The organism is Streptosporangium sp. NPDC003464 (assembly GCF_053588315.1).
This window is the reverse complement of sequence record NZ_JBSFPS010000037.1, coordinates 1-46,841: the sequence shown is the minus strand read 5'-3', so window position 1 is coordinate 46,841 and position 46,841 is coordinate 1. Positions and strand designations below refer to the sequence as shown.

The window sequence follows — 46,841 nt, the reverse complement described above, 5'->3', positions numbered from 1 at the left end:
CTCAGACGCTCCATGTCACCACGCCGCCCGCAGATGAGACCCGCAGCGAAGTCCACGAACTGTACTGCCTCCTCGTCCGCCACCGCCGTGAGATCCATTACGACCGGAATGCCCTCGCGGAAGTACTGCCCCACATGTCGGACGTCGCTGTAGTCGCGGGGGCGCACTGTCTCAAGTATCACGACACCAGTCTTCCTGAGCCGCCGGGAACATCAAGGGCCCATGACGTACACACAGGGAGCGATTCCGCCGAGGAAGCGGTCACAGTCTTGATCAGCATGCCGCAGGCGTGCCAGATCACACGGGAGACAGCGGGGAATCACGGGGACTCAGAGGCAGAGAACGAAGAAGGCCCCTCACCGCGTTCTCGCTGGTGAGGGGCCTCTTTCTGCTGGTGTGGCAGGTGCAGGACTTGAACCTGCGTAGGCTGAGCCGACGGTTTTACAGACCCGCCGCGAAAACGCGCTGAGCTGCATGGATGCCGATCCTTGCAGAGATCTCAACACGTATTCAGCATGACCAAGGTTCAGCGCCTCTATGCGGCGATCGAAATCCTGCGCATCCGATGAGTACGACCCACGTCCGAACGGCCCCCTACGGCCGTCTGAGTGGCCCCGTTTCCGCCGTGATCGCCTAATCCGGCCCCGCTTGCCTGCGCTCGTGCCAGTCGGCCCGACCGTGCCGCCACAACAGCGGAACAGCCCATGCCACCACCGCGCCGTGAGCCGCGACGACCACCGCGAGGACTGGCCCGCCCACCCGGTATCCGCCTTCCCACCCGAGGACCGCCATGGCGACCACCGCGAAGCCGAACGCCACCCAAAGAGCCCACCCCACGCCGTCGAGCGGTAGCCAGCCCAGGCCGACCAGGACCATGAGGAGGCAACCCATGCAGATAGGCCCTGTGTAGGAGGCCAAATCGTCATAGCCGGCGGCGACCCTGAAAGCCCAGGGAAGCCAGATCACCCAGACCGCCCCGATGACCACCGTGAGCGTCAGGCGAGAGAAGCGCGGGCGAGGAGGAACCCCGTAGGGATTCGCGTCGATCTCGGCGAGCTTGGCCGTACGCCACGCACGGAGTCGTTCGATCCAGGGAAGCTTCACCAACTCACGTTAAACGCGTAGCCGCTTCCCGTCACGCCCCCGTTGACAGCGTTGACAGCGTTGACACAGACCCTCATCCGAGCACGTCAAGCGCTTGAACGGCCTGTCCATCGGGGTGTTGACAGGCGTTGACGGCCGTTGACACAAACCGAGAGCCCCGGGTTAATGTCAACGGCCGTCAACACCTGTCAACGCTCCCTTCCGCACTCAGGAATAGGCTCTGACCTGCCTGAAAAGCAGGCTGCGTCAACGCTGTCAACACTGTCAACGGGGTAGCACTCCAAGGTGATGCCCTCCCCAGGGAGCCCAGTCCTCACCGGTAGAGGTGCAGGCACTTGGGTAGCGATCAGCCATACGCCACCAAGCCAGGTCTGCCGCTGACGGTCGGCCTTGCAGCCGCCGCAGATGGCCCAGCGACCGGCTGAGCGCTTGCACCATCGACGGTGATACCGCAGCGCCACCCATCCCAGGGGCGAAGTGCCCCACATGAGACGTCTTACCTGATTCCTGTGTGCGGAGAGGAAGTTAAAGTTACGCTTCATGCCATGAACATCGAGTGGTGCATTGAACGTTTAGAAGCTTACTGTAACGCACTTCTTACGCTTGATAAATTCGCATATGCCAACACCAATCACCAGGCCACCGAGGAAGCAGAGCAGCTCGTTCTCCGTTTATCGCCAACAGCCCATACCATTATGCAGCGCCTGGATCCGGAATTAGTAGCGCGTTACAGCTGGGACAACCGATGGGAAGTAAGGCAACATGCAAATGTTGCACTTGGCATGCTACTGGATCTCCGAGAGGTCGAGGAAAACCTAGGACCCAAAGGTCCGTCAATTCATGCATCGCAACTCCACCCATGGGTATGGGATGCCGCTTCTACGTTTTGGGATGCTGGCCATCATCGAGAAGCGGTAGAGCAGGCAGCAAGAGCGATCAGTGCTCATGCCCAGGCGAAGCTAGGAAGAAAAGACATCTCCGAGGGAAACCTTTTAAAGCAAGGCTTTACGCGAGAAGACCCAAGACCCGGAGCGCCACGCTTTAGATTCCCTGGGGACCGAAATACCGAGACTTGGAGAAGCCGTCAGGAAGGGGCGGTTGCGTTTGCCTCAGGATGCTTCACCGGGATTCGAAACGTCGCCGTTCACCAACACACACTTGATTGGGACGAGCAAGAAGCCTTGGAGTATCTGGCGGCATTCAGCGTGTTAGCGCGATGGATAGATACATGCCAGGTCGAAACTGCTTGACTCCCTGGGCTGGCACGTGAGGCGAGTGATGACGGGCCTCGCTGCCGACCCACTCCTGACGAGGTGGAAACCTCGATCGTACGGTTCGGCTCACCCACCCGGACCGCGGTGAGCGCCAGCGCTTACCGTCGTAGCCTGGAGGGCAATGTTCCTCAGCAAGGGAGCACGATGAGTCAGAGCAACGAGCAGCCCGCTTACCTCCGAATCGCGGATGACCTCCGCGCCCGGATTCAGGCCGGCGACCCGCCGCCGGGCGGCATGCTGGGTTCCGACGCCGTCCTTGTGCGGACGTACGGCGTTGCCCGGGGCACCGTTCGACAGGCAGTCGCCGAACTGGAGCGCCTGGGCCTGGTAGTAAGCGAGATGGGCAGGGGCCGACGCGTCATCGGTGGGGCGTCCGGTGAGCCCTCTTCCCCCTCGACGCGGTACGAGACCATAGCCGCGGCTCTACGTCAGGACATCGCCAGTGGCAAGCTCTCACAGGGCAGTCGGCTCCCCCGAGAGATGACACTGGCTGAGCAACACGGAGTATCCAAGGGAACCGCACGTCAGGCACTCCAGATGCTGGCCGCCGAAGGGCGGATCACAGCGGTTCACGGTAAGGGTTGGTTCGTGGGTGACGTGCAGGGCGCGCTGACCCGGACTGATGAGGTTGCGGAGTCCATCCGGAAAGCGATTCTTGCGGGAGACTTCCCAAGAGAGTCGCGCATTCCCGGAGAATCCGCGCTTGCTGAGCAGTACGGCGTAGCACGAGTTACCGTAAGACGTGCCATAGCCCTGCTGGAATCAGAGGGAATCGTAGAGAGCAAAAGAGGGGTTGGACGAATCGTCACCCGCTCTCCTCAATAAGTGATAGACCGTGAACCGCTCAACGAATAGGCAGGCTCCATTGGACGAGTCACAGGCAACCGCCCTGCCCTTCACCGCCTCCGAAGCACGCGAAACTCTCGATTCAGCATGCCGAAAAATCGGTCTCCACGCAGAAGACGCAGCACTCCTCCGCCTGGGAGAGAACGCCATATTCCAGCTCTCAGCAGAGAAAGTGATCGTCAGAATTGCCCGTAGCGCCGAGGTCCTTCCCGATGCGAGGAAAGAAGTCGCCGTTGCCGAATGGCTGCGCGAGTCAGGTCTACCAGCGGCAGAGCCTGCGGACTACGAGCAGCCCCTGATGATCCGAGGTAGGCCGGTCACTTTCTGGCGCCTGATCGAAAATAACGGCGGTAAGGCAAGCGTGAGAGACCTTGCCCAAATTCTCCGGCGGCTCCACAACCTCCCGGTCCCTCCGGATCTTCCTCTGCCCGAGTTCGACATCTTCGGCCGCGTTTCCGAGCGCATCGCTAAGGCAGAGGCACTCTCGGATCAGGACCATGAGTTCCTTACGGCCCGTCTCATCGAACTGCGCGAGAAGTACGAGAGCCTCCGCTACCCATTGGCTCCGTGCGCGGTGCATGGGGATGCTCATCAGCAGAACCTGATCGTTGCCCTCGACGGCACAGTCTTGCTCATCGACTTCGAGCGGTTCGCCTTCGGTCCGCCAGAAACGGATTTGGCAGTCACCGCGACAGAACGCCTCATCGGCTGGCACACCGCCGAAGAGTATGAGAGCTTCGCCGATACCTACGGCTTCGATGTCATTTCATGGGAAGGATTCCCCGTACTCCGCTCGATCAACGAGCTGAAGATGACCACCTGGCTCATGCAGAACGTAAATGAGAGTGAAAGGGTTGCCCAGGAGTTCAGGATGCGCTTCGCCTCACTTCACGATGATGAGGCACCGCGCTCGTGGACGCCGTTCTAGGCGATCGACGGGTACTTGCCGCTTACCAGTTCCCGAAAGCTCTCGACTTCGCGGTTTCCTTGGTATTCCTTCAGATCGGCGCAGAGATCGGAGACGTACCGGAGATAGCGCATCGACTTGAGAGAACCGGCAAGCTCAACAGCTTCGGTAGCCAGGGCAGCGGCTTGGCACGGCTCCCCCTGGTGGACATACGTAGCCGCCTGCACCAGACGGATGAACGCGAGGGTGCGAGCGTAAACGGGATCGGTGAGTTCGAGGCAGCGACCGACGAATTCTTGCGCGATAAGCGGTTTCCGTAGATCCCGGAAACAGTGGGCTCCCTCTCCTGCTAGTTCAGCGTCATCGAAGTAACTGATCCACTCGGGATCGTCGGCAACGTTCCGGCTCTCGAAGAGCTTTTCAGCCTCGCGAAGCGCCTGGGAGCATGCCGCATCGTCGCCGTTCCCCGCATGGGCTCTCGCTTCCATTGCAAGAAAGCTCGCCATGGTGGTGCCGCTAGCGACCCCTTTCGAGCCCTCCTGCGCTGCTCTGGCAAGCTGTATCGCCTGCTGGAAGTTCCCCAGATAGTTCGCCTGGTGGCTCATGTTGCCGAGTAGCCGCCCCCCGAGCATGCGATCACCCGCGGCCTGGGCGAGGCGGAGCGCCTGGATCATGTAGCGCTGAGCAAGCCCGTGACGTCCCAGGTCGTAAGCCGTCCAGCCGAGAAGTTGAGCAACCTCAGCAGCAGCGGAGAACAGCTCTCGCCCAACGGGTTCGGTGAACTTTCCTTCCAGGAGCGGGCTCACATCGCGGACGTAGTACTGCGCCAGGGCCGCGCGAGCATGACCGCCGCCGAACTGGAAGTCCAGCTTCATGAAGAGCTGAGTGGTCATGCGAACGGCCCGGACATCGGACTCCCCCACATTGACCTGCATGCCGCTCCCCGCCGGCAGCGGTTCGGGTCTCGACAGCAGCCACGTCAGAAGCGGTTGCGTCCACGCAGAGGGCACGACGGCAGCCTCTACGGCAAGCGGATCGTCCACCAGATCCCTGCGGGTGAGCCCGAGCAGCCGGGAACCGACCTCGGGCACGGCGTCGGCGTACTCAAGCCCCCGCTCCAGGGCCGTCGGTGTGAGCACCCCGCCCATGCCGATGTCCTCCAGAGAGAACCTCACACCGGCTTTGCGGCTGAGCGCTTCCGCTATGAACTTCGCTGTCGCAGGCCGTGGCTGGACTCCCTCAAGCCAGCGCTTGACGTCCACGTGCGTACACCGGAGGGTCACACCCTCCTCCTGTGCAACGAGCTGGACCCTTGACGCGAGTCCCTTATTCGAGCAGTCAGCCCGGCGCATGGCTTCGGCCAGCACGAGGTTAGGCATCCGGGACATCCTCACCTCCGATCATGCGGTCAAGGTCAGGATGACCCGCGTCAAGGCCGCTCGACCAGCTCTTCGCCCGAATCCATAGATCTTGTTCGTCCAGCTCAGGGGATAAATCACCCCCGAAAATCACCCCCTGAGCAACTGAGCACCCCCGCGATCACGCTGCCCTCAGCCCCTTGCCCTGCGGTTCTCTGGAGTCAGTCACAGAGACCAAGGCCCCGCACGGCGGAATCCCAAAGAAGCCAAGCCCCAAGCCTTGACTCTCCGCGGCTGTACATGTTCCATATCTCTTAGAACCTGTACAGCAGGTTCCGGCCGAAAGGGCACTGCGATGCTCCCCACCCCGAAGACCCACCGTTTCGTCCCGTTCCTGCTCACGGTCGTGGCGCTGTTCTTCATCGTCCGCGACCCGGCCAAGGCCGCAGACGTCGCGACGGCCGCTTTCAACGGCCTGATGACGGTGGCTGACGCGCTGGTGACCTTCGCCGGCGGTCTCGGCTGACGTTGCGGATCGCGCCCGGCTCATCCGGGCGTGTGTCCGGAGCGTCCGCTCCACGCCATCCACCACGGGGAGCCGTCATGGCCGACAAGTGCGGCACGCAGTTCATCACCGACACCTACGAGACGTTCCGGTGCGAGCGCACCGACGACCTGCACCTGAAGCACCGCGACACCAACGGCACCACCGCGATCCAGGTGCCCGGCGGCGCCCTGATCAGCAACAAGACCCGCAGCTAGACCCACCGCAACGGAGATCAACATGAGCAAGATCCAGACAGTAGAGATCAAGTGCGACGGATGCGGGCAGCCCGGCCGGGTCGCTAAGAGCACGGCGGACGCTGGCGGGAAGGTGACGCACTCCCCTGCTGCGGGCGGGTGCGGTCTGCAGACCTCCATGAAACGCCGGTAACCCACTCCCACCAAGCGATCTGACGTCGCAGGCACCCGCCCAGCCTCACGGGTCGGGCGGGTGCCCGGAGCAGCCAGCTTCGCCAATCACGTCGCAGGGGCGGCCCCCATCGGCCAAGACACGGGCCACCCCTCAACTCCAGCGAAGGAGCACCACCATGACAACCGCCCACACCGGTGATGTACAGGTCCACATCGAGTCCTTCGGCTACCTGCACGGTGAGCCGCCCGCCGCGCATCTGACCATCGACTTGCGCCAGCACTTCAAGGACCCGCACGTCACGCCTGAACTGCGCTACATGACCGCTCACGACGAGCCGGTCCGCACCACGGTGCTGGGCACACCGGGCATCGCGGATCTGCTGGAGGCCACCGCCGCCGCGGTGACCGCGTTTCTCCACGGTCCGAGCGCCGGAACGGTGACCGTGGCCGATGGCTGCGCCGGTGGCCGGCACCGCGCCCCCGTCTTCGCCTACCACCTCGCCGACCGGCTGCGCGAGAGCGGGCTCACCGTCGCCCTGCACCACCGTGACCTGGACAAGCCCGTCGTTCAGCGCTGACGGCCTGCGGATCGGCAGCTTTCAGCCCCGATGGTCGCAAGGCAGGGTTCGACTCCCCGCCGGGGCACTCCGGCCAATCAGCCGGTACCCATCCTCCCGAAAGACACCGAAGGGACCAAGGACATGGACCGCGAGGGACTGTTCCTCCTCGACAGCACCAAGGACATCAAGAACTGGATCACCCAGGCCGCCAAGTCCACCAACGGAACGGCCGACCTCCGCCACGAGGGCATCGACCTCGCCTTAGACGAGCTGAAGCGGCGCGGGGAACTGCGCTGATCCCTGCGAATCATCCTCGGGGCGGCCCCCATCGGCCAAGACACGGGCCGCCCCTCAACTCCCACGAAGGAGCACCACCATCATGACCTGCCTGTCCATCCCGGCCAAGTCCGACTGCTGCACGTCGGACTGCCGCAACGGCCAGATTTGGAACCCTGGCTCCGGCCTCTATCCCTGCCCGATCTGTAAGTCGAAGAAGGCCGCCCGATGAGCGCCCCCGCCGTCCGGCTTCCCGTCGCGCACCCGGCCCTGTCGCTGCTGATGGCCATCACCGATGGCATGCCGCGCCGGCTGGCCGAGGGCGCGCTGTGCGATGCGGACCCCGAGCTGCACACCGGCCCCGACGCCTTCACCGACGAGAGCGCCGACGAACGCGCCGCCCGCGAGCAGGTGGCCCGCGAGGTCTGCGCCGAGTGCCCCGTCCGGGCGTTGTGCCTGGCCCGCGCGCTGGAGGTTCGCCCCGACAGCGGAGTATGGGCCGGCATCCCCGCGTCCGATCTGCTGACCATGCTCGGCTGGGCCGAGCAGCGGACTGAGGTGGCCTAACTCATGAGCCGCTTCCTGTGCCTCGACTGCACGCACGAGCACACCATCGCGACCTCCTGCCCGCGCTGCCGCACGGCGCGCGGCCAAGAGGAGCTGTGCCGCTCCCACGGCGCCCGCCACGTGGCCCGCTGTGGAGCCTGCCGCACCCTGGCCCGTTCCCAGTCCAGCCTCTAGACCAGCAAAGGAACCACAGTCATGACCAGCAAGCGTAAGAACTTGCAGGAATCGGCGCGCAAGGCCAAGTACAGCGCCGCCGAAGCCTCCGCGATCGCCGACAGCGACCCCATCACCGGCGCTCTGCTGTCCATGGATCGCATCACCGCTCAGCGCGTGGCCGAGCAGGATCAGCGCTACGCCGACGCGTGCGTGCGCAAACTCCTGGCGGGTGAGGTGTGACGTCCCGCGCCGTTCAAGCCCTCCAGCAGGACGCGGCCTCCGTCCGTGGTGAGCTGGCGCGGGTGGATGCCAAGTGCGGTCTGCTGGTGTCGCTGGCCGCCGGCGGACTCGCGCTCACCGTCGCCGCCACCCCTGCCCTGACCGGTGCCGCGCACGTTCTGCGTCTGATCGCGGGCGCCCTGTTCGCCATCGCGGCGGCCACTGTGCTGAGCGCAGTCATGCCCCGCATCCCGCGCCGGGGCGGTACCGGGTTCGTCGCTCACGCCCGCGCCGCCTCCCCTGCCGCGCTGCTGGCCGAACTGTCGACCGGCGACGACGGCGAGGCCGCCGGACGGCTGGCCGCCGATGTGTGGCGGCTGTCGCGGCTGGCCCGCGCCAAATACCGCATCATCCGCGTCGCGGTGTGGCTGCTGATCGCCGCAGTTGCCGCCCTGGCCATCGCGCTGCCGCTGGGCCAGCGCTGAGGGGAGCAGACCATGACCCTCTCCACTGCCGACTGTTCGTCACCGCTTGACCTCGAAAGGACCTGATCACCCATGACGAACACGACCCCTACCCCGGAACCCTCCCCGGACGAGGTGGCGCGCGGCCTGGCCGAACTGGAGCGCCACCTGACCGAGCAGGCCCCGCCCACCCCGGCTCACCCGGCTGTGCCACCGGTAGTGGCCGGAGGCGAGACCAAGCGCGTGCGGCGGCTGCGCGCCGAGGTCACCGAAGCACACCACCTCGCCGTCCTCCAGGACGACGACGCACCACTACTGCTGGACACGCCCAAGGTCCGCAAGCGCCGCAAGGCCGCCCGTGAGGCGTCCCGGCTGCACGAGCTGGCCCAAGACCCGGCCATGCGTGCCTGGCAGGCCGCGCGGATGCTACGGCTGCTGGTATGCGTCGCGATGGTCTCGCTGACCCTGGCGCTGGCCTGGTCGACGGCCGGTGTGCAGCACTTCGCCGCCGAGGGCGCCGCCCTGTGGTCGCCGTCGTGGGTGTTCGCCTGGCTGGTCGAGCCGTTCATGAGCATGGCGTTGCTGTTCGTCGTCGGCGCCCGTGCCTACCTCGCCACCCGTGGCCAGCCGATCGTCTCGCGTACCCTGGTGCGGATCGAGGGGGTGTTCCTGGCGCTGACGTTCGGCATGAACGTCTGGCCGTACCTGCCCTGGTCCCTGCCGCAAGGCAAGGCGTTCACGGTCTCCGGGATCGTGCTGCACATCCTCGGCCCGTCCATCGCGGTGGCCATCGTCATCGCTCTGCCCATCGTCCTGGGCGCGTTCGCCGGGCTGGATCACGAGCGCCCTACCGGTGCCCCTACTGGTCCTACGTACTGGGCGAACGCCGCCCCGGGCGGAGCGGACATCGCCGTCCTGGCGGCCCGGGTGCAGGACCTGATCGACGCCGGAGAGTTGCCCGAGGCCCCCAGCGCGACCCGGATTCAGCGGACGCTGCGCTGCGGTATGGACACCGCCCGCGCTGTGCGCGACGCCCTCGTCAAGGAGGCGACGTGACCGGCAACCGCATCACCGACCCCGCTTTAAGCCGTCCCTACGGGACGCGGCCCCACTCCGCCAAGAACGTGGCCGCGCCCCGCAACCCCGCCCGCTCGATCGCACACGAGGTGACCTCATCATGACCGACACCCCGACCGAGACCAACGGGCACCGCCCGAACTGGACTCCCGACCTCACCACGATCCCCGAGCAGGGCGGACCGGCCGACGACGGGCCGCGTGCCGAGGTGGTCTCCCTCGACTCCGCCCGCGACCGCCGCCACCCCTACCCGCCCACCGTCCCCGCCAAGACCAACCCGGCGTCGGACAGCTTCACCGGCGGCTCGGTGCTGGAGGGCGAGGTTATCCGGGTGGATCAGCCCGGTGAGGCTGAGCGCGACTGGCGCGCCGAGCTGGCCGAGAAGTCCCGCACCCGCCGGCCGATCGTGCCGCTGTGGCTGCGCTCCCGGCGCGAAGCGCTGGACACCCTGAAGTGGGCGGGTGAGTACTCCGCCTACGTGGCCGGCTACCAGCTCACGCGGACCCCGCTGTATGCCGGGCGGCTGGCCGCCCGCTCGCCGCGCGGCCTGGTCCGGCTGATCGCCGGGATGGTCAAGTGGACCTTCGATCTGGAGGGCGAGCCGGTCCGGCTGTCCGCCGTGCAGAAGGCCGACCCGGAGGCGTACCTGAAGTTGTCGCGGCAGCGCGATTCCCGGGTGCGGCTGCGCGTGTGGGTCGCCGGGATCGCCCTGGTCACGCTGCTGATCGCGGGCATCCTCGTGGCGACCGCGGCCACCGCCATGCAGTGGTCGGCCCTGGCCGTGGCGCTGGCCGTGCTGGGCGTCATCGGCAAGCCCGCCGACCGGCCGCTGATCGACCGCGCGGTGCTGCCGACCCGGGTGGAGAAGCTCACCAGCGACATCGTGGTCCGTGCGCTGACCGTGCTGGGCGTGTCCGGGCTGAACGCCAAGGCCGACGTCAACTTCGTCGCGCCGATCACCCGCGACGGTCCCGGCTGGCGCGCTGACCTGGACCTGCCCTACGGCGTGACCGTGGCCGATGTCCTCGACAAGCGGCACCGCCTGGCCTCCGGTCTGCGCCGCCCGCTGGGCTGCATCTGGCCCGAAGGGGACCCGGCCATCCACGAGGGACGGCTGATCCTGTGGGTCGGGGACCGGGACCTGTCCAAGCCCCTGATTCCCTTCGCGCTGGCCAAGGCCGCCCGCCACGACGTGTTCAAGGGCATCCCGTTCGGCGCCGACCCGCGCGGACGGACCATCACCGTGCCGCTGATCCAGCACAACGTGTTGATGGGATCGCAGCCCGGCCAGGGCAAGACCGGCGCGGTGCGCGCCCTGGCCTGCGGCGTGGCCCTGGACCCCACGGTGGAGATGTGGGTGCACGAGCTGAAGGGCACCGGCGACCTGGACCCGCTGGAGAAGGTCAGCCACCGGTTCGTCTCCGGCATCCAAGATGAGGCCATCGCTTATGCCGCCGAGTCGTTGTCGCTGCTGTGCAAGGAGGTCATGCGCCGCGCCGAGGCGCTCAAGAAGCTGCCGCCGGACCTGTGCCCGGACAAGCGCGTCACCCGGCAGATCGCCGACATCCGCTCGCTGGGCCTGCACCCTTTGGTGGCCATCTTCGACGAGTGCCAGAACCTGTTCGCCCACGCCGAGTACGGCGAGCAGGCCGGCAAGGACGCCGAGTTCCTCATCAAGCTGGGCCGCGCGCTGGGCGTGGTGCTGATCCTGGCCACCCAGCGCCCGGACAAGCGCAGCCTGCCCACCGGCGTGTCCGCGAACGTGTCCATCCGGTTCTGCCTGCGCGTCGGAGGCCAGGTCGAAAACGACATGATCCTCGGCACGTCGTCGTATCAGAACGGCATCCGCGCCACCACATTCGTGCCCGAGGCCGATGCCGGGATCGGCTACCTGGTCGGCGCCGCCCCAGTGCCCAAGGTCGTCAAGGCTGCCTACCTCAACACCCCGGCCACCCAGCAGATCGCCGACCGGGCGCATGCGCTGCGGACCGGCGCCGGCACCCTGTCCGGGCACGCGATCGGCGAGCAGCCCGAGACCGCGCCGTCCTACGACCTGCTGGCCGACATCGCCGCCGTCCTCGCCCCGAGCGAGGCCAAGGTATGGAACGAGATCGTCGTGGACCGGCTGGCCCAACTGCGCCCGGACGTCTACGCCCCGTGGGCCGAGCAGGAAGGCCCGGCCAAGACCGCTCAGCTCACCAACGCCCTCAAGCCCTACGGCATCAAGACCGGACAGGTGTGGGGCACGCCGGCCGGTGGCGGTAAGGGCGCCAACCGGATCGGCATCGTCCGCGACGACATCATCACCGCCCTCACCGAGCGTGACGGAAAGAAGGGTTCCGGCGCCGTCTCCTGACCCCGGATCCGCCTCTAGGTCTAGAGGTTGCCCCCTCTAGACCTAGAGGCCCGCCTAGAGGCCCGTCCGCTGATCTACCAGCGACCTAGCGCCTAGAGCGCCACCTGCGAAAACCCCGGAAACGGCCCTGGAGGCCACCATGACACCCGCCATCGTCCTACTAGGACTCTGCCTACCCATCGTCACGCTCTGCTACATCATCCGGTGCCTGATCGCCCCGTGGGGGACCTGCCGCCGGTGCGCGCCGGGCGGCAAGAACCGCACCTGCCGCGCCTGCTCCGGTACCGGGATGCGGCCCCGCATCGGCTGGCAGCTCTACGTCCACTTCCGCCGCATCCACCGGGACGGCACCCGATGACCACACTTCACCCCAGCAACCAAGCGCTGTTCTACCTAGGTGCCCACCAACCGCACTGGCTGTGGCGCGTGTCCTTTCCGCTGTTCGTCTCCCACCGCCAGCTCGCGCGCCGCGTCATGCTGCACCCGGCGACCTGCCAGTGGGCGCTGGACTCCGGCGGCTTCACCGAACTCCAGCGCCATGGCCGCTGGACCGTCACTCCTGAGCAGTACGTGAGCGCGGTGCGCCGCTACCGCGACCAGATCGGCCGCCTTGACTGGGTCGCCCCCCAGGACTGGATGTGTGAGCCCGCCATCATCCACGGCGGTTACTGGGGCGGCCAGCACTTCGCCGGCACCGGCCTGAGCGTGGCCGAACACCAGCACCGCACCGTCGCCAACTACCTGCACCTGCGCGAACTGGCCCCCGAGGTGCCGTTCATTCCGGTCCTGCAAGGCTGGCAGTTGGGCGACTACCTCACCTGCGCCGAGCTCTACCAGACGGCAGGGGTGGACCTGGCCGCGCTGCCCCGCGTCGGGCTGGGATCGGTCTGCCGCCGCCAGTCCACCACCGAAATCACCCAGATCGTCACCACTCTGGCCCGTGCTGGGCTGCGCCTGCACGGGTTCGGCGTCAAGACCGGTGGGCTGCACCGCTACGGCCCTCGGTTGGCTTCTGCTGACTCGATGGCGTGGAGCTACTCCGCCCGCCGGCTGCCCGCCCTGCCGGGTTGCACCGGTCACAAGAACTGCGCCAACTGCCTGGTCTACGCCACCCGGTGGCGGGCTCACCTGCTGACTAGCCTTACCCAGCGCGGCCAGCAGGGCGACTTGTTCGACGACCTTGGCAGGGATGCCGCGTGATTGGCCGCACCTACCTGGAGCGCGGCGAGCCTGTGGTCGTGCTCGTGCGCTGGGGACCCGGTGGTGGCCCCCGCAATGTCCTGATCCGCCGCGAAGACGGCTCCCTCGTGGTCCGCCCCTTCCGCGGCCTGCGTCGCCCCAAGCCTGCCGAGACCGGAGGGAAGAGCTCATGAGCGCCCTGCCGCCCCACGACATCGACGCCGAACAGGCCGTGCTGGGCTGCATGCTGCTGTCGGCCGAAGCAGGCACCCGCGCCGCCGCCCTGCTCAGTCCAGGCGCCTTCTTCCGCCCGGCTCATCAGGTCATCTTCGCCGCGATCGTCGCCCAGCAGCATGACGGCCAGGCCGCCGACCCCATCACGGTGGCCGACCACCTGACCCGGGCCGGGGATCTGGCCCGCGTCGGCGGGGGGTCGTACCTGCACGCCCTCATGCAGGCCCCGCCCACCACCGCCAACCTGACCTACTACGTGCGCATCGTCGCCGAGCACGCCCAGCGGCGCGGCCTGATCACCACCGGTGAGCGCATCGCGCAACTCGGCTACACCGGCGAACCTGAGCAGGCCGCCGCGCACGCCGCAAAGCTGGTGACGGGCATCACCGCTCCCGCCCGCTCGTGGGACGCCCCAGTGCCGCTGGGCACCCGCAGCGCGCTGCCTGCCTTTCCCGCGCATGTCTTCCCCGGCTGGCTGGCCGACTTCGTGACCGCGCTGGCCGAGGAGACCCAGACCCCGCACGACCTGGCGGGCTGCATCGCACTGGCGGCCATCTCCACCGCCGCCGGAGGACGCGCCATCGTCTGCGTGCGCGGCACCTGGATCGAGCCGGTCAACATCTACACCGTCGTAGCCATGCCGCCCGGCTCCCGCAAGTCCCCGGTCTTCCGGGCGATCGTCGCGCCACTGCTGGCCGCCGAAAAGGTCCTGCAAGAGCAGATCAAACCGCAGATTATCGAAGCCCGCATCGCCCAGAAGGTCGCCCAGGAAGCCGCTGAGAAAGCCACCGTCAAAGCTGCTACCGCCCGCGGCGATCTGGCCCCCGACGCGCTGGCCGAAGCGCAAAGCGCTGCCCTAGCCGTCGACGGCATCACCGTCCCGGTAACCCCACGGCTGGTCAGCGACGACGCCACCCCCGAGACCGCCACCACCCTGCTCACCGAACAAGGCGGACGCCTGGCCGTGCTGTCAGCCGAAGGCGGCATCTTCGCCACCCTGGCCGGCCGCTACTCCGGCACCCCCAACCTCGACCTGTTCCTCAAAGGCCACGCCGGAGACCTGCTCATCGTCGACCGGCGCGACCGCCGCGAACGCGTCGACCACCCCGCCCTCACCCTCGGCCTGGCCGTCCAACCCGAGATCGTCACCGAGATCGCCAAATCCCCGAGCTTTCGAGGCAAAGGGCTGCTGGGGCGGATCCTGTACAGCCTGCCCGCCTCCAACGTCGGCTACCGCAACATCGACTCACCCGCCATCCCCGACCTGGTCACCGCCACCTACGCCACGAACCTGGAACGGCTGGTGCTGACCATGCACGGGTGGGAGGACCCCGCCCGGCTCGTGCTGTCGCCGGAGGCCACCGAGCTGTTCACCGAGCAGCGCCGCCACACCGAACCCCGGCTCCGCCCCGAGACCGGCGACCTAGGCCACATCGCCGACTGGGCCGCCAAGTTCGACGGCGCCGTTGCCCGCCTGGCCGGACTGCTGCACCTGGCCGGCCACATCGACGACGGCTGGCGACGCCCCATCGACGGACCCACCATGGCCGCCGCGATGGAGCTGGGCGAGTACTTCACCGCCCACGCCCTGGCCGCCTTCGACGCCATGGGCGCCGACCCCGACCAGGAAGCAGCCCGCACCGTCCACGGATGGCTCACCCGCACCCGACCCGAGCACTTCACCCGCCGCGACGCTCACCGAGCGCTGCAACGCCACTTCAAGAAGGCCGCCGACCTAGAACCGGCCTGCGAACTGCTGGAACACCTCGGCTGGATTCACCGAGAACCCGACCCGCCCGGCACACGCGGCAATCCCTCTCCGCGCTATGCCGTCCACCCCGACCTGTGCCAGCCCACCGCCTGACCGCCGAAAAGGAGACACCACCCATGGCCACGGTCAAACCGCGAGGAACGCTCACCCTCGCCGAAATCTGCGAGGAACTCCAGATCTCCCGATCTACCTTCTACGACTGGCGGACCAAGGGCCGTGCCCCGCGCTGCATGAAGCTCCCCAACGGGGATCTCCGTATCCGTCGCGCCGACTTCGAACGCTGGCTCAGCGCCTTGGAGGACGCCGCCTGATGAAGGACATCACCTACGACGTTCGCGTCTACAAGACCGAGGTCTACAAGGGCGCCAAGGTCACGACCTACACCGTCCGGTGGAAGACCGCGAGCAAGCCACGGCGAAAGGCATTCCGGACCAGCGCGCAGGCGGAGTCCTTCCGATCGGATCTAGTGTCCGCAGCCCGCAAGGGGGAAGCGTTCAGCCTGGCGACGGGACTTCCGATTTCGTGGAAGCGGAATGAATCCGCGCTCACCTGGTACAGGTTCGCACTGGCCTATGCGGACGCGAAATGGCCGTATGCGTCGCCGAACCACCGCCGGGGAATCGCGGAGGCCCTGACCGACGCCACGGAAGCCCTGCTCTCGACGAGCACCGGGGCGCCCAAGCGGGAGGAAGTCCGGCAGGTGCTCCGGAGCTGGGCGCTCAGCGCCCGCATCCGTGACAGCGTCGAACCACCGGAGGAGTTACGCTCCGTCGTGCAGTGGCTTGAGCGCAACACAGTCCCCCTCGCGGAGCTGATCGAGGAGGCGCGCGGCCCGGCGCTCGTGCGCGGAATCCTCGACAGGATCAGCAAGACGAAGGAGGGGAAGCCAGCCGCGGCGAACACGGCCAACCGCAAGCGCATGGTCCTCAACAACGCGATGGAGTACGCCTGCGAGATCCGCGCCCTTCCGGCGAACCCTCTCAAGAGTGTGAAGTGGACCAAGCCGAAGACGCTCGCCTCCGTGGACCGGCGCGTCGTGGTGAACGCCGAGCAGGCTCGCCGCCTGCTCATGGCCGTCCGCAGACAGGGGCAGCGCGGGGCGCGCATGGTGGCGTTCTTCGGCTGCATGTACTACGCCGCTCTCCGGCCTGAGGAGGTCGTGGACCTCCGCACGGACCACCTGGTCAACCTCCCGGAGAAGGGATGGGGAGAGATGCTGCTGACCAACGCTGAGCCTCGCTCCGGCACCCAGTGGACCGACAGCGGGAAGTCTCGCCAGCGGCGCCAGCTCAAGCACCGGGCGCAGGGGGACACCCGCCCTGTGCCGATCCATCCCGAGCTGGTGACCCTCCTCCGGAGGCACCTGGAGGAGTTCGGTGCGGCTCCGGACGGGCGGGTGTTCGTCGGCCCACGCGGCGGAGCCATGACGGACCGCGCCTACCTGAAGGTGTTCCACCAGGCGCGTGCGGAGGCGTTCACCGAGCGGGAGGCCGCCTCCCCTCTGGGAAGCGTGCCGTACGCGCTCCGGCACGCCGCCGTGTCCACGTGGCTGAATGCCGGCGTCCCGGCTCCCCAGGTAGCGGAGTGGGCGGGGCACAGCGTGGACGTGCTTCTTCGGGTCTACGCCAAGTGCATCGACGGTCAAGATGCCGACGCCAAGCGCCGAATCCTGGACGCGACAAGACGGCCCGCAGAGACCACTCCGGGCGCCCCAGAAACTTCAGCACGTATTCAGCACGGGCAGCCGTAGGGCACCGACCTCAGCCGGACACAGTCGGACACGAAAGAAAGAGCCCCTGACCGCATATCTGCTGGTCAGGGGCTCTTTTCACTGCTGGTGGCAGGTGCAGGACTTGAACCTGCGTAGGCTGAGCCGACGGTTTTACAGACCGCTCCCTTTGACCACTCGGGCAACCTGCCGCGTCATCCGCTTGAGGCGGCGACAGGAAGAAGAATAGCGGACTTCCGGGCGTGACGTGACATCGGCGGAGACCGCCTGTCGACAGGCTGCCGCACCTGTACTTCTGAGGCTTGTGCCTGCACCTGGCAGGGAGTTGCGGGGGGAGCGGGGAGCTGGGGAGGCTGAAGGCTCCGGAGTGGGTCGCCCGTCACCCGGGTGGAGCGGATGGCTTCCCGGGAGGTGGGTGAGGGTGAGCGTCGCGCCGCACGGGGGACACGGGTCGGCACCGGCTGTAGAGGCTCCATCGACACCGCCATCTGAGCGTTGACGGTCACGTTCATCATGAGCCGATAGGCGAAGCGCTAGGGTCGGCATGAGAGCTAGAAAGGATAGTCGACGCATGGCCGACAGCAGTTTTGACATCGTCAGCAAGATCGACCATCAGGAGGCCGACAACGCGCTGAACCAGACGGTCAAGGAGGTCGGGCAACGATTCGACTTCAAGGGCACCGGCGCGTCCATCGCCTGGTCGGGCGGCCAGAAGGCTGTCGAGATCAAGGCCAACAGCGAGGAGCGCGCCAACGCCGTCCTTGACGTGTTCAAGGACAAACTGATCAGGCGAGGGCTCTCGCTCAAGATTCTGGACGCGGACGAGCCCAAGCTGTCCGGCAAGGAGTACCGCCTGGTGGTCACCCTCAAGGAGGGCATCGACCAGGAGCATGCCAAGAAGATCTCGAAGATCATCCGGGATGAGGGGCCCAAGGGGGTCAAGGCCCAGATCCAGGGTGAGGAGCTGCGGGTGAGCTCCAAGAAGAGGGACGAGCTGCAGGAGGTCATCGCCCTGCTCAAGGGCAAGGACCTGGAGATCGCCCTGCAGTTCACGAACTATCGCTAGAAACGGGCGGCCGAGGCCCTGACCTGCAGCTTCAGGGTCAAGCCCGGCACAAGAGGCACATCCGGGGCACACGGCCGGCGACGCATGTCTCCGCCTGTGCCCCGGCCGCTCCCGGCGGAGCCCGCAGGCGGCGGTCCGGACGACCACGCGGAGCGGGTTCCGTTCCCGAATGCGCTGGCGCCGGGCCATGCGGTTCTCGACCGGCTGAGGCCGGTATGCCGCATCCATCCCGGTGAGGTCATGCACGACGCCCATCCCGTTGAGGCCGATGTGCGGCATCCATCCCGTTGAGGCCATGTGCGGCGCCCGGCCGGCTGAGGCCGGTATGCGGCATCCGTCCCGGTGAGGTCATGCACGACGCCTGCCCCATTGAGGCCGGTGCGCGGCATCCGTCCCCGGTGAGGTCGGCGTACGGAGGTGAGGTCGGCGTACGGAAAAGTGCGCGGCAGTCCGGCCCCTCTCCCAGCGGGTGGACAGCGGCAGGGCGCAACGGGCGGCGGGGCACCGGGCACAGCCGGGTACGGCGGCGCCTGGCGGTGCGGCTCTCAACGGCCCAGTACCGTGATCACCGACATTCCGCACATCACGATGGCGGTGGCCGGCTCATGGGCATCGGTGATCAGACGTGGCTCCCCGTGACGGCGGACGGGAGCACACCATGGGGAACGTGTCTGATTCGTGACGCAACCTTTCGCACCTGAGCCGCATCTACCGAGGTGACGAAAGGAACGCCGATGAGACCCTCACGTGGATTCGCCGTCCTGGCGATCGCGGCAGCGGCCGCCGCGATGATCACAACTCCGGCGGATGCGAGGACGGGAGCCGCATCCGACGATTCGGTCCGATATGCCTGGATCAAGGCCTGCCCCAAGCCCAAGAAGGACTACAAGATCCCCTGTGGCAACTGGACGCTGGCCATGCGCAGCGGGAAGACCATCAAGCTGACCGACGCGCGGGTCAACCCCAAGCAGGCCGGCGGCAAGGTGGACAAGGAGTCCAGCGCCCTGTTCGCGGTCAGCGGTGACGGCCGGTCCGTGAACTACATCAAGGGCGACAAGCTCGTCGTCCGCGATGTGAACAGCGGAAAGGTCCGTCCGCTCCCCGGCCGGGCGGCCAAGCTGCCCAAGGGCATCGGCCAGGGTGAAGTGGACACCACGCTCTCCCCCGACGGCTCGATCGCCGTGGTCGACTATTTCGACGACGCCGAGAAGCTGCCCAGCCTGGTCGCCAACCTGAAGACCGGCAAGGTGGTCGAGCTGCCGTCGAAGAACAGCGTGATGAGCTTCAGCCCCGACGGGCAGCACCTGCTGACCGGCCGGTTCACCGATGACAACATCACCGAGTTCGCGGTCTTCGACGCCGAGGGGCGTGAGACCTCAAGCCAGGTCGTCCCCCAGATCGTGTCCAACAACGCGCCGATCGCGCTGGCCGATGACGGGACCACCGTCACGCTGATCATCACCGGCGGTTCGGGCAAGGTGCGGCTGCGCACCTACGACCTGGCCTCGGACACCGTCTCCGACCCGGTCCCGCTGGGCACGCCCAAGGGCGAGAGCGCGCAGCGCCTCTACTGGGACGCGGCCGGCACCCTGACGCTCTGGACCAGCACCGGCGACGAGGAGGGCACCGTCGTCTCCGCGGTGAAGCGGACGGTGAACGCCGAGACCGGGGCCACGCGCAAGCTCGACTCCTTCAGGGTCAGGAGCGACCCGTGGACCTGGTGGCTACCCGGCGAATGAATAAGGAACTATCTTCCCCTTATGGGGAAAATTCATGACAAAATTAACGATCGGCTGCGCGCGTTCATCGGAGCGCAGCCGGTCTATTTTGTAGCGACCGCTCCCGAGCAGGGCGGACACGTCAACGTCTCCCCCAAGGGATACGCCGACACCTTCGCCGTCCTCGACGACACCACGGTGGCCTATCTGGACCTGGACGGCAGTGGCGTGGAGACCATCGCCCACCTCCGCCAGAACGGCCGCGTCACGGTCATGTTCTGCGCCTTCTCGGGTCCCCCCAACATCCTCCGCCTGTACGGCACCGGCCGGGTCGTCGTTCCGGAAGACCCTGACTTCCCCGAACTGATCAAGAGCTTCGGCCCGCACCCCGGCGTCCGGTCGATCATCGTCGTCGACTGCGACCGCATCTCCGACTCCTGCGGCTTCTCGGTGCCGTTCATGTCCTTCGAGAAGGACCGCACCCTGCTGGACGAGTGGGCGGAGCGCAAGGAGGTCCAGCAGAAGCGCGCCTACCGCGCGAAGAACAACCGCGAGAGCATCGACGGCATCCCCGGCCTGTCTCCGGAGGAGACCGATCCGGTCGTCCAGCATTCCTGAAACCCGCCGGCTCCCTCGCGCCCGCGGCGGGCGAGAGGGGCCTGCCTGCCTCGCTCCCCGCTCCTCCCACCCACCCCGTCGGCGGCCTCACAGCGCTCACCCTCCGGCCGCGATCTCGGGCTACTCACCCCCCGTACGCGATCCCGTGACACTGGCGGGCCGCATCGGTGGCAGGCCCGTCGCGGCGCCTGCAGTGGCCGGTAAGTGGCGCGTACAGTGGCCGGTAATGATGTCCCCCTGTCGATGAGCTCAGGGGGCCTCGATGAGCCTGCTCCGCCGACCGGCCGTTCTCGTCGCCGTGCTGGCCGTACTCACCGTGGTCATGAGGGCCGAGGCCCCTGCGCGGGCGAGGGCGGAGCCGGAGGCGGGAGGGGCCTCGGTCCGCTATGCGGGGCTGGCCGGCTGCGTCTGCGCCCCCTGGACGCTCTGGACCTGGAGCGGCCAGGTGATCAAACTCGCCGACGCCCGGGTGTTCGCGTCGAAGGCGGGTAAACAGCGGGCGCCGCTGGCCCTGTCACCAGACGGGGAATATGTCGCTTATTTCCGGCGCGGAGACCGGGCGCTCGTCATCCGGAACATGTCCACCGGCCAGGTGCGCGAGGTCCCCGGGATGCAGTGGTCGCGCAAGCTGCGCTCCACGCGGATCGACCTCGCCCCGGCCGGACGTTACGTCGTACTGGGCAGCGGACGCGACGACAGGGTGCTCGACGCCTACAGCGGGGAGAGCTCGGTGGTGCCGCCGGGACTGCGGCCGTGGAGCTTCAGCTCCGACGCCGGACTCATGCTCGCCGTGGACGACGAGTTCAGGGCGGGGATCTACGCGACCTCCACCCTGGCCGAGAGGGGACGTGTCCCCGTGGGGGGCGCGCTCAGCCCGGACGGCGCGACCGTCGCCCACTTCACCGACGACGACTCGGCCATCAGCCTGTGGGACGTGGCCGCGGGCCGGGCCGACGGGCAGCCGATCGCCCTGCCCGCCGGGCAGATCCCCACCCGGCTCCGCTGGGGCGGCTCCGGCCACCTCGACCTGCAGACGGTCGCCCGCAGGGGCGAGAAGAGGAGCGAAACCGTCTATACCTGGCATCGGGTGGACCAGGGAACGGGGCACCTCCAGGTGGTGGACACCTTCGCCGTGCCCGACTCGGTCCACAACCCGATCGTCGCCGGGCTCAGCCCGTGATCGGCGTCAACGGCGGTAACCGGCCATCCGCTCCAGCCGGGCGACGCGCTCGGCGGTGGACGGGTGGGTGGAGAACAACCGGCCCAGTCCGGCACCCCGGAAAGGGTTGGCGATCATGAGGTGAGAGGCGGAGGCTATCCGGCCGTTCTCCGGGAGCGGCAGCTGCCGGGTGCCCATCTCGATCTTCCTCAGCGCCGAGGCGAGGGCCAGCGGGTCACCGGTCAACCGGGCGCCGGACTCGTCGGCCTGATATTCGCGGGACCGGGAGATGGCCATCTGGATCATCCCGGCGGCGACCGGACCGAGCACCATCATGAGCAGGGCGCCGATGAAACCGGGGCCCTCGTCGTCGTCTCCGCCGCCGAAGAACAGGCCGACGTAGCCCAGATAAGTGATCATGGTTGCCAGCGCGCCGGCCACGGAGGAGACCAGGATGTCCCGGTTGTAGACGTGGGACAGCTCGTGCCCTATGACACCTCGCAGCTCGCGCTCGTCGAGAAGCTGGGTGATGCCGTAGGTCACGCACACCGCGGCGTTGCGAGGGTTGCGGCCGGTCGCGAAGGCGTTGGGCTGCATCGTCGGCGAGACGTACAGCCTGGGCATGGGCTGGCGGGCCTCGGTGGACAGCTCGCGCACGATCCGATAGAGGGTCGGCTGCTCGACCTCGCCCACCGGCCGGGCGCGCATGGCGGACAGGGCGATCCGGTCGGAGAAGAAATAGGCGACGCCGTTGGTCACCAGTGCGATCAGAACCGCGATCTGCACGCCGACGCCGCCCCCCAGCCACGCCCCCACCGCGATGATCACCGCGGACAGTGCGCCGAGAAGGACCGCGGTACGCAGACCGTTGTGGTGCACTGCACCCCCCTTTCGGTTGATGCTGATTCACCAGTGCCAACGTCTCCGGCCAGGCCGAACGTTCCCGAAAGCGTTCAGCCGGGAGTGACGAACATCTCCGGCAGGAGGTCGAGCACCACCTGCGGGGCGATCGAGAACACCACCGCGACGGCCCCTGCCAGCGCGATCGCCACGCCCACCGGCACCCATCGGGCACGGCCGCCCGCTGCGGGGACCTCATCACCGGCGCCGCCCCCCGCCGCCGCGGAGCCGCCCTCCGCCACACCGACGCCCACCCCGGCGGAGACACCGGTGGCCTCGGTCACCGGGACGGGGGTGAAGATCCGCGCGGCCCAGGCGACGTAGTAGTAGAGCCCGATGACCGTGTTGACGGCCATCACCACCGCCAGCCAGGCTCCGCCTCCGTCGACGATCTCCCGGAACACCACGATCTTGGCGAACAGCCCGGCCAGCCCCGGGGGCAGACCCGCCAGGCAGATCAGGAAGAAGGCCAGGGCCAGCCCCGCCGCCGGATTACGGAACACCAGACCCCGGTAGTCGTCCAGCTCGCCCCGGACACCGCGCCGCGAGACCAGCATGACCACCGCGAAGGCCCCGAGATTCATCGCCGCGTAGAAGACGAGGTAGGCGACCGAGGCGCTCATCGCCTCGTCGTCACGGACCCCGAGTGGGGCGAGGATGTAGCCGGACTGGGCGACCGAGGACCAGGCGAGCAGACGTACGGCATGGCGCTGGCGCAGGGCCAGGAGATTACCGACGGTCATGGTCAGCGCGGCGATGATCGCGACCAGCGGAGCCCACAGAGTGATCTGCGCCCTCAGCCCGGCGACCAGGATGAGGATCAGCCCGGCGAACCCGGCGGCCTTCGAGATCACCGACAGCAGGGCCGCGACCGGGACCGGGGCCCCCTGGTAGACGTCGCCCGCCCACGCGTGGAACGGGACCGCCGCGACCTTGAAAGCGAACCCGGCGAGCACCAGGACCACGGCCACGGTGAGCACCGGCGGCAGGTCGTGGGCGATCGGCAGCGTGGCGGTGTAGGCCCCGGAGGCCGCCGGCTGCGCCTCCGGACCGGTCACGGGACCCGCGACGGGCCCGCGCAGCGCCTGGGCGAGCCGGTCGAGGTAGACGGTCCCGGTCATGCCGTAGAGCAGGGAGACGCCGAAGAGCATCACCGCCGTGGAGACCACGGAGACCAAGAAGAGCTTGACCGCCGCCTCCGAGCTCCGGCCGTCGTAGCGTCTGAGGGCGGTGAGCGCGAAGACCGGCAGCGAGACCAGCTCCAGCGCGACCACGAGCATGACCAGGTCTCGGGAGGCGGGCAGGGCGACCGCGCCGGCCAGCGTGCACAGCAGCAGGAAGTGCCACTCGCCGACGGGGATGTCACCGGAGGAGAGCTCGGCCATCGACAGCAGCACCACGATGATCCCGGCGGCCAGCGCGAGCCCCGCGAAGATCAGCGTGAAGTCGTCGACCACGAACGAGCACGGCACCGGGGCGGCGCCGCCCGCACCGGCCGGCCCCGATCCGGACGTCCCGGGGGTCGGCGCGCCGAGGCCCACGCCGGCGGGGCCGGGGAGTCCGGGAGGCACGCAGAAGGTCCGCATCGGGGCGCCGCCCCGCACGGCCTGCGAGACCACCACGCCCAGGGCGCCCAGCACCCCGGCCAGGGTGACCCCACCGAGCGCGGGGCGCGCGTACGGCCTGCGGGGCAGGAAGGCGTCGAGGAGCAGCACGAGTCCGGCGGTGAAGGCGAGGACCAGCAGTGGCGCGACCGCGTAGTAGTCGATCGACTGGATCACGGCGCCCCCAGGAGGGTCTGGGCCACCGGGTCGGTGACGAGGAGGAGCGCCTTCGGCCAGAGGCCGAACAGCAGGATGAGCACGACCAGCGGCACCCAGGCGGCCAGCTCGTAACCGGTGACGTCTCGCCGGCGCGCGCCCCCGGCGCCCGGCGCGCTCTCCGGTCGGCCGCCGCCTCCCCCGCCCACGGCGGCGAGCACCGGGGCATGGACAGTCTCGACGGGCCGACCGTGGGTGACGCGGGAGAGCATGACCAGGAAGTAGGCGGCGGTCAGGACGGTCCCGAGACCTCCGACGGCCATGAAGGTCAGGTAGAGCGGGCGGGACAGGCCCGTGGCCGGCTCAAAGGCGCCGAAGAGGGCCAGCATCTCGCCCCAGAAGCCCGCCAGGCCGGGCAGTCCGAGGGAGGCGACACTGGCGAAGGTCAGCAGGGAGCCGAGACGCGGCAGGCTCGACAGCATGCCGCCACCGAGCGAGGGCATGTCGGCGGTGCCGTAGCGGTCCTTGATCGCGCCGGCGACGAAGAACAGCAGGGCGGTGATCAGGCCGTGGGCGATGTTGCCGAACAGGGCGCCGTTGAAGCCGACCGGGGTGAGCGTGGCGAAGCCCAGCAGGACGAAGCCCATGTGGCCGATGGAGGAGTAGGCGATCATCCGCTTGAGGTCGCGCTGGGCGAGGCAGGCGAGGGAGCCGTAGACGATGCCGATCACCGCGAAGGCGCCGAGCCAGGGCGCCACGGCGGCGGCGCCGTCAGGCAGGACCGGGATGGCGATGCGGGCGAAGCCGTAGGTGCCCATCTTGAGCAGGACACCCGCGAGGAGCACCGAGCCGACGGTGGGCGCCTCGGTGTGGGCGTCGGGCAGCCAGGTGTGCAGCGGCCACATCGGGGTCTTGACCGCCAGTCCGAGGCCGACGGCGACGAAGGCGAGGACCTGCACCGAGGAGGACATCCCGGCCCCATGGGTGCGGGCAAGGGCGATCATGTCCAGGGTGCCGGTCTGCGCCCAGATGAGGAGCAGGCCGAGGAGCAGCACGACGGAGCCGAGCAGTGTGTAGAGGATGAACTTGATCGCCGCCGCCCGCCGGGCGCGCCCGCCCCAGACGGCGATCAGGAAATACATCGGGATGAGGACGACCTCGAAGAACACGAAGAACAGCAGCAGGTCGAGCGCAAGGAACGTGCCGACCATGCCCACTTCGAGGACGAGCAGCGTGAACACCAGGGCCCGGGGCCGGTTGCCGCCGGCCGTGGACCGCAGCAGCTGGCCGGGCCCGTCGGCCCGGCCCCAGCACAGGTAGACGGAGCAGAGGAAGGTCAGCAGCGTGGTCAGCACCACCAGCGGCAGCGAGATCCCGTCCACGCCGAGATGGAACCTGAGGTCCAGCCCCGGGACCCAGGCCAGGTCCGTCGAGAACTGCACCCGGGCCGCTCCGCCGTAGTCGAAGGCGGCGGCCAGCACCACCGACAGCGCGAACGTGACGCCGGTTACGGCCAGGGCGTGCACCCGGAGCAGCCGTCTACCGGCCGCGACGTCCGTCCTGGACGGTGCGAGCAGCACGGCGGCCCCGGCCAGCGGCACCCCGAGAAGCGCGATCAGCACCCAGTTCATGCTCCGGCCACCTCACCCAGGACCAGGCCCAAGATCGTGATCGAGTCCCGGACCGAGGTCGGGGTCGATCTCAAGCTTGGGGTAGAGCTCAGCGCCGAGGCCGGGGTCCGGCCGCCGCTCCCGGAGGGCGGGATCGGGAAGGGGCCTGTCGCCACCGGCCGGACCGACGGCGGGGCCGGGAACCCGGCCGACGCCACCTGGCTCAGGGGCGGCACCGCGATGGCGGCCGGGAACGGCGGCAGAGGGCTCATCCGAAGATCACCGCCCCGACCGCGATGAGGAGGACCCCGGCGAGCAGACCGGTGACGTAGAGCTGGGCGTTGCCGTTCTGTATCAGGCGTGCCAGGCCCGACAGCCCCACGGTGGCCCGGCCCGAACCGCGCACCGCGCCGTCGACCACGCGGTCGTCGGCGCGGGTGACCAGGCGGGCGAGGCCGAGCACGGGCCGGACGAACAGCGCGGCATAGGCGGCATCGACGTAGAAGGCCTGCTCGCAGGGGACACGGAACGGGCCGAGCACGCGGGCCGGATCGCCCAGCGGGTCGCCGCGCCACATCGCGTAGACCACGCCGGCGCCCAGCAGCGCCAGCACGACGCTGAGGGCGGCCGTGCCCCAGTGGACGTCGGCGATGCCGACCAGGCCCAGGAGCAGGGCGGGGACGGCGAGGACGACGATGGGCCAGCGCATGGTGGCCGGCGCCTCGCGGGTGTCGGCGGCATGCGCCGTGCCCGGCTCCGGCCCGGGGAGGGCCATGACACCGCGCTCCCCGAAGAAGGTCCGCAGCCAAGCGCGGGTGGCATAGGCGCCGGTCACCGCGACCGTGGCCAGCGCGCAGCCGTACAGCAGCAGGGCCGCCGCGTCGGTGAGCGGCCCCGCGGACAGCGCGTGCTCGATGGCCACCAGCACCTCGTCCTTGCTGAAGAAGCCGCTCGCCGGGGGCAGGCCCATCAGGGCGGCGAAGCCGATCGTCATCGTGACGAAGGTGACGGGAAGCTGCTTCCGGAGCCCTCCCATCGCGCTCATCAGGTTGGAGCCGACCGCGTGGATCACCGCTCCGGCGCATAGGAAGAGCAGGGCCTTGAAGGCGCCGTGGGTGACCAGGTGGAAGATCGCCGCACTCTCGGACCCGGCGGCCAGGGCACCGGCCATGTAGGCGAGCTGGCTGATCGTGGAGTAGGCCAGGACGCGTTTGAGGTCGTCCTGTGCCAGGGCGGCCAGGGCGGCGCCGAGCATGCCGAGTGCGGCGAGCACCGCGAGCACGTCCAGGGTGGGACCGGAGCCGAGGAAGACGGGGTAGAGGCGGGCGACGATGAAGATGCCGGCCGCCACCATGGTGGCGGCGTGGATGAGGGCGCTGATCGGGGTCGGGCCGGCCATCGCGTCGGGGAGCCAGACGTGCAGCGGCACCTGGGCGCTCTTTCCGGCGACCCCGGCGAGCAGCAGCATGGTCGCGGCGATGACCGTGCCGGAGGACATCTCCGGAACCTTGGCGACAACGTCGGCGATCCTGAAACTGCCGGCCGCCGTGCCGAGCACGAATACGCCGAACAGGAAACCCACGTCGCCGATCCGGGTGACCAGGAACGCCTTGACCGCCGCCCGGGAGTTGGCCCGGTCTTCCCACCAGTGCCCGATCAGCAGGTAGGAGCACAGCCCCATGATCTCCCAGCCCACGTAGAGGACGAGGAGGTCGGCCGCATACACCACCAGGAGCATGGCGCTGGTGAACAGGCTGATGAACGCGCTGTAGGACGGGTAGCGCCGGTCGTCGCCCAGGTAACCGACCGAGTAGATCTGCACAGCCAGCGCGACCACCGTGACCAGCACCGCGACCGAGGCGGCGAGACCGTCGACGAGCAGCCCGACGGAGATCGGCACCGAGCCCGTGTCGATGACGCCGAGCGTGCCGGTGACCCCGGACGGCCCGGCGGACCCGGCGGGGAACGGCCCGCCCCGACCTCCACCCGCGCCGGCCCAGCCGGCGTAGGCCAGCCAGGCCGCGAGCGCCGTGGAGATCGCGGTGGGCACGATCGCGATCCAGGCGGCCCGGCGGCCGGCGGCCACGTCGGCGGCTCCGCCCCGGAGACCCCCGGGGAACCGGGATCCGAGGAGCCCGGCGGCCGCCGCGACGAACGGCAGCAGGATGACGAGAGCGGCAACAGTGATCATGGCGTGTCACCCGGTCCGGTGGCCGTTTCGGACGCGACGTGGCCGAGGCCGGGACCGGTGGCACCACCGTGGGATCCGGCGGCGTCCCGCCTCCGCGCCGGGTCCTGGGCCGGGTGCCGCCCTTCGGCCGGACTCTGAGGCTGTGAGCCATCCGGGGCCGGGTCCTGGCCCAGTGGCGGGGTGGACCCGCCCTGAGCCTGGTCCTGGGCCGGGTCCTGGTCCTGGGCCTGGTCCTGGGCCTGGTCCTGGGCCTGATCCTGGGCCGGAGGGTGGGGCCGGTCGGCGCCGGTGGGTTCGGCGAGAGCGCGCAGACGGTCGAGATCCACGGTCTGGCGGTTGCGGTAGAGCGCGAGGATGATCGCGAGGCCGAGGCCCACCTCGGCGGCGGCGATCACGATGACGAACAGGGTGAGGACCTGGCCGCTGTGCAGCCGGTCACGCAGCCACACGTCGAACGCGACCAGGTTGAGGTTGACCGCGTTGAGCATGAGCTCGACGGACATCAGGACGAGGATCGTGTTGCGGCGGGCGAGCACGCCGTACACGCCGATGGAGAACAGCAGCGCCGAGACGACAGCCGGATAGACGACGTGCAACGTCAGTCCCTCCCCCGGATGTCGGTGCGGGACAGGACGATGGCGCCGATCAGGGCCGCCAGCAGGAGGACCGAGAGCGCCTCGAACGGCAGCACCCAGTTGCGGAAGATGCTGGAGCCGAGATCCTTGGCCGAACCCCGGCCGGGCTCCAGGGGCATGTAGGCCATGCGGAAGCCGTCGATCACCACGGTGACCAGCACGACGGCGGTGGCGATCGCCACCGCCGCGGCGGCCGGCCGGTTACGGCTGTCGAGGTCGGCGGTCCTGCCGATCGGGGCACGGGTGAGCATGATGCCGAACAGGAGCAGGACGACGATCGCGCCGACGTAGATCAGGACCTGGACCCAGGCGACGAACTCGGCCGTCAGGATCAGGTAGCTCCCGGCGAGCGCGCCGAAGCAGACGACCAGCCAGAGGGCGGCGTGGACGAGTTGTCTGGTGGTCACCACCAGCAGCGCCGACCCGACGGCCACCGCGCCCAGCAGCAGGAAGACGATCTCCTGCCCGGTCGGCGACAGATAGGACGGCACCTCGGTCACTTCTCCTCCTCGGGCTCTCCGCTCGGATCCGTGGAAGAAGTCTGCTCCGGGCGGCCCGCCTCCGGGGGCGCGCCACCCCCGCCTGTGGACGACTTCTCGACAGATGGCTTGCCTGTGGATGAATCGTCCTTCTTGGGGAGCGCTCCCGGTGGCCGGATGGCCCGGACGTTCGCGTGCCCCGCCGAGGCGGTCCGCGCGGGCCTCGGCGGCCTCCGGCCGGGCGGCGGCTCCGCCGCGCGGGGTCCGTCCGCCGGGCCGCGCGCCGCGGTGGCGTCCGGCGCGGCCCCCGGTGCGGTGACTCCGGAGGCGGCGGCCCCAGGCTCGGTACCGCCCGGTCCACCGGCCCCGGAGGCAGCGGCCCCAGGCTCGGTACCGCCCGGTCCACCGGCCCCGGAGGCGGCGGTCCCAGACGCGATACCGCCCGGTCCGGCAGCCCTGGAGGCGGTTTCTCCTGGGCCTCCCCGTGTGGGGGGCGGGCCCGAGGGCGTGTCGGAGGAGCCGGGGGACGTAGCCGGCGTGCCGGTCGTGCCGCCGGCCTCAGCCGGGACCGCCGGACCGGCCGGCCCGGAGGACGCTCCGGGCTCCGGTGCAGCCGTGCCGGCCCCGCCCGTCACGCGGCCCGCCGTACCGGCGCCGGGAGCGGAGTCCTCCGGTGCCGAGGATGGGCCGGAGACCGGCCGGGGCCCCGTCGCGCCGGAGGCCGGGACGGGGCCGGCCGCACCGGGATCCGTCCCGGCGGCGCCGGGGGCGGTCCTGATGCCGGCCGCACCGCGACCCGCCTCATCAGGGGTGGTGGAAGTCGCATCAGGCTCCGTCGCGCCGGCCCCGGGGGCGGCGGGAGCCACGCCACGCCCCCTCCCGCCAGGAGCGGCAGAGGACACAGCAGGGCCGGCCTCACCGGCACCCGGAGCGGTAGGAGCCACGCCACGCCCCCTCCCGCCAGGAGCGGCGGAGGAGGCAGCAGGGCCGGCCTCGCCGGCGCCCGGAGCGGTAGGAGCCACGCCACGGCCCATCGCACCGGCGCCCGGAGCGGCAGAGGAGGCAGCAGGGCCGGCCTCGCCGGCGCCCGGAGCGGTGCGGGCCGTGCCCGGGGTCCTCGGGGCCGGGCCGGGGCGGGAGGCGGCGGCGAGCTCCTTCGGGGGATCGGCGTTGGGCTCGTGGGCGGGGGGTGGGGGGACCGTCTGGACCCAGGCGGCCAGCTTGTCCTTCTCGTGGACGAGGTTGCGGATGTCGCCTTCGGCGTATTCGAACTCCGGGGACCAGAAGAGGGCGTCGAAGGGGCAGACCTCGATGCAGATCCCGCAGTACATGCACAGGGAGAAGTCGATCGCGAAGCGGTCGAGCACGTTGCGGGCGCGGGGACGGCCGCCCTCGGGGGCGGGGAGGGTCTCCTTGTGGGAGTCGATGTAGATGCACCAGTCGGGGCACTCGCGGGCGCAGAGCATGCACACCGTGCAGTTCTCCTCGACCAGGGCGATCACCCCCCGGCTGCGCGGGGGCAGGTCCGGCCGTACTTCGGGGTATTGCTGGGTCACCGATCTGCTCAGCATGTGGCGGAGGGTTACGGAGAGCCCCTTCGCCAACCCCACTCCTGGTATCCGTCCCACAACTCAACATCATGACGCATGGGGGTGCGCTCGGGAATGCGGTGGTCCGCACGGAAGGATGATCCCCAAGCTCCCACGGTTATCCACAACGGTTATCCACAGTCTGTGTGTTCGATTAACGGGTCTTAACTGCGGAACCGATATGGAAGGAGACTGCAAGCGGCTTCAGAAATACGTATTGTTCGCGACATGTCCCACCAGTACGGTCCCGCCTGGCACCCCCAGCCGCCCCCACGCTCCAACACGGGGTGGAGCGTGGTGTGGACGCTGGTGCCCCTGTTCACCTGCGGTGTCGGCACGCCGTTCATCATCGGCCACGCCGCTCGCAGGCTGCGGAGCGTCCCGCTGGCCTTCGCCGCCGCCCTCTACGGCCTCGGCATCGGGGTGTTCCTCATCGGCGCGGGGACCTACGGAGACTCCGATCTGATCCCGACCTGGCTGGACGTCCTGACGACGATCGGGCTGTTCGGCAGTTGGATCGGCGGCCTGGGCCACGCGCTGATCATCAGGGGCGCGGTGTTCCGGCAGCGCACGCCGTCGGCGCCGTTCCCCGCCCCGGCTCCGGCCCCCGTCCCCTTCCCCGCCCCGCTCCCGGGGCCCGCCTCGGCCGCGCCCGCCCCGCTCCCGGGCCCCGTCCCGGCCGTGCCGTACCCGACCGGCCCCACCGCGCCCTCGTCGAGGCCCGCGCCCCGGCCCCAGCCCCATCACACCCAGCCCCAGAACCAGCACGGCCGCACGCACTACGACCAGACCCGTCACGGCCAGATCCGTCACGGCCAGACTCAACACGGCCAGACCCGGCACGGCGCCCAGCCGTACGACGCCCGGCAGAGCGGCACCCAGACGCCCCAGGGCTGGCTGGGGCCGTACCGGCTGATCGGCAGCCTGGGCAGGGGTGGCCAGGGAACGGTCCATCTCGCGCTCACCCCCCAGGGGCAGAAGGTCGCGATCAAGGTTCTGCACGAGCACTTCACCGGCAACCAGGTGGTCCGGGACCGGTTCCTGCGGGAGGTGGAGGCGACGCGCAGGGTGGCGACGTTCTCCACCGCGCGGGTGCTGGATGTCAACATCAACGACGACCAGGCTTACGTCGTCAGCGAATACGTGGACGGAGTCTCCCTTGAGCAGCTCGTCCGCGACCAGGGCCCGCGCACCGAGGACGGGCTGACCCGGCTGGCCCTGGCCACGGCGGGCGCGCTGGCCGCGATCCACCGGGCGGGCGTGGTGCACCGGGACTTCAAGCCGGCCAACGTGCTGATCGGCGCCGACGGGCCACGGGTGATCGACTTCGGCATCGCCCGCGCCCTCGACCAGGTCACCGCGACCTCGGGCAACATCATGGGCACCCCCGCCTACATGTCCCCCGAGCAGCTCGCCGGAGGCACCGTCGGACCGGAAACCGACGTGTTCAGCTGGGCGGCCACCATGATCTTCGCCGCCTCCGGCCGCGTGGCCTTCGGCGAGGACACCATCCCGGCCATCCTCAACAGGGTGATCAACCACCACCCCGACCTGTCGGCCCTTCCCCAGTCTCTGCGCCCGCTGGCCTCGGCCTGCCTGGAGAAACAGCCCGGCAACCGGCCCACGGCCGCCGACATCATGCTGCGGATCGTGAACTAGGGCACCGCGTCGCGGACCCGGGCCGTCAGGTCGAGATACTCCTCGACGCTCAGCGCCCGGGTCCGGAGCTCCAGACCGTTCCGTACGGCGAAGCGCTCCACTTCCCCGGGGTCCCAGTCCCCGGGCAGGTGGAGCAGCCCCGCGCCGACGATCAGCCCGCTCACCCCGGGCTCCGCCGAGTAGAGCAGCAGCTCGGAGGCGTCGATCTCGCGGGTCCGGCGCGCGGTCTCCAGCAGCAGCCGGCCGTGCACGGCCACCAGGCGGCAGTGCGGCTCGCCCCGCCGCTGGATCACGCGGGCGTCGGCGATCCGCCTGCGGGTCCGGTGCCGGCCGATCCCGACGACGACGGCGGCGCCGGCGACGGTCAGCCCCGCCAGGACCAGGGCGGCGACACCGAGCGGGCCCATGCCCCGGGTGACGTCACGGCCGGGGTGCGTCATGTTGAGGACCACCAGCGTCGCGAAGGCGGCGCCGTAGGCGAGCACCAGCCACATGAGCCCGTAGAGGAGTTGCTCACGCCACCAGATCCTGGGCGAGCCCATGGGGGGCCGCAGGCTCCTGACCCCCGGCACGCGCAGCCGCGGCAGCGGCGGGGGCGGGCGGCGCCAGGTCACCACGTGCCACCCCGGCGACCTGCGGGCGAGCGTGATCCGGGCCTCCTCACCCGTGGCGAAGCGCCGCAGCTCGAAGCCCAGGCCGTTGTCCCGGGCGAACGTCTCCACCTCCTGGCGCGAGCGGGAGCCCGGTGCCTGCAGCAGCACCATGCCGGACTCGTCCAGCACCGCCAGGCCGTATCTCGTCCTGCCCCTGCCCGGATAGCCGAACAGCAGCAGTGTGCTCACCCGGTGCGGGCCGGCGAGCGGCAGCCGTACCGGCGGGTGCTCCGGCACCTCGACGACCAGATCGTCGTCGTCCACGGCGAGCGCGAGGGTCATGCGGTCCGTCCTTGGCCTGTGATGTCACCTACGGGCACTCCTCCTTGCCCGGCGTACGCGCTTCGAACGTGCCCGGCGTGCGCGTTTCCCGCGTCGGTCCATCATGTACGGCGGGGCGGGGTGGAGCGCGACCCGCCACGCCCGCCGGGGCCGCGGGCGGCTCCCGGAGACCTCGGACAGGCTCGGACCAGCCCGTGAGGGGCTTTCCCGGATCAGCCCGTGAGGGACTTTCCCGGATCAGCCCGCGAGGACTTTGACGACCCCCGTCAGCGCGAGCTGGACCAGCGCCAGCGGCACCAGGCCGACCCAGGCGAGCTTCTGGAGCTGGTCCTCGCGGAGCCGGGGGAAGCTCACCCGGACCCAGATCACCACGAACACCAGGGCCGAGACCTTGATGAGCATCCACACGGGTCCGGGCAGGAGGGGCCCGTGCCAGCCGCCCAGGAACAGCACGGCGGTGAGCGCGGAGATCACGATGATCCCGGCGTATTCGGCCAGCATGAACAGGGCGAACCTGATCCCCGCGTATTCGGTCATCGGACCCATGATGATCTCGGAGTCCGCGATCGGCATGTCGAACGGCGGGCGGCGCAGCTCGGCGAGCCCGGCGACGAAGAAGATCACGCCGCCGATCGCCTGCCAGGGCAGCCACCACCACTGCCAGGACTCCACGATGCCCGGCAGGGAGAGCGTTCCGGCGGCCATGGCGACGCTGGAGGCCGCCAGGACCAGCGGCAGCTCGTAGGACATGAGCTGGGCCGCCGAGCGTATCCCGCCCAGGACCGAGTATTTGTTCCCCGACGACCAGCCGGCCATGATCGAGCCGAGCACGCCGATCCCCATCACGGCCAGGACGAAGAACAGGCCCGCGTCCAGGTCGACCCCGACCAGGCCCGGGCCGATCGGGATGACGACCATCACCACGAGGTAGGGGATCAGCGCCACCGCGGGCGCCAGGGCGAAGACCCGGCGGTCGGCGGCGGCCGGGATCACGTCCTCCTTCTGGGTGAACTTGATCCCGTCGGCGATGAGCTGGGCCCAGCCGTGGAAGCCCCCGGCGTACATCGGGCCGAGGCGCGCCTGCATGTGCGCCATGACCTTGTGCTCGGCCTGCCCGGCGATCAGCGGCAGCACGAGGAAGGCCACGACGATCCCCACCAGCCGGACGGCGGCGTCGAGCACCCCGGCCATCACGCCCCCCAAGCGTCGAGCACCCCGGCCATCACGCCTCCCAAGCGTCGGACATCTCAGCCATCACGCCCCCAGTCGGCGGGCACGCCGGGCGGGAGGGTCTTGCGGCGGCTCGGCGAGCCATGGTCGGACTCACCGGGCTCCTTGGCCCCCGGCCACGCCTTGGCGACCCGGGCGGCCAGCACGAAGTCCTTGCGCAGCGGGAAGCCCTCGAAGCCGTCGGGCAGCAGCAGCGGGACCAGGTTCGGATGCCCCTCGAAGATCACTCCGAACATCTCGAAGGTCTCGCGCTCGTGCCAGTCGGCGCCCCGGAAGACACCGACCGCGCTGGGCAGCCGGGGGTCGGCGCGGGGGACCCGGGTGCGCAGCAGCAGGTGCCCGCGCGACGCGGGGGCGAACACGTGGGCGACGACGAAGAACCCGTCCGGCGGGTCGTCCACGGCGGTCAGCCAGTCGAAGAACTCGTAGCCCTCGGCCCGGACGGACTCCAGCAGGCCGGTCCAGTCACCCGCCTGGACGTCCACCGTGATCTCGCCGAACGACTCCGACACCTGCGCGCGCGTGCCGTACCGCTCCTGGACCGCGGCGACACCGGGCCGCCCCTCACCGCTGCTCATCTGCTCGGCTCCTCGCGGGATCAGACATACCGGTCACTCAGGTTCTCCGCGGCGATCTTCTCCTGGAGCATCATGATGCCGTGGAGCAGCGCCTCGGGCCGGGGCGGGCAGCCGGGGACGTAGACGTCCACCGGGATGATCTGGTCGACGCCCTTGGTCACGCAGTAGGAGTCCCAGTAGGGGCCGCCGGAGTTGGAGCAGGCGCCGAAGGAGATCACGTATTTGGGGTCGGGCATCTGTTCGTACAGCCGCTTGACCGCCGGGGCCATCTTGTCGGTCACCGTGCCCGAGACGATCATCAGGTCGGCCTGCCGGGGACCGTTGGCGAACGGGATCACCCCGAACCTGATGAAGTCGTGCCTGCTCATCGAGGTCGCGATGAACTCGATCGCGCAGCAGGCCAGGCCGAAGTTGAACGCCCACAACGAGTAGCGCCGCCCCCAGTTGAGGACGAAGCGCATGGGCTTGGGAGCCAGCCGGGAGGCCGGCCCCACCGTGGGCATCGGAAGATCCGCCATGACACCCATTCTCCTTCAGTGCCGATGGTCGCGCCCGCCCGGCTCAGGTCCAGGCGAGCACACGCTTACGCCAGGCGTAGAGGATCCCGAGCGCGATGAAGCCCAGGAAGACGAACATCTCCACCAGGGTGGTCATCCCGAAGCCGGGGGCGGCGAAGACCGTCGCCCAGGGGAAGAGGAAGACCGCGTCCACGGCGAAGACCACGTAGAGGTAGGTGAAGACGTAGTAACGGACCTGGGACTGGGCCCAGTCGGCGCCGACCGGGTCGACGCCGCACTCGTAGGTCAGCAGCTTCTCGGGGGTCGGGCGGTGGGGGCGGAGCAGCCGGTTGACCGTCAGCGCCCCGGCGACGATCACCGCTCCGATCGTCAGCAGCGCGAGGACGACCCCGTAGGAGCCGAAGTATCCGCCCATGGATCCTCCTCACGGGGACCCCGCCGGACGGAGCCCTCTCCCCCCAGCTATAGCAGTGTCCACCGTCCACGTCACCTGGTGGAGCGGCCAAACCGGATCCGGCCAAAACCTCTTCCCGATTAACCCCAAAGATCGGCAAAAGTGCACATATCGCGTTTACTGTGTCAGGCATGCCTAAATTGCGATTCGCCGGAGGAATCGCGCTAATTGCCGCAACGGTAGCCGGATGTGGCACGGCCGCCACCTCCCCCAGCGCGGAACACCCCCTTCCCTCTGAACCCACGATGATCAACTACGTGGACCCCTCGGCGGTCCACGGCCTGAGCATCCGGAACCTGAGCGGAAGTGACTCCGGCGACCGGCGCGTGCACGTCGCCTACCCCTCGGTCGACGGCGCCCCCCGCCTCACCGAGAAGCTCCGCCGGACGGTCACCGAGCAGCTCGACCGGTTCACCAGGGACACCTCCATGAACCACGCCCTCCCCCATCCGGAGTTCAACGTGGACTGGCAGCTCGCCGCCGCCTCCGACCAGGTGCTCGGCGTACGGCTGCGCATCGGCGAATCCCTCGGGAACGGCTGGTCCGAGGCCCGCACCACCGTCTGGTACGACCGGGTGGACAGTCGCGCCCTGGACTCCGCCGCCCTGCTGAGGGACGACGCCGCGCTGGCCGAGCTGGCCCGGCTCGTCAGGGAGCGGCTGGCCGTCCAGGGGCCGCGCGTGAACCCGCACACGATCAAGCCGGACCCGCGGCAGTTCGACTCCCTCGGCTTCAACCCACGCGGCGACCTCGTCGTGGAGTTCGACGACTCCCAGGTGGCCGGCGGGTCCATGGGCCGGGTGGCGGTCGCCGTCCCGGCCTCCGAGGCGGAGCCGCTGCTGTCGGCGACGGGGATGCGGGCGCAGCGGGCGGCCAGGGCCGCGCAGACGCCGCCGCCGCCGGGGTCGGAGGAGTTCGTCGAGGCGGCGAGCACGACCAAGCCCCCGGCGCGGAGCTCCAAGGCGGGCGAGGTGGACTGTGCGAAGGCCAAATGCATAGCGCTGACCTATGACGACGGGCCGGGGCCCCACACCGGACGGCTGCTGGACGCCCTCGCCCGCGAAGGCGCCAGGGCGACCTTCTTCAGCGTCGGCTCCAACGCCTCCGCCCGCCCCGAACTGCTGCGGCGGATGCGGCAGGAGGGGCATCTGGTGGCCAACCACACCTGGTCCCACCGCGACCTGACGTCCCTGCCCGGCAGCAAGGTCGCCGACCAGCTCAACCGCACCCAGTACGCGATAACCCAGGCGATCTGGCAGGTCCCGACACTGATGCGCCCGCCGTACGGCGCGAGCAACATCCAGGTCGCCGCGGTGGCGCGCAGGATGGGTCTGTCGGTCGTGCGGTGGAGCGTCGACACCGAGGACCGGGGCGACCCCGACCCCAGGGCCATCGCCGACCGGGCCGTCTCCCGGGCCAGGCCCGGAGCGATCGTCCTCATGCACGACGTCCACGGCGCGACCGTGGACGCCACCCCCCAGATCTTGCGGCGACTGAAGGAGAAGGGCTACACCTTTGTCACGGTCCCCGAGCTGTACGGCCCGCGCGGGATGCAGCCGGGCGGGACCTACGACTCGGCCGCGTCCGGCGGCGGTCCGGGCAGGACGGGCAGCCTCGCCCGCGCGCTGGAGAAGCAGGCAGTGCCATAACCTGCGGCTATGAGCACATAGCCGGAGGCGATGAGGACGGCCTCCGGCCGGGACATATAGTTAGGCATCGTGACGCCAACTGTCCTCTTCGGCCGCCTGCACGTGGACCTGTGCCGGCTCGCGGCCGGGCTGTGTCGGGCCAACCGCTCGCGATCGTGACCTCCACGCAGGCCACCCACCCGTCCGTCCGGGCAGTTCCGGCGACGCGGCGTCCCAGCTCCTGATCGATGGCAGCCGAGGCTGTATGACGCGCGCCATACCCCCCTTGGGCGAAACGCGGAAGACACCAGACGGAGCACTAAAGATCGCACTCGTCTGCATCCAAAGGATCTAGCAACGCGGAAGACGATGCGTCACCCTGAGGGATCTAGCATGGAAATGACAAGCAACCAGCAACGGCGCGTCGCCGCGTCGAGGAGGTCTGAGCTGTGACCAAGCAGGTTCAGCAACTCGACCGCGTGATCATCCGGTTTGCCGGAGACTCCGGTGATGGAATGCAGCTGACCGGTGATCGCTTCACGGCGGGAACGGCGGAGTTCGGCAACGACCTGTCGACCCTGCCCAACTTCCCGGCCGAGATCCGCGCCCCCGCAGGGACCCTGCCGGGCGTGTCGAGCTTCCAGCTGCACTTCGCCGACCATGACATCCTCACGCCGGGGGACGCCCCCAACGTGCTGGTCGCGATGAACCCCGCCGCCCTGAAGGCCAACCTCGGCGACCTGCCGCGGGGGGCCGACATCATCGCCAACACCGACGAGTTCACCAAGCGCAACCTCCAGAAGGTGGGCTACGACGGCAGTCCCCTGGAGGACGACACGCTCGCCGAGTGGCGCGTCCACCCGGTGCCGCTGACCTCGCTGACCGTCAAGGCGCTCGAAGGCTTCGAGCTGTCCAAGAAGGACGCCGAGCGCTCCAAGAACATGTTCGCCCTCGGCCTGCTGAGCTGGCTCTACCACCGGCCGACCGAGGCGACGATCCAGTTCCTGGAGACCAAGTTCGCCAAGAAGCCCGACATCGCCAAGGCCAACATCGCGGCCTTCCAGGCGGGCTGGAACTACGGTGAGACCACCGAGTCCTTCTCGGTCTCCTACGAGGTCAAGCCGGCCAAGCTCGCCCCCGGCGTCTACCGCAACATCTCCGGCAACCAGGCGCTCGCCTACGGCCTGATCGCCGCCTCCGTCCAGTCGAGGCTGCCGCTGTTCCTCGGGTCCTACCCGATCACCCCGGCCAGCGACATCCTGCACGAGCTGTCCAAGCACAAGCGGTTCGGCATCCGCACCTTCCAGGCCGAGGACGAGATCGCGGGCGTCGGTGCGGCCCTCGGCGCCTCCTTCGGCGGGGCGCTGGGCGTCACCACGACCTCCGGGCCCGGTGTGGCGCTGAAGGCCGAGACCGTCGGCCTGGCGGTGACCACCGAGCTGCCGCTGATCGTGGTGGACGTGCAGCGCGCGGGGCCGAGCACCGGCATGCCCACCAAGACCGAGCAGACCGACCTCCTCATGGCCATGTACGGCCGTAACGGCGAGTCTCCGCTGCCGATCGTGGCGCCGGCCACCCCGTCCGACTGCTTCGACGCGGCCATCGAGGCGGCCCGCCTCGCGGTGAAATACCGCACGCCGGTCATGCTGCTGTCCGACGGCTACCTGGCCAACGGCTCCGAGCCGTGGAAGGTGCCGAGCAAGGCCGAGCTGCCCGACATCGCCACCGAGTTCGCCACCGGGCCCAACGGCGAGGACGGCGTGACCTTCCTGCCGTTCAAGCGCGACCCCGAGACCCTGGCCCGTCCCTGGGCCATCCCGGGCACCGCGGGCCTGGAGCACCGGATCGGCGGCATCGAGAAGGCCGACGGCACCGGCAACATCTCCTACGACCCCAACAACCACGACCGGATGGTCCGGCTCCGTCAGGCCAAGATCGACGGGATCGCCCAGGACATCCCGCCGCTGGAGGTCGACGACCCCGACGGCGACGCCCGGGTGCTGGTCATCGGCTGGGGCTCCACCTACGGCCCGATCGCGGCGGCCGTACGGCGGATCAGGAAGTCCGGCGGCAAGGTCGCCCAGGCCCACCTGCGGCACCTCAACCCGCTGCCGGCCAACACCGGCGAGGTCCTGCGGGCCTACGACAAGGTGCTGCTCCCCGAGATAAACCTCGGTCAGCTCGCGCTGCTGCTGCGTGCGCGGTTCCTGGTCGACATCATCAGCTACAACCGCGTGCGCGGGCTTCCGTTCAAGGCCGAGGAGCTGGCCGGCGTGATCCAGGACGTGATCGACAGTGAGTGATCTTGCAAACGGCAGGGGCCTGTCCCTGGTCCCGAAGTCCGACGTCAAGCTGGGCATGAAGGACTTCAAGTCCGACCAGGAGGTCCGCTGGTGCCCGGGATGCGGTGACTACGCCATCCTGGCCGCGGTCCAGTCCTTCGTCCCCGAGCTCGGCCTCAAGCGCGAGAACATGGTGTTCGTCTCGGGCATCGGCTGCTCCTCCCGCTTCCCCTACTACATGAACACCTACGGGTTCCACTCGATCCACGGGCGCGCCCCGGCGATCGCGACGGGCCTGGCCACCTCGCGTCCCGACCTGTCGGTGTGGGTGATCACCGGTGACGGCGACTCGCTGTCCATCGGCGGCAACCACCTGATCCACGCGCTCCGCCGCAACGTCAACCTGAACATCCTGCTGTTCAACAACAGGATCTACGGTCTGACCAAGGGTCAGTACTCCCCGACCTCCGAGATCGGCAAGATCACGAAGTCCACCCCGATGGGCTCGCTGGACAAGCCGTTCAACCCGATCTCGCTGGCGATCGGCGCCGAGGCCTCGTTCGTGGCCCGGACCATCGACTCCGACCGCAAGCACCTGCAGTCGGTGCTGCGCGAGGCCGCCGAGCACCAGGGCACCTCCCTGGTCGAGATCTACCAGAACTGCAACATCTTCAACGACGGCGCCTTCGAGCAGTTGAAGGACCCGGAGCTGCGTGACGACATCACGCTGCGCCTGGAGCACGGCCGGCCGATCGTCTCGGCCTCCAAGGCCGCGCGGCGTGCGGCCGACGGCGGCATCGAGGTCGTCCCGAGGTCGGAGGTGAGCGAGGACGAGATCCTCGTCCACGACGCCCACCGCGCCGACCCGTCCCTGGCCTTCGCGCTGTCACGGCTGGACGAGCCCGCCTTCGAGCACGTCCCGATCGGCGTCTTCCGCAGCGTGGACCGCCCCTCCTACGACGAGCTGATGGCCGAGCAGCTCCAGGAGGCCGCCGGCGAGCGCGGCCAGGGCGACCTGGACGACCTGCTGCTGTCCGGAGACACCTGGCGCATCGGCTGACGGAGGCGCGACGACGACGATGGGGCCGCTCGGATGAGCGGCCCCGTCGCTTTTTCTCCCGGACAGTCGGATATGGGCTGCCGTAGCGCGCGGGACAAGAGAAGATGAGAGACGCGTGGGCCCACCTGGAACCAGGGACCCGCCAGTCAAGCACGCCGGCTACAGCGTCCGAGACGACTCGTCAGACACACGAGGAGAACCCGCCCGTGCTCACCGTCCCCGCACTCGAAGACCCGCATGCCCAGCGACAGCAGGACCGCCACTGGTACGGCTCACAGGTGCTCGTGACCGGTGCCACCGGATTCATCGGAGCCCGCCTGGTGGAGCGCCTGAGCTCGCTCGGAGCACAGGTGCACGCGGTCAGCCGCAGCCCCCGGGAGGGGGCCGGCCACGGCGAGACCTGGCACGTCGCCGACGTCAGCGACGCCGGCGCGGTCGAGGACCTCGTCCGTTCCACCCGTCCCGCCGTCGTCTTCCACCTCGCCAGCGAGGTCGCCGGCGCCAGGGACCCGCAGCTCGTCCGGCCGATGCTGGACAGCAACCTCGCCAGCGTGGTCAACCTGCTGACGGCGGTCGCCGGCAGCCCGGGCACCCGGGTGGTGCTCGCCGGATCGCTTGAGGAGCCCCGGCCGGCCGAGGGCGAGACCGCGCCGTCCTCGCCCTACGCGGTCGCCAAATGGGCCGCCAGCGGCTACGCGCGGATGTTCCACCACCTCTGGGACGTCCCCGTGACGACCCTGCGCATCGGGATGGTCTACGGACCGGGCCAGCACGACACCAGGAAGCTGGTCCCCTACGTGACGCTCTCGCTGCTCCGCGGCGAGGCGCCCAGCCTCAGCAGCGGGACCCGCCAACTGGACTGGGTCTACGTCGACGACGTGGTCGACGCCTTCCTCGCCGCGGGCATGACCCCGGAGGCGGCCGGCCTGAGTCTCGACATCGGCACCGGCACGCGGACGTCCATCCGGGACACCGTGGAGCTGCTGGGCCGGATCATCGGCGGCCCGGCGCGGCCCCGGTACGGCGCGATCTCCGACCGCCCGCTGGACAGCGCCCGGATCGCCGACATCGCCCCCGCCGCCGAGGTGCTCCGGTGGCGCCCCGTCACCGGGCTGGAGGAGGGCCTCCGGCTGACCACGGCCTGGTACGCCGAGCGTCTGCGGCGGGACGGGACCGCCACGGCGGCGGGGACGGCACCGTAGCCCGCCACCGTGGCGGCGGGGGGGGCGGCACCGTAGCCAGAGCGCCGTAGCCAGAGCACGGTAACCAGACACCACGCCCATACCGGCGGAGGGCACGCTGTAACGGGACGCCATGGAATCCGATATCAACCGAGGGCCTGGCTCCGTGCGCGCCGCCCTCCCGTAACCGGGACGCCGGATCAGAAACGAGGGCGCTGGTGGATTCGGTCGTCAACCTCACGGTGCACGGCATCGGCCCGACCAGCCGCGAGCTCGACCCGGGCGAGGACACGACCTGGGTCAGCGTGGAGCAGTTCGAGCAGGTCCTCGACGCGGCGGTGGGCCGTCAGGACGTCCGCATCACCTTCGACGACGGCAACGCCTCGGATGTGGAGATCGCCCTCCCGCGACTGCTCGAACGCGGCCTCACCGCGGAGTTCTTCGTGCTGGCCGGGCTCCTCGGCGAGCCGGGCAGGCTGGACGCCGACGGGGTGCGGGAGCTGGTGGCGGCGGGCATGCGGGTCGGCTCGCACGGCTGGGCGCACCGCGACTGGCGGCGGCTGGACGGGGAGCAGGCCGAGGAGGAGATCGCCGAGGCCAACCGGCTCCTCACCGAGCTCACCGGGCGGCGGGTGTCGAGGGTGGCCATCCCGTTCGGCTCCTACGACCGGCACGTGCTCGGCAGGCTGCGGCGGGCGGAGGTGACCCGCGCCTACACCAGCGACGGGGGCCGCGCCCGGCCCGGCACCTGGCTCCAGCCGCGCAACAGCCTGCGCCACGACATCGACGCCACCTGGGCCCCGCAGGTCATGGACGGCACTCCGCCGCTGCCGCTCCGCGTCCGCCGGGTCGCCGCGCGGGCCTTCAAGCGCGCCCGCGGGTGACGCCTCCGCCTCCCCCTCGGCCGGGCTCGCGGCCCGCGACCCCTACGCGTCCCGCGCCCCCTACGGGACTTGGAACGTGGTAACGACACCGCCGCCCCCGGCGATGACGAATATATGACACCTGGTACCCCCCGGATCGCCATAGTGATCGTCACCTACAACAGCGCGGAGGTACTGGAAGGCTGTCTGCGCTCCCTGGCCGAGGGGGCACGGGGCGTGCACCTCGCCGGCGTCGTCGTGGCCGACAACGCCTCGAAGGACAGCACGCTCAAGATCGCCGGTGAGGTGACCGGACTACCGCTCCAGATCGTCCAGCTCGGCCGGAACGCCGGCTACGCGGCGGCGATCAACGCGGGCGTCGCGGCGCTGGACCTTCAGGACATCGACGCGGTCTATGTGATCAATCCCGACTGCAGGCTGCGGCCCGGCTCGATCCTCCCGCTCGCCGAGGCCCTGCGCCGGCCGGGGCGCGGCATCGCCGTACCCCGCATGGTCAACCCGGACGGCAGCCTGCAGCCCTCGCTGCGCAGGACGCCCACGGTGCGCCGGGCGCTGGTGGAGGCGGTGATCGGCGGAGACCTCGCGGGCCGGATCGGCACCCTCGGCGAGCTGGTCACCGACCCCCGGGAGTACGAACGGCCCGGCGTCGCGGCATGGGCGACCGGTGCCGCCATGTTCCTGTCGGCGGACCTCATCAGGGAGATCGGTCCGTGGGACGAGTCCTTCCTGCTCTACAGCGAGGAGACCGAGTATGCGCTGCGGGCCGGCGACCGGGGCTGGGCGCTCTGGTACGAACCGGCGTCGGTGATCGAGCACATCGGCGGCGACTCGGGCGTCAACCCCACTCTCGCCGCGCTGCTCACCGTCAACAAGGTCAAGCTGTTCCGCAGGCGGCGGAGCACCCTGGCCTGGCTCGTCTACTACTTCGCGGTCGCCCTGGGCGAGGGGGTGCGCGCGCTCGCGGGGCGCCGCACCTCAAGGGCGTCGATCGTGGCGCTGCTCAGGCCGTCGCGCCGGCTCCAGAAGCTCGCGGACTGACCAGGCGACCGGCGAGAGGAACGACCATGAGCATGCCCGCGAGCCAGGCACCCGGCGGGCCGGAGGCGCCCGAGCCCGCCCGGCCCTCGACGGCACGGACAGAACCAGCGGAACCGGGAACACAGGTGGAACCGGCAGAAGCAGGAACGCGGGCGGCAGGGGCGGGGCGGGCGGCACGCCCGGAAGCGGCCGCGCCGACGGCGCGGACCGTCCGGACGGTCCGGACGGCCGGTTTCGACGCGCTCACCGCCGAGGAGCTGGACGCCTGGCATCTGCTGCGGGCGGCCAACCCGCTGCTGGACAGCCCCTACTTCCACCCCGGCTTCGCCGCGGCCGTGCACGCCAGCGGGCGCGAGGTCCGGGTCGCCGTGGGCCGGGACGGGGCGGGCGAGGTCTGCGCCCTGCTGCCGCACCACCGCGAGCGGTCGCTGATCAGGCCCGCGGGCTGGCCGGCGGCGGACTTCCAGGGGCCCGTGCTCGCCGCGGGCACCTCCATCCCCCCGCTGGCCCTGCTCACCGGCGGGGTCCGCGCCTTCGCGTTCGACCATCTGGTCGAGAGCTGCGCCGACTTCGAGCCGTGGGTGGAGTCCCGGCGCCCGTCACCGTTCCTGGACGTCTCCGGCGGCCTGGAGGGATATCTGGGCCGGGCCTCACGCAGCGGCAAGGACAACATGGGGCAGGCCCGCCGCCGCGCCGCGAAGGCCGAGCGGACCCACGGCACGGTGCGGTTCACGGCCGACGTGGTCGACCCCGAGATCCTGGACCGGGTGGTGGAGCTCAAGCGCGCGCAGTACGCCGCCACCGGCGCCAAGGACTATTTCGCCGGACCGGACCGCCGTGACCTGCTGACGCGGCTGCTGCACACTCGCGACTCCTCATTCGGGGGCGTTCTGTCCACTCTGCATGCCGGCCCCCATCTGGTCGCGGCGCATTTCGGAATACGTTCGGAGAACGTGCTGCACTGGTGGTTCCCGGTCTACGACCCGGCTTTCGCCGGGCTCGCCCCCGGCTGGATGCTGCTGCGCGAGCTCGTCTGCGCCGCTCCCGCCCTCGGCGTCACGCGGATCGACCTCGGGCGGGGTGACGACGAGTACAAACGGCGCGCCAAGACGGGCGAGACACCGGTGTGCCAGGGGATGGTGACCCGGAGCTCGGCCCGGCAGACGCTGCGGCGGGCCCGGGACTCCATGGTCGCCACAGCGAAATCATCCGCATTCGGCCCTGGTTTGCGCCATATCGCGCGAAAAATCCGCACATTACGTCAGTAATCACGCCCGCTCTTCCGGGGCGGTCACTTCTCGAAATCGTAACGATCGCAGGAAATCATCCGACTAACGGGTGATCCGGGCAAGGCTTTGGAAAACGCCTCCTGCCCCGCAACCCAGCCGGCAAGTGACGCGATGGAGGCAGCGCACAATGAGAATCAGCGTGTTCGGGCTCGGCTACGTCGGCTGCGTCTCCGCGGCCTGTCTCGCGGCCAGCGGACACCAGGTGATCGGTGTCGACGTCAACCCCACGAAGATCGACCTCATCGCCCGCGGCCAGGCGCCGGTCGTCGAGGAGCGGATCGGCGAGCTGACCGCCGAGGTCGTGCGGAGCGGCGCGCTGCGCGCCACCGCCGACGTCGCCGGAGCGATCGGCGAGACCGAGATCTCGCTGATCTGTGTGGGCACGCCGTCCGCGCCGAACGGCAGCCTGTCCACCACCTACCTGGAGCGGGTGGCCGAGCAGATCGGCCAGGCGCTGGCCGGCAAGAGCGGACGGCACACGATCGTCTTCCGCAGCACCATGCTCCCCGGCACCTGCGCCGACCTGCTCATCCCGATCCTGGAGCGGGCGTCCGGGCTACAGGCCGGGACCGGCTTCGGCGTGGCGGTCAACCCGGAGTTCCTGCGCGAGGGGACGAGCGTGCGCGACTTCTTCGAGCCGCCCAAGACCGTCATCGGCGAGTTCGACACCGCGAGCGGTGACGCGGTCGCCGCGCTGTACGAGGGTCTGCCGGGAGAGGTCTTCCGGGTCCCCATGGCGGTGGCCGAGATGACCAAGTACGCCGACAACGCCTTCCACGGCCTGAAGATCAGCTTCGCCAACGAGATCGGGGCGATCTGCCAGGCGCTCGGGCTCGACTCGCACCGGGTGATGGACGTCTTCCTCGCCGACCGCAAGCTCAACATCAGCCCGGCCTACCTGCGGCCGGGCTTCGCCTTCGGCGGCTCCTGCCTGCCCAAGGACCTGAGGGGCCTGGTCTACGCCGCCCGGCGGGCCGACGTCTCGGTGCCGCTGCTGTCGCACGTCCTGCCCTCCAACGAGGACCACCTGCGGCGCGCCTTCGAGCTGGTGACCGCGGCCGGCAGCCGCCGGGTCGGGCTGTTCGGGCTGTCATTCAAGCCGGGCACCGACGACCTGCGGGAGAGCCCGCTGGTCGAGCTGGCCGAACGCCTCCTGGGCAAGGGATACGACCTGCGCATCTACGACGCCAACGTCTCGCTGTCACGCCTGATGGGCGCCAACCGCGACTACATCGAGAGCAGGCTGCCGCATCTGGGCGACCTGCTGAGCAACTCCGCCGACGACGTGCTCGCGCACGCCGACGTGTGCGTCATCGGTTGCAAGGACCCGGCCGTGCTGAGCGCGCTCGACGGCGCGGGAGACCGTACGATCATCGACCTCGTCCGCC

General features: G+C 69.6%; 46 protein-coding genes, 1 tRNA gene and 1 pseudogene. 32 read left to right on the top strand and 16 right to left on the bottom strand.

Going from position 1 to position 46,841, the window contains the following annotated elements:
- Together sepF and ACWDS7_RS11455 are read right to left on the bottom strand one after the other, a co-directional pair.
- A partial coding sequence (gene sepF / locus ACWDS7_RS11460) for a cell division protein SepF (RefSeq protein ID WP_451929186.1) occupies positions 1 to 182 on the bottom strand: 182 nt, incomplete at its 3' end.
- 451 nt (positions 183 to 633) lie between these two features.
- Positions 634 to 1,104, bottom strand: a complete 471-nt coding sequence (locus ACWDS7_RS11455) for a hypothetical protein (RefSeq protein ID WP_451929185.1) — start codon at positions 1,102 to 1,104, stop codon at positions 634 to 636.
- A gap of 545 nt (positions 1,105 to 1,649) precedes the next feature.
- Between ACWDS7_RS11455 and ACWDS7_RS11450 the strand changes: the two genes are divergently transcribed.
- The 3 genes from ACWDS7_RS11450 to ACWDS7_RS11440 all read left to right on the top strand — a co-directional run bounded on the left by ACWDS7_RS11450 (position 1,650) and on the right by ACWDS7_RS11440 (position 4,152).
- Positions 1,650 to 2,354 (top strand): TIGR02391 family protein, encoded by a 705-nt coding sequence (locus ACWDS7_RS11450; RefSeq protein ID WP_451929184.1) that lies wholly within the window; start codon positions 1,650 to 1,652, stop codon positions 2,352 to 2,354.
- Positions 2,355 to 2,522: 168 nt separating this feature from the next.
- Entirely contained in the window at positions 2,523 to 3,203 is a 681-nt protein-coding gene (locus ACWDS7_RS11445) for a GntR family transcriptional regulator (protein WP_451929183.1), read from the top strand.
- A 40-nt stretch (positions 3,204 to 3,243) separates the two neighbouring features.
- Positions 3,244 to 4,152 carry a phosphotransferase gene (locus ACWDS7_RS11440; protein WP_451929182.1) on the top strand — a complete coding sequence of 303 codons (909 nt, stop codon included), beginning with the start codon at positions 3,244 to 3,246 and terminating at the stop codon, positions 4,150 to 4,152.
- Here the strand turns inward: ACWDS7_RS11440 and ACWDS7_RS11435 are convergent.
- Positions 4,149 to 5,510, bottom strand: a complete 1,362-nt coding sequence (locus ACWDS7_RS11435) for a hypothetical protein (RefSeq protein WP_451929181.1) — start codon at positions 5,508 to 5,510, stop codon at positions 4,149 to 4,151. The genes ACWDS7_RS11440 and ACWDS7_RS11435 overlap by 4 nt on opposite strands.
- Before the next feature lie 334 nt (positions 5,511 to 5,844).
- Between ACWDS7_RS11435 and ACWDS7_RS11430 the strand changes: the two genes are divergently transcribed.
- The 15 genes from ACWDS7_RS11430 (at position 5,845) to ACWDS7_RS11360 (ending at position 17,013) form a co-directional block, all read left to right on the top strand.
- Positions 5,845 to 6,015 (top strand): hypothetical protein, encoded by a 171-nt coding sequence (locus ACWDS7_RS11430; RefSeq protein WP_451929180.1) that lies wholly within the window; start codon positions 5,845 to 5,847, stop codon positions 6,013 to 6,015.
- A 77-nt stretch (positions 6,016 to 6,092) separates the two neighbouring features.
- Positions 6,093 to 6,251 (top strand): hypothetical protein, encoded by a 159-nt coding sequence (locus ACWDS7_RS11425; protein WP_451929179.1) that lies wholly within the window; start codon positions 6,093 to 6,095, stop codon positions 6,249 to 6,251.
- 329 nt (positions 6,252 to 6,580) lie between these two features.
- Complete coding sequence (locus tag ACWDS7_RS11420) at positions 6,581 to 6,982, top strand: RapZ C-terminal domain-containing protein (RefSeq protein ID WP_451929178.1); 402 nt, start codon at positions 6,581 to 6,583, stop codon at positions 6,980 to 6,982.
- A gap of 123 nt (positions 6,983 to 7,105) precedes the next feature.
- Positions 7,106 to 7,261, top strand: a complete 156-nt coding sequence (locus ACWDS7_RS11415) for a hypothetical protein (RefSeq protein WP_362790064.1) — start codon at positions 7,106 to 7,108, stop codon at positions 7,259 to 7,261.
- Between the two features lie 207 nt (positions 7,262 to 7,468).
- Positions 7,469 to 7,807, top strand: coding sequence for a WhiB family transcriptional regulator (locus ACWDS7_RS11410; protein WP_451929177.1), 339 nt, complete (start codon positions 7,469 to 7,471; stop codon positions 7,805 to 7,807).
- Between the two features lie 3 nt (positions 7,808 to 7,810).
- On the top strand, positions 7,811 to 7,981 hold the full coding sequence (locus ACWDS7_RS11405) for a hypothetical protein (protein WP_451929176.1): 171 nt from the start codon (positions 7,811 to 7,813) through the stop codon (positions 7,979 to 7,981).
- Between the two features lie 21 nt (positions 7,982 to 8,002).
- Positions 8,003 to 8,203 carry a hypothetical protein gene (locus ACWDS7_RS11400; protein WP_451929175.1) on the top strand — a complete coding sequence of 67 codons (201 nt, stop codon included), beginning with the start codon at positions 8,003 to 8,005 and terminating at the stop codon, positions 8,201 to 8,203.
- Complete coding sequence (locus ACWDS7_RS11395; protein ID WP_451929174.1) at positions 8,200 to 8,667, top strand: Pycsar system effector family protein; 468 nt, start codon at positions 8,200 to 8,202, stop codon at positions 8,665 to 8,667. Before ACWDS7_RS11400 ends, ACWDS7_RS11395 begins: the two co-directional genes overlap by 4 nt.
- A gap of 72 nt (positions 8,668 to 8,739) precedes the next feature.
- A complete protein-coding gene (locus ACWDS7_RS11390) occupies positions 8,740 to 9,702 on the top strand; it encodes a hypothetical protein (RefSeq protein WP_451929173.1) in 963 nt (320 codons plus the stop codon).
- 121 nt (positions 9,703 to 9,823) lie between these two features.
- Entirely contained in the window at positions 9,824 to 12,079 is a 2,256-nt protein-coding gene (locus ACWDS7_RS11385; RefSeq protein WP_451929172.1) for a cell division protein FtsK, read from the top strand.
- Positions 12,080 to 12,218: 139 nt separating this feature from the next.
- The gene (locus ACWDS7_RS11380; RefSeq protein WP_451929171.1) at positions 12,219 to 12,437 is read left to right on the top strand and encodes a hypothetical protein; all 219 of its coding nucleotides are present in this window, start codon (positions 12,219 to 12,221) and stop codon (positions 12,435 to 12,437) included.
- The gene (locus ACWDS7_RS11375; protein WP_451929170.1) at positions 12,434 to 13,279 is read left to right on the top strand and encodes a deazapurine DNA modification protein DpdA family protein; all 846 of its coding nucleotides are present in this window, start codon (positions 12,434 to 12,436) and stop codon (positions 13,277 to 13,279) included. Before ACWDS7_RS11380 ends, ACWDS7_RS11375 begins: the two co-directional genes overlap by 4 nt.
- Before the next feature lie 169 nt (positions 13,280 to 13,448).
- Complete coding sequence (locus tag ACWDS7_RS11370; protein ID WP_451929169.1) at positions 13,449 to 15,356, top strand: DUF3987 domain-containing protein; 1,908 nt, start codon at positions 13,449 to 13,451, stop codon at positions 15,354 to 15,356.
- Positions 15,357 to 15,379: 23 nt separating this feature from the next.
- Positions 15,380 to 15,574, top strand: coding sequence for a helix-turn-helix transcriptional regulator (locus ACWDS7_RS11365; protein ID WP_451929168.1), 195 nt, complete (start codon positions 15,380 to 15,382; stop codon positions 15,572 to 15,574).
- Entirely contained in the window at positions 15,574 to 17,013 is a 1,440-nt protein-coding gene (locus ACWDS7_RS11360) for a tyrosine-type recombinase/integrase (RefSeq protein WP_451929167.1), read from the top strand. The genes ACWDS7_RS11365 and ACWDS7_RS11360 overlap by 1 nt, the downstream gene beginning before the upstream one ends.
- Positions 17,014 to 17,098: 85 nt before the next feature.
- On the opposite strand, the gene ACWDS7_RS11355 is transcribed toward ACWDS7_RS11360, so the two are convergent.
- Positions 17,099 to 17,183: transfer RNA gene (locus ACWDS7_RS11355), tRNA-Tyr, on the bottom strand.
- A 380-nt stretch (positions 17,184 to 17,563) separates the two neighbouring features.
- Between ACWDS7_RS11355 and ACWDS7_RS11350 the strand changes: the two genes are divergently transcribed.
- The 4 genes from ACWDS7_RS11350 to ACWDS7_RS11335 all read left to right on the top strand — a co-directional run bounded on the left by ACWDS7_RS11350 (position 17,564) and on the right by ACWDS7_RS11335 (position 21,574).
- Positions 17,564 to 18,058 (top strand): YajQ family cyclic di-GMP-binding protein, encoded by a 495-nt coding sequence (locus ACWDS7_RS11350; protein ID WP_306860203.1) that lies wholly within the window; start codon positions 17,564 to 17,566, stop codon positions 18,056 to 18,058.
- Positions 18,059 to 18,792: 734 nt separating this feature from the next.
- Entirely contained in the window at positions 18,793 to 19,797 is a 1,005-nt protein-coding gene (locus ACWDS7_RS11345; protein ID WP_451929166.1) for a hypothetical protein, read from the top strand.
- 21 nt (positions 19,798 to 19,818) lie between these two features.
- Positions 19,819 to 20,394 carry a pyridoxamine 5'-phosphate oxidase family protein gene (locus tag ACWDS7_RS11340; RefSeq protein ID WP_306860207.1) on the top strand — a complete coding sequence of 192 codons (576 nt, stop codon included), beginning with the start codon at positions 19,819 to 19,821 and terminating at the stop codon, positions 20,392 to 20,394.
- Between the two features lie 262 nt (positions 20,395 to 20,656).
- Complete coding sequence (locus tag ACWDS7_RS11335; RefSeq protein WP_451929165.1) at positions 20,657 to 21,574, top strand: hypothetical protein; 918 nt, start codon at positions 20,657 to 20,659, stop codon at positions 21,572 to 21,574.
- A 6-nt stretch (positions 21,575 to 21,580) separates the two neighbouring features.
- Here ACWDS7_RS11335 and htpX read toward each other — a convergent pair whose 3' ends face one another.
- The 7 genes and pseudogenes from htpX to ACWDS7_RS11300 form a co-directional block, all read right to left on the bottom strand.
- Positions 21,581 to 22,432 (bottom strand): zinc metalloprotease HtpX, encoded by an 852-nt coding sequence (gene htpX, locus ACWDS7_RS11330; RefSeq protein ID WP_451929164.1) that lies wholly within the window; start codon positions 22,430 to 22,432, stop codon positions 21,581 to 21,583.
- Between the two features lie 74 nt (positions 22,433 to 22,506).
- Entirely contained in the window at positions 22,507 to 24,234 is a 1,728-nt protein-coding gene (locus tag ACWDS7_RS11325; protein WP_451929163.1) for an NADH-quinone oxidoreductase subunit N, read from the bottom strand.
- On the bottom strand, positions 24,231 to 25,844 hold the full coding sequence (locus ACWDS7_RS11320; RefSeq protein WP_451929162.1) for a complex I subunit 4 family protein: 1,614 nt from the start codon (positions 25,842 to 25,844) through the stop codon (positions 24,231 to 24,233). The genes ACWDS7_RS11325 and ACWDS7_RS11320 overlap by 4 nt, the downstream gene beginning before the upstream one ends.
- A gap of 247 nt (positions 25,845 to 26,091) precedes the next feature.
- Complete coding sequence (locus ACWDS7_RS11315; protein ID WP_451929161.1) at positions 26,092 to 28,014, bottom strand: NADH-quinone oxidoreductase subunit 5 family protein; 1,923 nt, start codon at positions 28,012 to 28,014, stop codon at positions 26,092 to 26,094.
- A gap of 278 nt (positions 28,015 to 28,292) precedes the next feature.
- A pseudogene (gene nuoK, locus ACWDS7_RS11310) lies at positions 28,293 to 28,610 on the bottom strand (NADH-quinone oxidoreductase subunit NuoK); the annotation flags it as partial.
- Between the two features lie 2 nt (positions 28,611 to 28,612).
- Positions 28,613 to 29,149 (bottom strand): NADH-quinone oxidoreductase subunit J family protein, encoded by a 537-nt coding sequence (locus tag ACWDS7_RS11305; protein ID WP_306860221.1) that lies wholly within the window; start codon positions 29,147 to 29,149, stop codon positions 28,613 to 28,615.
- Positions 29,146 to 30,594, bottom strand: coding sequence for a 4Fe-4S binding protein (locus ACWDS7_RS11300; protein WP_451929188.1), 1,449 nt, complete (start codon positions 30,592 to 30,594; stop codon positions 29,146 to 29,148). Before ACWDS7_RS11300 ends, ACWDS7_RS11305 begins: the two co-directional genes overlap by 4 nt.
- A gap of 351 nt (positions 30,595 to 30,945) precedes the next feature.
- On the opposite strand from ACWDS7_RS11300, the gene ACWDS7_RS11295 reads away from it, so the two are divergent.
- Positions 30,946 to 32,376 (top strand): serine/threonine-protein kinase, encoded by a 1,431-nt coding sequence (locus tag ACWDS7_RS11295; RefSeq protein ID WP_451929160.1) that lies wholly within the window; start codon positions 30,946 to 30,948, stop codon positions 32,374 to 32,376.
- On the opposite strand, the gene ACWDS7_RS11290 is transcribed toward ACWDS7_RS11295, so the two are convergent.
- From ACWDS7_RS11290 to ACWDS7_RS11270, 5 genes are all read right to left on the bottom strand, one after another.
- On the bottom strand, positions 32,373 to 33,311 hold the full coding sequence (locus ACWDS7_RS11290; protein WP_451929159.1) for a hypothetical protein: 939 nt from the start codon (positions 33,309 to 33,311) through the stop codon (positions 32,373 to 32,375). The genes ACWDS7_RS11295 and ACWDS7_RS11290 overlap by 4 nt on opposite strands.
- A gap of 237 nt (positions 33,312 to 33,548) precedes the next feature.
- On the bottom strand, positions 33,549 to 34,502 hold the full coding sequence (nuoH, locus tag ACWDS7_RS11285; RefSeq protein WP_451929187.1) for an NADH-quinone oxidoreductase subunit NuoH: 954 nt from the start codon (positions 34,500 to 34,502) through the stop codon (positions 33,549 to 33,551).
- Between the two features lie 56 nt (positions 34,503 to 34,558).
- Complete coding sequence (locus tag ACWDS7_RS11280) at positions 34,559 to 35,119, bottom strand: NADH-quinone oxidoreductase subunit C (protein WP_306860227.1); 561 nt, start codon at positions 35,117 to 35,119, stop codon at positions 34,559 to 34,561.
- Between the two features lie 20 nt (positions 35,120 to 35,139).
- Positions 35,140 to 35,637, bottom strand: a complete 498-nt coding sequence (locus ACWDS7_RS11275) for an NADH-quinone oxidoreductase subunit B (RefSeq protein ID WP_306860229.1) — start codon at positions 35,635 to 35,637, stop codon at positions 35,140 to 35,142.
- 43 nt (positions 35,638 to 35,680) lie between these two features.
- Positions 35,681 to 36,052 carry an NADH-quinone oxidoreductase subunit A gene (locus ACWDS7_RS11270; protein ID WP_451929158.1) on the bottom strand — a complete coding sequence of 124 codons (372 nt, stop codon included), beginning with the start codon at positions 36,050 to 36,052 and terminating at the stop codon, positions 35,681 to 35,683.
- 284 nt (positions 36,053 to 36,336) lie between these two features.
- Here ACWDS7_RS11270 and ACWDS7_RS11265 point away from each other — a divergent pair, with 284 nt between their 5' ends.
- The 9 genes from ACWDS7_RS11265 to ACWDS7_RS11225 all read left to right on the top strand — a co-directional run.
- Positions 36,337 to 37,740, top strand: coding sequence for a polysaccharide deacetylase family protein (locus ACWDS7_RS11265; protein ID WP_451929157.1), 1,404 nt, complete (start codon positions 36,337 to 36,339; stop codon positions 37,738 to 37,740).
- A 69-nt stretch (positions 37,741 to 37,809) separates the two neighbouring features.
- Positions 37,810 to 37,899, top strand: coding sequence for a putative leader peptide (locus tag ACWDS7_RS11260; RefSeq protein WP_369011196.1), 90 nt, complete (start codon positions 37,810 to 37,812; stop codon positions 37,897 to 37,899).
- 269 nt (positions 37,900 to 38,168) lie between these two features.
- Positions 38,169 to 40,022 carry a 2-oxoacid:acceptor oxidoreductase subunit alpha gene (locus tag ACWDS7_RS11255; protein ID WP_306860234.1) on the top strand — a complete coding sequence of 618 codons (1,854 nt, stop codon included), beginning with the start codon at positions 38,169 to 38,171 and terminating at the stop codon, positions 40,020 to 40,022.
- Positions 40,015 to 41,061 carry a 2-oxoacid:ferredoxin oxidoreductase subunit beta gene (locus ACWDS7_RS11250; RefSeq protein WP_451929156.1) on the top strand — a complete coding sequence of 349 codons (1,047 nt, stop codon included), beginning with the start codon at positions 40,015 to 40,017 and terminating at the stop codon, positions 41,059 to 41,061. The genes ACWDS7_RS11255 and ACWDS7_RS11250 overlap by 8 nt, the downstream gene beginning before the upstream one ends.
- 206 nt (positions 41,062 to 41,267) lie before the next feature.
- The gene (locus ACWDS7_RS11245) at positions 41,268 to 42,263 is read left to right on the top strand and encodes an NAD-dependent epimerase/dehydratase family protein (RefSeq protein ID WP_451929155.1); all 996 of its coding nucleotides are present in this window, start codon (positions 41,268 to 41,270) and stop codon (positions 42,261 to 42,263) included.
- A 197-nt stretch (positions 42,264 to 42,460) separates the two neighbouring features.
- Positions 42,461 to 43,126, top strand: a complete 666-nt coding sequence (locus ACWDS7_RS11240; RefSeq protein WP_306860241.1) for a polysaccharide deacetylase family protein — start codon at positions 42,461 to 42,463, stop codon at positions 43,124 to 43,126.
- 114 nt (positions 43,127 to 43,240) lie between these two features.
- Positions 43,241 to 44,164, top strand: a complete 924-nt coding sequence (locus tag ACWDS7_RS11235) for a glycosyltransferase family 2 protein (protein WP_451929154.1) — start codon at positions 43,241 to 43,243, stop codon at positions 44,162 to 44,164.
- A gap of 125 nt (positions 44,165 to 44,289) precedes the next feature.
- On the top strand, positions 44,290 to 45,432 hold the full coding sequence (locus ACWDS7_RS11230; RefSeq protein ID WP_451929153.1) for a GNAT family N-acetyltransferase: 1,143 nt from the start codon (positions 44,290 to 44,292) through the stop codon (positions 45,430 to 45,432).
- Positions 45,433 to 45,580: 148 nt separating this feature from the next.
- Positions 45,581 to 46,841: nucleotide sugar dehydrogenase (locus ACWDS7_RS11225; RefSeq protein WP_451929152.1), on the top strand; the 1,261-nt coding region annotated here is incomplete at its 3' end.

Excerpts from the sequence above, each read along its gene's own strand:
- ACWDS7_RS11450 (WP_451929184.1), top strand. The coding sequence starts at position 1,650 with ATGAACATCGAGTGGTGCATTGAACGTTTAGAAGCTTACTGTAACGCA.
- ACWDS7_RS11445 (WP_451929183.1), top strand. The coding sequence starts at position 2,523 with ATGAGTCAGAGCAACGAGCAGCCCGCTTACCTCCGAATCGCGGATGAC.
- ACWDS7_RS11435 (WP_451929181.1), bottom strand. The coding sequence starts at position 5,510 with ATGCCTAACCTCGTGCTGGCCGAAGCCATGCGCCGGGCTGACTGCTCG.
- ACWDS7_RS11430 (WP_451929180.1), top strand. The coding sequence starts at position 5,845 with ATGCTCCCCACCCCGAAGACCCACCGTTTCGTCCCGTTCCTGCTCACG.
- ACWDS7_RS11425 (WP_451929179.1), top strand. The coding sequence starts at position 6,093 with ATGGCCGACAAGTGCGGCACGCAGTTCATCACCGACACCTACGAGACG.
- ACWDS7_RS11420 (WP_451929178.1), top strand. The coding sequence starts at position 6,581 with ATGACAACCGCCCACACCGGTGATGTACAGGTCCACATCGAGTCCTTC.
- ACWDS7_RS11415 (WP_362790064.1), top strand. The coding sequence starts at position 7,106 with ATGGACCGCGAGGGACTGTTCCTCCTCGACAGCACCAAGGACATCAAG.
- ACWDS7_RS11410 (WP_451929177.1), top strand. The coding sequence starts at position 7,469 with ATGAGCGCCCCCGCCGTCCGGCTTCCCGTCGCGCACCCGGCCCTGTCG.
- ACWDS7_RS11405 (WP_451929176.1), top strand. The coding sequence starts at position 7,811 with ATGAGCCGCTTCCTGTGCCTCGACTGCACGCACGAGCACACCATCGCG.
- ACWDS7_RS11400 (WP_451929175.1), top strand. The coding sequence starts at position 8,003 with ATGACCAGCAAGCGTAAGAACTTGCAGGAATCGGCGCGCAAGGCCAAG.
- ACWDS7_RS11390 (WP_451929173.1), top strand. The coding sequence starts at position 8,740 with ATGACGAACACGACCCCTACCCCGGAACCCTCCCCGGACGAGGTGGCG.
- ACWDS7_RS11385 (WP_451929172.1), top strand. The coding sequence starts at position 9,824 with ATGACCGACACCCCGACCGAGACCAACGGGCACCGCCCGAACTGGACT.
- ACWDS7_RS11380 (WP_451929171.1), top strand. The coding sequence starts at position 12,219 with ATGACACCCGCCATCGTCCTACTAGGACTCTGCCTACCCATCGTCACG.
- ACWDS7_RS11375 (WP_451929170.1), top strand. The coding sequence starts at position 12,434 with ATGACCACACTTCACCCCAGCAACCAAGCGCTGTTCTACCTAGGTGCC.
- ACWDS7_RS11370 (WP_451929169.1), top strand. The coding sequence starts at position 13,449 with ATGAGCGCCCTGCCGCCCCACGACATCGACGCCGAACAGGCCGTGCTG.
- ACWDS7_RS11365 (WP_451929168.1), top strand. The coding sequence starts at position 15,380 with ATGGCCACGGTCAAACCGCGAGGAACGCTCACCCTCGCCGAAATCTGC.
- ACWDS7_RS11360 (WP_451929167.1), top strand. The coding sequence starts at position 15,574 with ATGAAGGACATCACCTACGACGTTCGCGTCTACAAGACCGAGGTCTAC.
- ACWDS7_RS11350 (WP_306860203.1), top strand. The coding sequence starts at position 17,564 with ATGGCCGACAGCAGTTTTGACATCGTCAGCAAGATCGACCATCAGGAG.
- ACWDS7_RS11345 (WP_451929166.1), top strand. The coding sequence starts at position 18,793 with ATGAGACCCTCACGTGGATTCGCCGTCCTGGCGATCGCGGCAGCGGCC.
- ACWDS7_RS11340 (WP_306860207.1), top strand. The coding sequence starts at position 19,819 with ATGGGGAAAATTCATGACAAAATTAACGATCGGCTGCGCGCGTTCATC.
- ACWDS7_RS11335 (WP_451929165.1), top strand. The coding sequence starts at position 20,657 with ATGAGCCTGCTCCGCCGACCGGCCGTTCTCGTCGCCGTGCTGGCCGTA.
- ACWDS7_RS11320 (WP_451929162.1), bottom strand. The coding sequence starts at position 25,844 with ATGAACTGGGTGCTGATCGCGCTTCTCGGGGTGCCGCTGGCCGGGGCC.
- ACWDS7_RS11315 (WP_451929161.1), bottom strand. The coding sequence starts at position 28,014 with ATGATCACTGTTGCCGCTCTCGTCATCCTGCTGCCGTTCGTCGCGGCG.
- ACWDS7_RS11300 (WP_451929188.1), bottom strand. The coding sequence starts at position 30,594 with ATGCTCTGCGCCCGCGAGTGCCCCGACTGGTGCATCTACATCGACTCC.
- ACWDS7_RS11295 (WP_451929160.1), top strand. The coding sequence starts at position 30,946 with ATGTCCCACCAGTACGGTCCCGCCTGGCACCCCCAGCCGCCCCCACGC.
- ACWDS7_RS11290 (WP_451929159.1), bottom strand. The coding sequence starts at position 33,311 with ATGACCCTCGCGCTCGCCGTGGACGACGACGATCTGGTCGTCGAGGTG.
- nuoH (WP_451929187.1), bottom strand. The coding sequence starts at position 34,502 with ATGGCCGGGGTGCTCGACGCCGCCGTCCGGCTGGTGGGGATCGTCGTG.
- ACWDS7_RS11280 (WP_306860227.1), bottom strand. The coding sequence starts at position 35,119 with ATGAGCAGCGGTGAGGGGCGGCCCGGTGTCGCCGCGGTCCAGGAGCGG.
- ACWDS7_RS11275 (WP_306860229.1), bottom strand. The coding sequence starts at position 35,637 with ATGGCGGATCTTCCGATGCCCACGGTGGGGCCGGCCTCCCGGCTGGCT.
- ACWDS7_RS11270 (WP_451929158.1), bottom strand. The coding sequence starts at position 36,052 with ATGGGCGGATACTTCGGCTCCTACGGGGTCGTCCTCGCGCTGCTGACG.
- ACWDS7_RS11265 (WP_451929157.1), top strand. The coding sequence starts at position 36,337 with ATGATCAACTACGTGGACCCCTCGGCGGTCCACGGCCTGAGCATCCGG.
- ACWDS7_RS11235 (WP_451929154.1), top strand. The coding sequence starts at position 43,241 with ATGACACCTGGTACCCCCCGGATCGCCATAGTGATCGTCACCTACAAC.